General features: G+C 49.7%; 54 protein-coding genes and 2 tRNA genes. 44 read left to right on the top strand and 12 right to left on the bottom strand.

What is annotated here, in order from left to right; translation table 11 throughout:
• The first annotated feature begins 80 nt into the window (after nt 1-80).
• The 8 genes from NTV65_07345 to NTV65_07310 all read left to right on the top strand — a co-directional run bounded on the left by NTV65_07345 (nt 81) and on the right by NTV65_07310 (nt 9348).
• Nucleotides 81-728, top strand: coding sequence for a hypothetical protein (locus NTV65_07345; GenBank protein MCX6115011.1), 648 nt, complete (start codon nt 81-83; stop codon nt 726-728).
• Between the two features lie 105 nt (nt 729-833).
• Complete coding sequence (locus NTV65_07340; protein MCX6115010.1) at nt 834-1019, top strand: hypothetical protein; 186 nt, start codon at nt 834-836, stop codon at nt 1017-1019.
• Nucleotides 1020-1751: 732 nt separating this feature from the next.
• Complete coding sequence (gene glmS, locus NTV65_07335) at nt 1752-3587, top strand: glutamine--fructose-6-phosphate transaminase (isomerizing) (protein ID MCX6115009.1); 1836 nt, start codon at nt 1752-1754, stop codon at nt 3585-3587.
• 314 nt (nt 3588-3901) lie between these two features.
• The gene (locus NTV65_07330; protein ID MCX6115008.1) at nt 3902-4441 is read left to right on the top strand and encodes a division/cell wall cluster transcriptional repressor MraZ; all 540 of its coding nucleotides are present in this window, start codon (nt 3902-3904) and stop codon (nt 4439-4441) included.
• Nucleotides 4438-5379, top strand: a complete 942-nt coding sequence (gene rsmH, locus NTV65_07325) for a 16S rRNA (cytosine(1402)-N(4))-methyltransferase RsmH (protein MCX6115007.1) — start codon at nt 4438-4440, stop codon at nt 5377-5379. Before NTV65_07330 ends, rsmH begins: the two co-directional genes overlap by 4 nt.
• A 77-nt stretch (nt 5380-5456) precedes the next feature.
• On the top strand, nt 5457-5774 hold the full coding sequence (locus NTV65_07320; GenBank protein ID MCX6115006.1) for a hypothetical protein: 318 nt from the start codon (nt 5457-5459) through the stop codon (nt 5772-5774).
• Between the two features lie 124 nt (nt 5775-5898).
• Nucleotides 5899-7815 carry a penicillin-binding protein 2 gene (locus NTV65_07315; GenBank protein MCX6115005.1) on the top strand — a complete coding sequence of 639 codons (1917 nt, stop codon included), beginning with the start codon at nt 5899-5901 and terminating at the stop codon, nt 7813-7815.
• Nucleotides 7816-7863: 48 nt separating this feature from the next.
• Nucleotides 7864-9348 carry a UDP-N-acetylmuramoyl-L-alanyl-D-glutamate--2,6-diaminopimelate ligase gene (locus tag NTV65_07310; protein MCX6115004.1) on the top strand — a complete coding sequence of 495 codons (1485 nt, stop codon included), beginning with the start codon at nt 7864-7866 and terminating at the stop codon, nt 9346-9348.
• 19 nt (nt 9349-9367) lie between these two features.
• Here NTV65_07310 and NTV65_07305 read toward each other — a convergent pair whose 3' ends face one another.
• On the bottom strand, nt 9368-10234 hold the full coding sequence (locus tag NTV65_07305) for a hypothetical protein (protein ID MCX6115003.1): 867 nt from the start codon (nt 10232-10234) through the stop codon (nt 9368-9370).
• A gap of 298 nt (nt 10235-10532) precedes the next feature.
• Between NTV65_07305 and mraY the strand changes: the two genes are divergently transcribed.
• From mraY to surE, 3 genes are read left to right on the top strand one after another with little or no spacing between them, the layout of a single operon-like run.
• On the top strand, nt 10533-11612 hold the full coding sequence (mraY, locus tag NTV65_07300) for a phospho-N-acetylmuramoyl-pentapeptide-transferase (protein ID MCX6115002.1): 1080 nt from the start codon (nt 10533-10535) through the stop codon (nt 11610-11612).
• 2 nt (nt 11613-11614) lie between these two features.
• Nucleotides 11615-13117, top strand: a complete 1503-nt coding sequence (gene murD / locus NTV65_07295) for a UDP-N-acetylmuramoyl-L-alanine--D-glutamate ligase (protein MCX6115001.1) — start codon at nt 11615-11617, stop codon at nt 13115-13117.
• Between the two features lies 1 nt (nt 13118).
• Nucleotides 13119-13973 carry a 5'/3'-nucleotidase SurE gene (surE, locus tag NTV65_07290; GenBank protein MCX6115000.1) on the top strand — a complete coding sequence of 285 codons (855 nt, stop codon included), beginning with the start codon at nt 13119-13121 and terminating at the stop codon, nt 13971-13973.
• Here the strand turns inward: surE and NTV65_07285 are convergent.
• The 4 genes from NTV65_07285 to NTV65_07270 are packed head-to-tail and all read right to left on the bottom strand — an operon-like array spanning nt 13963 to nt 17123.
• Nucleotides 13963-15039 (bottom strand): MlaD family protein, encoded by a 1077-nt coding sequence (locus NTV65_07285; GenBank protein ID MCX6114999.1) that lies wholly within the window; start codon nt 15037-15039, stop codon nt 13963-13965. The genes surE and NTV65_07285 overlap by 11 nt on opposite strands.
• Nucleotides 15036-15788 (bottom strand): ATP-binding cassette domain-containing protein, encoded by a 753-nt coding sequence (locus tag NTV65_07280; protein MCX6114998.1) that lies wholly within the window; start codon nt 15786-15788, stop codon nt 15036-15038. Before NTV65_07280 ends, NTV65_07285 begins: the two co-directional genes overlap by 4 nt.
• Nucleotides 15789-15790: 2 nt before the next feature.
• Entirely contained in the window at nt 15791-16546 is a 756-nt protein-coding gene (locus tag NTV65_07275) for an ABC transporter permease (GenBank protein ID MCX6114997.1), read from the bottom strand.
• Nucleotides 16533-17123 (bottom strand): hypothetical protein, encoded by a 591-nt coding sequence (locus NTV65_07270; GenBank protein ID MCX6114996.1) that lies wholly within the window; start codon nt 17121-17123, stop codon nt 16533-16535. Before NTV65_07270 ends, NTV65_07275 begins: the two co-directional genes overlap by 14 nt.
• A 244-nt stretch (nt 17124-17367) precedes the next feature.
• On the opposite strand from NTV65_07270, the gene NTV65_07265 reads away from it, so the two are divergent.
• The 13 genes from NTV65_07265 (at nt 17368) to NTV65_07205 (ending at nt 28297) form a co-directional block, all read left to right on the top strand.
• The gene (locus NTV65_07265) at nt 17368-18051 is read left to right on the top strand and encodes an ATP-binding cassette domain-containing protein (protein ID MCX6114995.1); all 684 of its coding nucleotides are present in this window, start codon (nt 17368-17370) and stop codon (nt 18049-18051) included.
• Complete coding sequence (locus tag NTV65_07260) at nt 18048-19037, top strand: permease-like cell division protein FtsX (GenBank protein ID MCX6114994.1); 990 nt, start codon at nt 18048-18050, stop codon at nt 19035-19037. The genes NTV65_07265 and NTV65_07260 overlap by 4 nt, the downstream gene beginning before the upstream one ends.
• Nucleotides 19038-19082: 45 nt before the next feature.
• On the top strand, nt 19083-20300 hold the full coding sequence (locus NTV65_07255) for a peptidoglycan DD-metalloendopeptidase family protein (protein ID MCX6114993.1): 1218 nt from the start codon (nt 19083-19085) through the stop codon (nt 20298-20300).
• Between the two features lie 311 nt (nt 20301-20611).
• Complete coding sequence (locus NTV65_07250) at nt 20612-22024, top strand: S41 family peptidase (GenBank protein MCX6114992.1); 1413 nt, start codon at nt 20612-20614, stop codon at nt 22022-22024.
• Nucleotides 22025-22063: 39 nt separating this feature from the next.
• A tRNA-Val gene (locus NTV65_07245) sits at nt 22064-22140 on the top strand.
• 78 nt (nt 22141-22218) lie between these two features.
• Nucleotides 22219-22416 carry a 50S ribosomal protein L35 gene (gene rpmI / locus NTV65_07240; GenBank protein MCX6114991.1) on the top strand — a complete coding sequence of 66 codons (198 nt, stop codon included), beginning with the start codon at nt 22219-22221 and terminating at the stop codon, nt 22414-22416.
• A 28-nt stretch (nt 22417-22444) separates the two neighbouring features.
• Entirely contained in the window at nt 22445-22798 is a 354-nt protein-coding gene (rplT, locus tag NTV65_07235; GenBank protein ID MCX6114990.1) for a 50S ribosomal protein L20, read from the top strand.
• 53 nt (nt 22799-22851) lie between these two features.
• Complete coding sequence (gene rimI / locus NTV65_07230; protein MCX6114989.1) at nt 22852-23391, top strand: ribosomal protein S18-alanine N-acetyltransferase; 540 nt, start codon at nt 22852-22854, stop codon at nt 23389-23391.
• On the top strand, nt 23384-24487 hold the full coding sequence (locus tag NTV65_07225) for a quinone-dependent dihydroorotate dehydrogenase (protein MCX6114988.1): 1104 nt from the start codon (nt 23384-23386) through the stop codon (nt 24485-24487). The genes rimI and NTV65_07225 overlap by 8 nt, the downstream gene beginning before the upstream one ends.
• 1112 nt (nt 24488-25599) lie before the next feature.
• The gene (locus tag NTV65_07220; protein ID MCX6114987.1) at nt 25600-26082 is read left to right on the top strand and encodes a CarD family transcriptional regulator; all 483 of its coding nucleotides are present in this window, start codon (nt 25600-25602) and stop codon (nt 26080-26082) included.
• 7 nt (nt 26083-26089) lie between these two features.
• Nucleotides 26090-26791: a 2-C-methyl-D-erythritol 4-phosphate cytidylyltransferase gene (gene ispD / locus NTV65_07215; GenBank protein ID MCX6114986.1), complete on the top strand. Its 702-nt coding sequence runs from the start codon at nt 26090-26092 to the stop codon at nt 26789-26791.
• A gap of 13 nt (nt 26792-26804) precedes the next feature.
• The gene (gene ispF / locus NTV65_07210; GenBank protein ID MCX6114985.1) at nt 26805-27284 is read left to right on the top strand and encodes a 2-C-methyl-D-erythritol 2,4-cyclodiphosphate synthase; all 480 of its coding nucleotides are present in this window, start codon (nt 26805-26807) and stop codon (nt 27282-27284) included.
• Between the two features lie 47 nt (nt 27285-27331).
• Nucleotides 27332-28297, top strand: coding sequence for an aldo/keto reductase (locus NTV65_07205; GenBank protein ID MCX6114984.1), 966 nt, complete (start codon nt 27332-27334; stop codon nt 28295-28297).
• A gap of 39 nt (nt 28298-28336) precedes the next feature.
• On the opposite strand, the gene NTV65_07200 is transcribed toward NTV65_07205, so the two are convergent.
• Both NTV65_07200 and purN read right to left on the bottom strand, forming a co-directional pair.
• On the bottom strand, nt 28337-29041 hold the full coding sequence (locus NTV65_07200; protein ID MCX6114983.1) for a metal-dependent hydrolase: 705 nt from the start codon (nt 29039-29041) through the stop codon (nt 28337-28339).
• Nucleotides 29042-29058: 17 nt separating this feature from the next.
• Nucleotides 29059-29745 (bottom strand): phosphoribosylglycinamide formyltransferase, encoded by a 687-nt coding sequence (purN, locus tag NTV65_07195; protein ID MCX6114982.1) that lies wholly within the window; start codon nt 29743-29745, stop codon nt 29059-29061.
• Between the two features lie 60 nt (nt 29746-29805).
• Here purN and NTV65_07190 point away from each other — a divergent pair, with 60 nt between their 5' ends.
• On the top strand, nt 29806-30174 hold the full coding sequence (locus tag NTV65_07190) for a hypothetical protein (GenBank protein MCX6114981.1): 369 nt from the start codon (nt 29806-29808) through the stop codon (nt 30172-30174).
• On the opposite strand, the gene NTV65_07185 is transcribed toward NTV65_07190, so the two are convergent.
• Nucleotides 30175-30486, bottom strand: a complete 312-nt coding sequence (locus NTV65_07185) for a divalent-cation tolerance protein CutA (GenBank protein MCX6114980.1) — start codon at nt 30484-30486, stop codon at nt 30175-30177. It abuts the gene before it with no gap.
• Between the two features lie 50 nt (nt 30487-30536).
• Here NTV65_07185 and NTV65_07180 point away from each other — a divergent pair, with 50 nt between their 5' ends.
• The 5 genes from NTV65_07180 to NTV65_07160 all read left to right on the top strand — a co-directional run bounded on the left by NTV65_07180 (nt 30537) and on the right by NTV65_07160 (nt 34305).
• Entirely contained in the window at nt 30537-31067 is a 531-nt protein-coding gene (locus NTV65_07180; GenBank protein ID MCX6114979.1) for a hypothetical protein, read from the top strand.
• 14 nt (nt 31068-31081) lie between these two features.
• Nucleotides 31082-32896 (top strand): radical SAM protein, encoded by a 1815-nt coding sequence (locus NTV65_07175; GenBank protein MCX6114978.1) that lies wholly within the window; start codon nt 31082-31084, stop codon nt 32894-32896.
• Nucleotides 32893-33678 carry an Mrp/NBP35 family ATP-binding protein gene (locus NTV65_07170; protein ID MCX6114977.1) on the top strand — a complete coding sequence of 262 codons (786 nt, stop codon included), beginning with the start codon at nt 32893-32895 and terminating at the stop codon, nt 33676-33678. Before NTV65_07175 ends, NTV65_07170 begins: the two co-directional genes overlap by 4 nt.
• 152 nt (nt 33679-33830) lie before the next feature.
• The gene (gene secG / locus NTV65_07165) at nt 33831-34193 is read left to right on the top strand and encodes a preprotein translocase subunit SecG (protein ID MCX6114976.1); all 363 of its coding nucleotides are present in this window, start codon (nt 33831-33833) and stop codon (nt 34191-34193) included.
• Nucleotides 34194-34219: 26 nt separating this feature from the next.
• Nucleotides 34220-34305: transfer RNA gene (locus NTV65_07160), tRNA-Leu, on the top strand.
• A 62-nt stretch (nt 34306-34367) separates the two neighbouring features.
• Here the strand turns inward: NTV65_07160 and NTV65_07155 are convergent.
• The gene (locus tag NTV65_07155; protein MCX6114975.1) at nt 34368-35279 is read right to left on the bottom strand and encodes a hypothetical protein; all 912 of its coding nucleotides are present in this window, start codon (nt 35277-35279) and stop codon (nt 34368-34370) included.
• 169 nt (nt 35280-35448) lie between these two features.
• Here NTV65_07155 and NTV65_07150 point away from each other — a divergent pair, with 169 nt between their 5' ends.
• A complete protein-coding gene (locus NTV65_07150; protein ID MCX6114974.1) occupies nt 35449-36381 on the top strand; it encodes an ABC transporter substrate-binding protein in 933 nt (310 codons plus the stop codon).
• Between the two features lie 12 nt (nt 36382-36393).
• Nucleotides 36394-36822 (top strand): hypothetical protein, encoded by a 429-nt coding sequence (locus tag NTV65_07145; GenBank protein MCX6114973.1) that lies wholly within the window; start codon nt 36394-36396, stop codon nt 36820-36822.
• 4 nt (nt 36823-36826) lie between these two features.
• Here NTV65_07145 and NTV65_07140 read toward each other — a convergent pair whose 3' ends face one another.
• Together NTV65_07140 and NTV65_07135 are read right to left on the bottom strand one after the other, a co-directional pair.
• Complete coding sequence (locus NTV65_07140) at nt 36827-38863, bottom strand: biotin/lipoyl-binding protein (protein MCX6114972.1); 2037 nt, start codon at nt 38861-38863, stop codon at nt 36827-36829.
• 5 nt (nt 38864-38868) lie between these two features.
• The gene (locus tag NTV65_07135; protein ID MCX6114971.1) at nt 38869-40476 is read right to left on the bottom strand and encodes a methylcrotonoyl-CoA carboxylase; all 1608 of its coding nucleotides are present in this window, start codon (nt 40474-40476) and stop codon (nt 38869-38871) included.
• A 363-nt stretch (nt 40477-40839) separates the two neighbouring features.
• Here NTV65_07135 and NTV65_07130 point away from each other — a divergent pair, with 363 nt between their 5' ends.
• Together NTV65_07130 and NTV65_07125 are read left to right on the top strand one after the other, a co-directional pair.
• Entirely contained in the window at nt 40840-41967 is a 1128-nt protein-coding gene (locus NTV65_07130; GenBank protein ID MCX6114970.1) for a hypothetical protein, read from the top strand.
• A gap of 68 nt (nt 41968-42035) precedes the next feature.
• On the top strand, nt 42036-42842 hold the full coding sequence (locus tag NTV65_07125; protein ID MCX6114969.1) for an MBL fold metallo-hydrolase: 807 nt from the start codon (nt 42036-42038) through the stop codon (nt 42840-42842).
• A gap of 116 nt (nt 42843-42958) precedes the next feature.
• Here the strand turns inward: NTV65_07125 and NTV65_07120 are convergent, their stop codons facing one another.
• Nucleotides 42959-43435, bottom strand: a complete 477-nt coding sequence (locus tag NTV65_07120; protein MCX6114968.1) for a hypothetical protein — start codon at nt 43433-43435, stop codon at nt 42959-42961.
• Between the two features lie 322 nt (nt 43436-43757).
• Between NTV65_07120 and purB the strand changes: the two genes are divergently transcribed.
• The 10 genes from purB to NTV65_07070 all read left to right on the top strand — a co-directional run bounded on the left by purB (nt 43758) and on the right by NTV65_07070 (nt 56441).
• A complete protein-coding gene (gene purB, locus NTV65_07115) occupies nt 43758-45050 on the top strand; it encodes an adenylosuccinate lyase (GenBank protein MCX6114967.1) in 1293 nt (430 codons plus the stop codon).
• Between the two features lie 18 nt (nt 45051-45068).
• On the top strand, nt 45069-45311 hold the full coding sequence (gene purS, locus NTV65_07110) for a phosphoribosylformylglycinamidine synthase subunit PurS (protein ID MCX6114966.1): 243 nt from the start codon (nt 45069-45071) through the stop codon (nt 45309-45311).
• Nucleotides 45308-46003, top strand: a complete 696-nt coding sequence (purQ, locus tag NTV65_07105) for a phosphoribosylformylglycinamidine synthase subunit PurQ (protein MCX6114965.1) — start codon at nt 45308-45310, stop codon at nt 46001-46003. The genes purS and purQ overlap by 4 nt, the downstream gene beginning before the upstream one ends.
• Before the next feature lie 21 nt (nt 46004-46024).
• Nucleotides 46025-47296 carry a TolC family protein gene (locus tag NTV65_07100; GenBank protein MCX6114964.1) on the top strand — a complete coding sequence of 424 codons (1272 nt, stop codon included), beginning with the start codon at nt 46025-46027 and terminating at the stop codon, nt 47294-47296.
• Nucleotides 47297-48559, top strand: coding sequence for an efflux RND transporter periplasmic adaptor subunit (locus NTV65_07095; GenBank protein MCX6114963.1), 1263 nt, complete (start codon nt 47297-47299; stop codon nt 48557-48559).
• A gap of 26 nt (nt 48560-48585) precedes the next feature.
• On the top strand, nt 48586-51795 hold the full coding sequence (locus NTV65_07090) for a CusA/CzcA family heavy metal efflux RND transporter (protein ID MCX6114962.1): 3210 nt from the start codon (nt 48586-48588) through the stop codon (nt 51793-51795).
• Between the two features lie 405 nt (nt 51796-52200).
• Nucleotides 52201-52578 carry a hypothetical protein gene (locus tag NTV65_07085; protein ID MCX6114961.1) on the top strand — a complete coding sequence of 126 codons (378 nt, stop codon included), beginning with the start codon at nt 52201-52203 and terminating at the stop codon, nt 52576-52578.
• Between the two features lie 23 nt (nt 52579-52601).
• Complete coding sequence (locus NTV65_07080) at nt 52602-52853, top strand: hypothetical protein (GenBank protein MCX6114960.1); 252 nt, start codon at nt 52602-52604, stop codon at nt 52851-52853.
• Nucleotides 52854-52873: 20 nt separating this feature from the next.
• Nucleotides 52874-54307, top strand: a complete 1434-nt coding sequence (locus NTV65_07075; protein ID MCX6114959.1) for an SAM-dependent methyltransferase — start codon at nt 52874-52876, stop codon at nt 54305-54307.
• Between the two features lie 7 nt (nt 54308-54314).
• Complete coding sequence (locus NTV65_07070) at nt 54315-56441, top strand: sulfatase-like hydrolase/transferase (protein ID MCX6114958.1); 2127 nt, start codon at nt 54315-54317, stop codon at nt 56439-56441.
• The last annotated feature ends 358 nt before the right edge of the window (nt 56442-56799 follow it).

Raw genomic sequence — 56799 nt, 5'->3', positions numbered from 1 at the left:
TAGTTGGTGTGTTTGTAGGTGTGTCTGTTGGTGTGTTAGTTGGCGTATTGGTTGGGGTGTTAGTTGGCGTATAAGTCGGTGTGTTGGTTGGCGTATCTGTTGGAGTGTTGGTTGGAGTATTAGTTGGTGTATCGGTTGGTGTGTCTGTTGGCGTATTAGTTGGAGTGTTGGTAGGTGTATCAGTTGGGGTGTTAGTTGGCGTATCGGTCGGTGTGTTCGTTGGAGTATCTGTTGGAGTATCTGTTGGCGTATTAGTTGGTGTGTTAGTTGGCGTATTGGTTGGCGTATTAGTAGGTGTGTTAGTTGGAGTGTTAGTTGGAGTATCTGTTGGAGTATTGGTCGGCGTATCTGTTGGCGTATTAGTTGGTGTGTTAGTTGGCGTATTGGTTGGCGTATTGGTTGGCGTATTCGTAGGTGTGTTAGTTGGAGTGTTAGTTGGTGTATCTGTTGGCGTATTCGTTGGCGTGTTTGTAGGTGTATCAGTTGGGGTGTTAGTCGGCGTATTAGTCGGTGTGTTTGTTGGAGTGTTGGTTGGTGTGTTGGTTGGTGTATCTGTTGGCGTATTTGTTGGTGTGTTTGTAGGTGTATCAGTTGGGGTGTTAGTAGGGGTATTAGTAGGTGTGTTGGTTGGTGTATCTGTTGGCGTATTGGTTGGCGTATTAGTAGGTGTAGCGGTTGGCGTGTTAGTTGAGGTTGGGGTAGCAGTAGGTGTGTTAGTTGGAGTCTGAGTTGGCGTATTGGTAGGTGTAGCGGTTGGGGTATTAGTTGAGGTTGCAGTAGGTGTGTTAGTTGGAGTTTGAGTTGGCGTATTAGTTGGCGTATTGGTAGGTGTATTGGTAGGTGTAGCAGTTGGCGTATTAGTTGAGGTTGGGGTAGCAGTAGGTGTGATAGTTGGAGTATCAGTTGGAGTATCTGTTGGAGTGTTGGTTGGAGTATTAGTCGGAGTTGCCGTTGCTTCCCATGGTGGTATTGAATTCTCTAAGGATCCTACGCCGCATTCCGCATCATTTTCTAGGTAACCGGAAATTGGAGTCTCGGGAGGAGGAGCCTGTGCAGATAGATCTAGCGGGGCGTTATAGGCGATGAAAAGAGACACGAGTGCTATCACGCAGAGCAGTGCGCGAGCGATATGCCCCCCATTCGGCCTAAAGCCGTTTGGGTTACCTGACATAGCTATGGCAAGGCCATAGGCCTGCTTTCTAGCGCTCATCTTACGTCTAGAGGTCGGTCACCAACCCCTATAAATTTAAACATTTATCAAAAATTTAAGCCCACTAGCTAAAGTGAACTAAGAATCTCTATTTCAGACGAATTCTCTTAAGTTTGCGGGCAACGGTGCCGTTAGTACCCGCTAAGAAACCAAGAGAGCCCCAAATCGGGCAAAAAATGCCCAACCCAGGGTGTCGACCTAGAAATCCAAAGGTCGCTGTGCACGATTCACACCAAGCAACGCCTAGTTATAAAAGCGTTTTGAGATACCATTAGCAGTAGGGGGCTGATCGTTTTAGTTCTTAAAGCGACAGATTTTTGACACGGTTAATCGCGATTTCTATGCAGTACGACACGACACAGTAGGTAGGGGCCCTTATTAAGGCCGTGCTGGTAAAGTAGTTAGCAACTGCCATGAGTGTACACGAATCCAAATCTGCAATAGGCGGCTGTATCAACGTACTCAATCTTGCTAAGGTCTGGCGTATCAGTGGCGTATGGAAAAAACGGCACGGCTTGCTAATCTCGTATAGGGTCTGAGTATGTGTGGAATAGTTGGGTATATTGGAAATCGTGAGGCCTTGCCGATACTACTCGGTGGGCTAGAAACACTAGAGTATCGAGGTTATGATTCATCTGGCATAGCGATGTGTACAGCAGGTGGCATAGAGATTACACGAGCCACAGGTAAGCTCGTTGAGCTTAAGAAGGTATTTTCAGAGAAGAAGCAGGTATCCACTGCGCGTGTTGGTATAGGACATACGCGCTGGGCAACCCATGGGCGCCCAACAGAAACTAACGCACACCCGCACTCAGCCGGACGGGTTAGCCTTATTCACAACGGAATAATTGAAAACTATCTAGAGCTTCGTACTAGCCTTGAGCAAGATGGTAGTATCTTTAAATCTGAGACCGATACTGAGGTAGCAGCACACCTATTAAATCGGTTTCTTGAGCAGGGGTTTCAGCCACTAGAGGCGATGAGGCTTATGTGTGCCGAGGTGAGGGGAAGTTATGCCTTTCTTGCTATAGACGCCCAAAACCCCGATCGGATCCTGGTCGCAAAGAACTCTACCCCCATCATTTTGGGGCGTGGGGAGGGAGAGAACTTCATAGCAAGCGACATCCCAGCCCTTTTACCCCATACACGTCGCATACTTGTACTTGAGGACGGGGACTTAGCTGAGATTACCGCCGACACTATATATATAGAGAACAGGGGCAGTATCGTCGCCAGGCCAGAGGAGCGGATAACCTGGGACCCAATTACGGCACAAAAGGGCGGCTTTAAGCACTTTATGCTGAAAGAGATCTATGACCAGTCCAGAGTTTTAAGCGATACCCTGCGTTCGCGTTTCAACGAGCTGGATGGCACCATTGAGTTGCCCGAGCTTGATAAGCTTAGGGTAAAGGCCCCTGAAATAAAAAGAGTTGTGCTCGTAGCGTGTGGAACCGCATGGCACGCATGCCTTGAAGGAAAGTTCTTCATCGAGAATTTTGCAAGGATCCCGTGTGATGTGGACTATGCATCTGAGTTCCGATACCGCACCAGCTTGATAGATGCCGATACCCTGGTGATAGCGGTTTCTCAGTCGGGAGAAACGCTCGATACCCTCGGAGCGCTTGAGTGTGCGAGCGGCAAGGGGATGACCCTAGCTATTTGTAACGTAGTGGGGGCTTCCATCTGTAGGCGCGCGGATATGGTGCTCTATACTCATGCTGGCCCAGAGATTAGCGTGGCTTCTACCAAGGCCTTTACGACCCAGATCGTAGCCCTTGAGCTTCTTGCGTTATATCTTGCAGAGCACCGTAACACGATGTCTGCCGAGGCGCGTCGCATAGTTTTACAGTCGCTAGTGCACCTACCAAGTGCTGTAGCACAAGCGTTGCGTGTTGATACGGCCGTTGCTGCTGCTGCCAAACAGCTCTGCAGCGCGCGCGACTTCCTATTTCTGGGCCGCGGAACCTGCTATCCGATAGCGCTTGAAGGCGCGCTTAAGCTTAAGGAGATCTCATATATTCATGCTGAGGGATATCCAGCGGGTGAGATGAAGCATGGGCCTATAGCATTGATCGATGAGAAGATGCCGGTAGTAGTGATCCTTCCCCGTGAAAAATTATTATTTGAAAAAACTCTTTCGAACCTCAAAGAGGTTGAGGCTCGCGGTGCACGAGTTGTGGTCGTTACAGATGCCCTTCCTGATAAAGCGCTAGGAGTTTCCGCTGAAGCGGTCATCTACGTTCCGTACATATCAGCGGAGCTGAGTCCGATACTCCTTAATATTCCCCTGCAGCTCTTGGCCTACCATGTGGCCGTTATGAATGGGACGGACGTTGATCTACCGAGAAATTTGGCAAAGAGCGTAACGGTAGAGTAGTTTTCGACACGAGTTCGAATTTGCAACGTCGTTCGATACGCTATCGCCATGTTATGGCTCAGCCTATTAGGATAGCTCCAACTCAAAACAACCAGACCTTACAGGCACTTCCACCATAGTGCTTTAACAAACTTAAAATAACTAGAAAAATAAGTATATTAGGCAATTTACCCGATTGACCATTAGAGTCCATTGGCTGTAGGTTTGTGGTGTCAAGTGGGATTAAGTGGGATGTTGGCCCTTAGCTTGCGTGGTCGGTTTTAGTTCGACAGTTGTCTCGGTTGTATTTCTCCTAATCGGCGGTGGGAAGGCGGATGAATGATCAAGGTCACGATGAGCAAGCCAAAGAGGCGCAAACTAGCGTTCCCGTTACTCGTTTATCCAAGCGCCCACCGCACACCTCTTTTCGTGGCAACTGCGTTCACGCAGTGGATGACAAGGGCAGGATAAGTCTGCCGAGTGAGTTTCGACGGGTGCTCGGAGATAGCGAAAAGCGGGGCGTAGTTCTTACCAATTATATCTCAGAGGGATCCCGCTGTGTTGAGGGGTTCGCCCTTGATGCTTGGGAGAGCTTTGAGGCGCGCCTGAGAGAGAAGAGTCGCTTTAGCAGTAAATTACAGCGCCTCGAGAACTTCTACCTTAGCCGCGCTAGCGAGTGCGCTATAGACGGTAGTGGAAGAATTTTAATCCCAGCATACCTTCGGGCATATGCTGGATTGGATAAGGAGGTAGTTTTTACAGCGTCAATCCACGGATTTCGTGTCTGGGATAAGCGGGTATGGGACACCATCTTTACGGCGTCTGAGTTGGCGTTGTTAGAGAATCCGGATCTATTTGCGGATATAGATATATGAATCAGGCCACAGGGGATGCAGTGCATATTCCCGTCATGCTCAACGAGGTTATTGAGGCGCTAGGCGCCAGGAGTGGCGGTATGTTTCTCGATTGCACCTTCGGGGGTGGCGGACATACAAGGGCGATCCTTAACGCCAATCCAGACGCATGCGTAGTGGCGATAGATAGGGATAGCCGAGCCATTGAACGGGGGCGCCGTTGGTCATCTGAATACGGCAGTCGCCTTGAGTTAATTCACACCCCTTTTTCAGGTATGGTAAAAGCGGTTTCCAACACTACCTTTGATGGCGCTTTGGCTGACCTCGGCATGTCGACCGACCAACTCAGGGAGGGGCGGGGGTTTTCATTCGCCGATCAGGGGGCTCTCGACATGCGTATGGATGAGGGGCTAGGTAACGATACTGCGGCAGAGTTCATTAACAACGCCTCAGAGCGCGAGATCTTTATAGCCTTAGCCGAGGGCGGAGTAGGCAAAAATGCCCGATCGATCGCCCGCACCATTATTTTCGAGCGCCCTTTTGCTAGCGCCAAGGCGCTGGCTGATGCCGTTAAGGCATCACAGCTCGGAAAACGCTCCGAATCCAAGACACATCCGGCTACGGTAGTCTTTCAGGCGCTCAGAATGAAGGTCAATAACGAACTTGGAGAGATTAAACAGCTACTCGAAGACGCTCCTTGCATAGTGAAGAAGGGTGGGCGGCTAGCTGCTATTACATTCCACTCGATCGAGGACAAAGTAGTAACTAATTGCATGCGGAAGTGGGAATCAGCTGGCAGCTATCCCGCGAATTGGCGCGGAAACAGAACTGAAAAACGGATCGGGCTGGTTGTTAATCGCAAGGCTATCGTGCCATCGGACGAGGAGATTTTGCACAATCCGGCGGCGCGTAGTGCGAGATTGCGCGTCTTTCAGTTTGGAAGTGATTTTTCGAAGTAAAAAAATTAACGAGCTGTCACTTTTGGTAACGACAGAATGGTAAATAGTCTGTAAATTTATTTAGAGGGTTAGGTTATATGGCAGTATGTTTGCAGTATCAGTCGGTTTACGTTAGGCGTGAGTCCAAAGCGGTATCAGCACGGGTGCAGATACTCGCGGCGGTCGTTCTCCTAGGGGTTCTAGGTGCTCGCGTATGGGTAAAGCTAGAGGCTACGGATCTGGGTTATCAGATGGCTCATGAGCGTCAACGAACGGTTGAGCTTGATATGGAGCGTCGCGAACTTGAGCTTCAGCGCTCAGTGCTTTTGCGGCCAGACTCCCTAGCGAAGTCAGCCCGTGAGATGGCGCAGCTTTCAGAGCATAGCCCAGGCAGGACGCTCAAGGTTTCGTACTAGTTGATCGGTTGGTTGTAACCGCTGATTATCGGTTGGATCTGGGTGTGTCTGATTATCTATAGCGGTTTACAGGGCAGGCTCTGTGACGGCTTGCTTTTATTACTAGATGACCATGTATTACTAGATGACCATGCACGCACCATTAAAATCAAAACATGATCAGCAACCGCCCCAGAGAGCTGCGCTAATCGGGGTCGATTTTGCTTGTGCGCATCGCCCAAGTACGAGTAGCCTTAATCTGGCTGGTCGGCGTCCCATGCGGCTCAGGTTGATAGGTATATTAGCCTTAGGATGGGTGGGGCTGCTAGTTGGGCGGCTCTATAGCCTACAGGTTTCGAATTTTGAGATCTGGCAAGATTGGGCGATCCGACAACATGTTGCAGAGGTTGAGGTAGCGTCGGAGCGGGGGCAGGTGCTCGACCGTAACGGAAAGCTTCTGGCGGTATCAGTTCCAGCCGAATCAATCTACGTACGGCCGAGACAGATTAAGGATAGACCACGAGTTGTTCGAGAGCTTGCAAAGCATCTTGAAATTAAGCAGTCGCAGGTTGCCGAGCGCATTAACACCAAGCAGCCATTCGTCTGGATTAAGCGCCAGGTTCCACGCTACCAGGCGGAAAAGGTCTCAGATCTAAACCTGCTCGGAGTCGGAACTGTATTAGAGGCGCGGCGTTTCTACCCATATAATCAGGCGGCAAGCGCTCTAATCGGGAAGGTCGGAATCGACGGAACTGGTCTCTCTGGTATCGAGAGCCTGTATGAAAAGAAGCTGCATGAGAACCATGTAAAGACCACTGCAACCCGCGATGCATTTGGAAAGATCATACACATTAGCAAGCTAGACGTTAATGAGCTGGGTACAAATGAGCTCGATACAGCGGATGGCTTTGCCCCACCAAAGGGCGAGGCTCTAAAGTTAACCATCGATGCTGATCTGCAGATTATAATGGATGAGGAGCTTGAGATCGGCCGAAAAAATGCCAATGCGAAACGGGCCATGGCCGTTATGATCGACTCAGAAACTGGGGAGATAATCGCTCTTAGCCAATCGCCGAGCTATAACTTCAATAATCCCTCTACTGACTCAAAAAATGCTCTGCGTAACCTGCTTGTTGAGACGGTTTTTGAGCCTGGTTCGGTTATGAAGCCTATCGTGGCAGCCGCTGCTATCGATGCAGGGGTTGTAACAGCACGCGAAAAGATCAATTGCGAGAACGGACGATTTCCATTCTCTAAGCACACCATCAAGGACGTGCATCCATCTGGAGTCATCCCGTTTCACGACGTAGTTGTTCGTTCCTCCAATATCGGTATGACAAAGGTCGGAATTAAGCTTGGCAGTGAACGGCTCTACACTTATCTTAAAAAATTTGGTTTCGGAGACCCGAGTGGATTAGCACTGGCAGGTGAAACTGCCGGTATACTTCGACCCGAGCCCTCCTGGGCAAAGGTTGATGTTGCAACGCACTCCTTTGGACAGGGGGTAGCGGTAACACCTCTGCAGGTGGTTCGTGCCGTTGCAGCTATAGCCAACGGTGGTGTTCTTCCGAAGCTATCGGTTGTTATCGATAAAGATGGAATTCCGGCAGGAGAGCGCATTATATCGGAACACTCCGCCTCTGTAGCACGAGATATGATGTACGGTGTTGTTGAGGATCAGCACGGAACTGGTGGGAAAGCCAAAATTGTGGGGCTCAAGGTAGGCGGAAAGACAGGCACTGCACAGAAGGCTAATCCGCATGGTCGTGGGTACCTGGCGGGCACATACGTTGCATCCTTTGTTGGATTTGTTGATGGCGCGGGCATGGGTGTTCCAAGAAATCTTACCACCATGGTTATTATGGATGAGCCGAACACCAAGAGCATCTACGGCGGAACGCTAGCAGCCCCAGTATTTCAGCGAGTTATGGACCGAACACTCAGGTTTATCGCTACCAGAAACGAGCTAGGTGTTGGAAGTTCAAGGTCGCCGTTTATCGTGCCAGAAAGATCGATCGATATTAAGGAGGAGGAGCTTTTCCCTGCCTCCTACGTGAGATAGGCTCGCCTATGCCGGCATTATGTGTCTGGCATGCAAGGTAGAGAGCCTATGAATCCACATTTTTTTGAAGCAGTAGCGGCGTTGATCGGTGGTATGCCGATCAATCCTCCGAGTGCCCCGCTTAATTTAACCTCGCTGGCCGCATCAGGGCTTGCTGTAGAACCTGGAGCGTTGTTCGTAGCCGTAAGGGGATTCTCCACGGATGGACATAACTTCGTTGATCAGGCCTTTGAGCGCGGGGCGCTGGCGTGTGTTGTCGAGGACCCTACTGTCCTTAAAGGGCGGCCCGGCATTCAGGTAACGAACTCGCGTGCTGCGCTTAGTGCGCTGGCCGCAGCATTTAACGGCGACCCCTCAACTCGAATCAAGGTTGTTGGAGTTACCGGTACTAATGGAAAGACGACCACAAACTGGATCATTTACCACGTCCTTAACCAGATAGGGGGCGGAGCTCTCCGCATTGGGACACTTGGCACAGAGCTAATGAACAGAGAGCGAGTTGATGGAGCCCTTACAAGTCCAGATCCTCTCACTATTCACGCGCTCTTAGGGCACGGCGAGCGCAAAGGAGTGAGGAGCTGTGTTATGGAGGTCTCATCACATGCGTTAGATCAAGCTCGGGTCGACGATGTCTGCTTTGATGTCGTGATATTTATGAACCTGAGCCGTGATCACCTCGATTATCACGGAACATTTGAAGCCTACTTTACCGCCAAGCGAAAGCTCTTTGAGCTGATAGCTCGTGGAAAGAAGGCTACAAAGGTAGCAGTTATTAATGCAGATGATCCGTATGGAATGAAGCTGATAGCAGAGCTTCCGGCACTAGGGTTGCGAGATCTATCATTTGGAAGCTCAGAGCTAGCTTCTGTCCGTATTGAGAAGATAACGGAGCGGGCCGGTGAGATGAGCATAGTGCTTAGGCTAAGAGGGGATGATAGCCCCTATACTATAGAAACCCCCTTTGTCGGTCTTCATAATGCAGAGAACGTTACGGCCGCATTTGCGGCCTGTCTTGGACTTGGATACGAGGCTAGCGAGATTATAAGCTCCTTACGGAGCGTTCCACAGGTTCCGGGGCGACTTGAGCGAATTGATTCTAGCTCTCCCAGGGTTTTCGTAGACTATGCGCATACGCCAGACGCGCTCGATCGAGCTATTAAGGCCGTTCGTGTTTCCACCGTTGGAGAGCTCTGGGTAATCTTCGGTTGTGGTGGGGATAGGGATCGGGGCAAGCGGCCGCAGATGGCCAAGATAGCGGCGCTCGGTGCTGACCACGTTGTAGTCACATCGGATAATCCCCGCAGCGAAGACCCCCGGGCGATCCTAGCAGATATTCTAAGTGAAGGAACTAAACCGAGCATGATAGAGCTCGATCGCGCGATCGCCATTACTACAACCGTTCAGAGAGCTGCCCCAAACGATACGATCCTTATAGCTGGCAAGGGACACGAGGATTATCAAATTATAGGCAAGGAACGTTTCCGTTTTTCAGACCAGGATGTTGCCAGCCAGGCGCTTAAGCGGCGAACGTAATAACCCTGCTAGGGAGTTACTAGCTCTTTGGACAGAGCGCTATCGCGCCATTCTTGATGCAGTAGCGGTTACATCCGTTAGGAATAGTAATCGTAGTGCTTCCGTTTAAGGTATAAGCAGCACCATCTGAATTCACTACCTGCACCCGTACGTTTGCACCGTATGCGCAGCCAGCTTTTGAGAATCGCGCCAGGCTTCCGAATCCGTTTCCACCACCCTGATTGGTTCCGGTTTCACCGTTTACAATTACGGTTGTACCAGATGGGCCAGTATGAACAGCGAGTCTGCCGTTACTGTCTGATACAGGTTTCCAGAGAAACTCTCCAACTTCATCTGCGATCGTTTCTTCGGTAGCATCTGCAAGTGCGATGTAACACGAAGATAGGAGCTCACCTGAGCACGGATCCTTTTCAATGGATGCAAGCCCTGATAAGATCAGATCTTCAGAGAAATTTGTACCTTTTGCCGAAAAGAGCTGCCCAAGGACACCAGTTCCACCGGACTCTAGCTGAACTGAGCAATCCTTACTCGCTTGATAGAAAAACACCTCACCCTGTGCCGCGAGAGCGTTTAACCGGCTCTTTGCAGCACTTGCTTTAGCGTCTTGTGAAATAATCCCTAGATTATGTAGCTTGAGTAGCTTTGTTTCTGTGGCGCTTGTAAAAATAAGCAGGTTATTACCAAGCACACGCACTGTACCCTTAGAGGCCTCTGAGCGAGCGACCGAATCCTGACGAGCGCCTTTGTATACCGTTCCGCAGCTGGTGCGGAAGGTGCCAGGATCTGATGGGTTTGCAGAGCTGTCGTCACCATCATCTTTGGTACATCCGCTAGAGAATAATAGTGCGATAGCGAGGAGGATAGATTTAATAGATGAATTCTTCATATAGCCTTGTAAATGTCTGAGCAGCTGATTTTTAGATATGCCTGTTGCCAAGTCTCTCCAACTATTTCTGACAGCTTTGCTATCCACCTATCTGCAAATGCCTTAAAAGTGCTGCAGTATTTTATTTTTACTAGATAAATCAGATAGATACGAATGTTACTAGGGTCTGCCTACTGGCATGCTAGGATCGTTATATTAATCCATTCCCTCAGCACCCATCTCGACGACCACACCGGCTGGTGTTACATTTCAAATTCTAAGCTTATTAGCTTGCTACTGCCTTTCACGGAACATTACAGTGTTGTACGAACTCCTTTATTCCCTTCACGATACCTATAGCTGGCTCAACGTTTTTAAGTACGTAACTTTTCGTTGCATGTTGGCGTTCCTGTTTACCTTTGTGTTTGTGTTGGTTGTGCAGCCGCTTTTTATCCGGTGGCTTAATGAACGTGGCATTCGGGGCCAACCGATTCGAGAAGATGGACCAAAGGCGCATGAAGCAAAGCGTGGAACACCGACCATGGGAGGCATGGTTGTTGTTGTTGCAGTGCTCCTTTCAACTCTACTTCTGGCAGACCTAACTAATGTGAAGGTATGGCTTGCTCTCCTTGTTATGAACGGATTCGCCTATCTCGGTTTTGTTGATGATTGGAAGAAGATAGAGAAGCAAGATTCAAAGGGTCTCTCTGAGCGTGGTAAGCTCTTTGTGCAGTTCGGGCTTGGGGCGGGTGTGGCTATTATTCTTTGTCTGCTCGGTGGTTCAACCGATCTTACGATTCCATTTTGTAAGGACGTTACGATTAAGCTAGGGGTTGTAGGCTTTGTGCTCTTTACCTCATTTATGCTTGCAGCCACCTCAAACGCCGTGAACTTTACGGATGGATTGGATGGTCTTGCTATCGGCCCAGTTATGACGGTCGCGTGCACATACGCTATCTTTGCTTATCTTGCGGGGAGTCCGAAATATGCAGAGTATTTAGGAATACACCATGAGAATGGAGCGGCAGAGCTGGCGATAATGCTCTCTAGTATATTTGCAGCTGGCCTGGGCTTCCTCTGGTACAATACCTTTCCGGCGCAGATCTTTATGGGTGATACAGGGTCAATGGCGCTCGGCGGGACCCTTGGATTTATAGCTGTTTTGGTCAAGCAGGAGCTGATCCTGCTCGTTGCAGGGGGGGTATTTGTTATAGAGGCGGCTTCGGTTGTTATTCAGCGTTACTACTACAAGTTCACCAAGAAGCGGGTGTTTCGTATGGCACCGATCCATCATCACTTTGAGTTAGCAGGTTGGGCGGAGCCAAAGATAATCGTCCGTTTTTGGATTATCTCAATAGTATTAGCTATCCTTGCGCTTACATCTCTTAAATTACGATAGCTATGTCATTTCAAGATAAGATCTCTCTGCTGAAGTGTTCTAATAAAAAGGTCTTGGTAATCGGCCTCGGAATTAGCGGAATCGAGAGTGCTAGGTTTTTGCGTCGGCACGAACTCTCAGTAAGGCTCATTGAGCGACAGAGTGAGGAGCTCTTTCTATCTAAATCAAAGTTCTCTTATGCGGTGCAGGAGCTACGAGCCCTCGGTGTAGAGATCTGTTTTGGATTAGATGGTGAGCGTATCGCGCCACTTCTAGCTGACGTTGGACTCGTTATTCTGAGCCCAGGTGTGCCGATTGAGTCGGCGGTGGTTGGTACCATCAACCGCCTTGGAGTTCCGTACGTTTCAGAGCTAGAACTCGGGATTGAGCTGCATGGTGGCAGAAGTTTGGTAGTTACCGGTAGTAACGGTAAGAGTACGACCGTATCGCTGCTTGATTTTATTTTGCGTCAAGCCGGGCTGCGTTCGTATCTATGTGGAAACGTAGGAACACCGGTGATCTCTAACGAGGAGCTACATCAGGAGAGTGTAGGGCAGAGGTCTTTGCTTGTTGTAGAGGCATCGAGCTATCAGCTTGAGGCCTGTACGGTGCTTAAGCCCGCCGTGAGTATTATCCTTAATCTTAGCGAGAACCACCTTGAGCGACACGGTAGCCTTGAGCGTTACGGTGCTGCAAAGGGTAGGGTAATGCGCCTACAGACGAGCGAGGATCTCGCGATCGTTAACGCTGATGATCCCGCTGTTATGTCGCTTGCGAACTCCTGCTCGGCCACATTGGCTCTCTTTGGAAGGGCAGCCCTTACAGAGCTTACTAAGAGAGCTCCGATCTGTGCGTCGATTGACGAGTCAAACCCAGATGGGGCTATTATTCGGGTCAGTATTGAGGGCAAGACCGAGCTGTATGAAACCAGATCTAGTGCGTTGCTTGGCGCACACAACCGCTACAATATGGCGGCGGCTATCCTTGCCGCTCGTCGTATCGGCGTAGTGCCAGAAGTAATTCAGAGTAGCCTCGATACCTTTACGCCCCTTGAGCACCGCCTTGAGGTTGTTGTTCGCAGAGATATGGATACAGCGCTTGTTATAAATGATTCAAAGTCAACGACCGTTGCGGCCTCTATCGCCGCTCTTTCGACGGTTCGCAGGCACTTTCCACAGCATCGATTGATTATTATGATCGGAGGGCTCTCAAAGGCCGGTTCATGGGAACCGCTGCTTGCTTTAATCAAGGCTGAGGGTAGTTTTATCGAGCCCCTAATATGTTTCGGTAAGGATGGGCCATTACTAGCGAGTCACTGCCGTGCTCAACATATCCCCTGTATTGTAGCGGCAACCCTGCGCAGCGGAGCCGATCTGGCGCTAGAGAGCTTAGACCAGCTTGGGCAGGGTGTGGTGCTCCTAACACCGGGGTGTGCGAGTTTCGATGAGTTTACTGATTTTGAGCACCGCGGTACCGAGTTTAAACGCTATGTGCATGAGGCTATAAAGCTACCAATCTCGGTATGATATGAGGATACTAATAACCAACGATGATAGTCATAGCTCACCACTGCTTGAGATAGCAGTTGAATACTTTTCAAAGTTAGGCGAGGTTCACCTGATAGTTCCGCTGCATGAGCAGAGCTGGACGGGAAAGAGCATGACCCGCTTTAATCCTGTGCATGTTCATCGCGCGGAGCTATATGGTCATGCTGCGAGTTATGTAGGCGGTACTCCGGCTGATTGCGTGAATCTTGGTATCTATAATCTGATGGATACTAAACCTGATCTGGTGGTGTCCGGCATTAATGCGGGATTCAATATCGGAGTTGGCTTTATCCTCTCATCTGGAACCGTTGGAGCCTGTCTTGAGGCCAATTTGGCGCATATTCCAGCGATCGCACTTTCACAGGCATTTGATACAGCCACACGCAATCGCTATATGGCTGAGTACATGATTGAGGCTGCACAGCGGCAGATCTTTCGTGAGCAGAGCTTTAAGGTGCTTGATCGGGTAACGGGTGCTCTATTCAGTAACGCCGCAAAAGCCGATACCCTGTCATGTCCGATCACCTGGAACGTGAATCTTCCCTTTAATCTGCGCGATCCGGAGGTGCTTAAGGTCGCTCCGATCGGAGCCACCCGTTACGGCAAGTGTTTTATCGAAGAGCCGCTACTTGAAGGGAGCCAGATCCGAACCTTTAGGCACGCAAAGATAGATGAGGTGCGGGATCCAGATCCAGGCTGCGATAGTAGTCAGATTCATAACGGCTGCGCGACTATCTCTCCTCTAGATCTATGGGGTATCACTGGATCGGGCCAGGATAAAAAGATTGAGCACATCCTAGCAGGCTTTGCGCCTAGCGCCTCTACTACTGCTTAAGCGAGCTCCGTACCGCCTGCCGTAGAATAAAGCTCCTCTTTGCTCCATCCGTTACCTCTAGCAAGTTATCATAGAGGCGCGGATCAACTAGCAGCGCTCCAAGGGTTCCCGTGCCGTTTGCCAGGGCGTCGGAGGCTATCTTTAGATTAGAAGCGGTCTGATGGAAGGCGATCAGGGTCGCCTCAATTCTTTTTGCAACAACGCCCGGCTCAATATCTGTATAGATTAGATCGTGTAGAAGACCTCGCCCTGTTTTTGCGGCGCCAAGTAGCTCAGAGAGGTTGTCGCTTGCCGCAGAGATGCTTGTGGTGGCTGTAAAGAGCTGGTCTACCGCCTTACTGCCATTCTCCTCAAAAACAAGGGCATGAATTAATCCCTTGCCGGAGCGGATCTCGCTAACGATTGAGCTTATATCCTTTGAGGCAGAGCTGAGGCTATCAACCAGCTTCTTTCCATCCGTCTCGGAGTAGATCATTCGATGAATAAAACCTTGCTCCGTTTTAATGGCAGTAAAGATTTCGGCCATACTTTTAGTTGCGGCTGCGATATCTGTAAATGTATCTGGCGATAGTCCTACTAGGGATTTATTGATACGCTCTGTAATCTGTGTGGTATTCTCAACAGCAGCCTGTGCGCGTGCCATGATCCTCTGAATATCGGCACCCTCGACGGTCTGAAGCTCTGAGAGTGGGGCGAGAGATGCGGTCTGTGAGCCAGGTGTAATAGCCACGTATCTATCGCCGAGTAGCCCCTGTGTTTCGATTGAAACAACGGAATCTGAGTGTACGCGCTCAAGGTATGAGTTGTTAATAAGCAGGGTGACGTGCACCCTTAGATCGCCCAGTTTTTTTGAGAATCCAACCTCCGCAACCCGCCCGATCGTAATGCCACCGAGCCGTACAGGTGCTCCTGAGGAGAGTCCCTTTACATCTGAAAACGAGGCATAGAACTCACTCTGTTTGGCAAAGATCTGGCGCTCTTTTCCCATGATTAAGATAAGGGCCGCAATAAGGGCCAGGGTGATTACAACGAAAAGCCCAGCGGTCAGCTCATTTCTAATCCTCATATGTCCTCTCTCCATGAACCAGATACAAAATCCGCTACAAGTGGGCTTTGTTTCACAACGGTGTCAACCGGCCCATCTGCTGCGATAATACCATGACTGAGTAGCATCCATCGATCTGATATACGTTTAGCGCTCTGTATATCATGAGTAACGACGAGCGAGGTAATTCCCTGTTCGCGTGAACACTTAATGATCAGGTCATCGATCAGACGAACAGAGGTTGGATCTAGGCCGGTAGTGGGCTCATCATAGAGCATAATCTTTGGCGAGGTGGCGAGCGCGCGCGCAAGACCGACCCTTTTTTTCTGACCACCTGAGAGCTGAGAGGGAAACTTCTCCTCTATTCCTGAAAGTCCGACCATCTCAAGACGCTCATGCACGATCGCTGCCAGCTTGTCTTCGTTGCGCTCGCCCCGTTCACGTAAGCCGTATGCTACGTTTTCAAAGACCGAGAGGGAGTCAAAGAGCGCAGCGCCTTGAAATAGCATCCCTAAATCGACCCGTAACGAGCGCAATTCGTGCTCAGTAAGATCGAGAATATTACGACCTAGAACCTGTATTGAGCCCGCTGAGGGAGCAAGCAACCCGATAATGAGTTTGAGGATTATAGTTTTTCCGGCGCCGCTCGGTCCAAGGATGGTTGTAATCTCTCCTGGGCGCAGAGCAAAGGTAAGACCACGATGCACATGATTCGCTCCAAAGCGGGTGTGCACATCTGTGAATTTTATTGTAGAGCCCTGTGAGTTCATCACTAGTTAAGTATTATAAGTAGTTTTGTAATGAAAAAATTCGAGACTAAAACCGTGAGTGAGCCAGTAACAACGGCCGAGGTTGTCGTTAGACCAACCCCCTCCGTCCCTCCGCGGCACTGCATACCTTTATAACATGCGATCGAAACAACGATTAGCCCAAAGACAGTGCTCTTAATCAGGCCCTCTAGGACGTCATGAATCTGTACCGCATAGAGGTACGAGCGGTAGTACTGGTGTGCGCTAATATCAAGCTCAAATACAGCGACGGTCATGCCACCAAGTACCCCTGTGATAACGGCCAGGCCAGAGAGGAGCGGCATCGAGATTAGCCCAGCTACCATGCGGGGTGTGACGAGTCGTCGAATCGGATCCCCTCCGAGTGCGCGCATAGCATCCACCTGCTCTGTAACAACCATCGAGGCGATTTCGGCGGCGATACCTGCCCCGACGCGACCACAGACCATCACTGCGGTGAGTACGGGACCAAGCTCCTTGGCGAGCGCTAGGCCAACTAAATTACCCACGTAGTTTTTTGCACCAAAGCGTTGCAGCCCGTAGGCAGTCTGTAGCGCGAGCACCATACCGGTAAAAACGGCTGTTAGGATAACTATCGGGATAGAGCTAACACCGATCCAGACTATCTGCCGCACTACTTCGCGTAGATTTATTCCGTGACGCAGCAGGTCGCGCACGACATCTAAGATCAGATGCGAGTAAGCTCCTAGCGAGGCTGTAAGCGCCCTAGCTCTTAGCATGAGCGGGCTCCGCAGCGATAGCGACGCTGTCAGTTGAGATAAGGTGCTCCGCGAGCTTTTGAGAGAGCTTAGAGAAGCGAGATCTTATTAGGTTCATGTCCTCCGTGCTCTCCTCGCTCCTCCAGATAACTAGGTCGGTCACACACCCCGCCTCACGAAAGGTAAATGTTGAAACCGTGAGCGGTTGTGCATCCAGGGTTCCGGTGATCAGGGAGTGTAGCGCCTTTTTGTTGCCGAAGGAGAGTGATGCCTGCGAGATGACCGTCAACCCGGTAATTCCTACAAAAAGCTGGCGGGTTGTGGCTTGAAAAGAGAATTTATCTGAAACCGAGCAGTCCTTGAGGGTTGAGATAAAGAGTGCGCCCAGCTCGGTATCTAGATTCGTATCGCAGCGATAAACATATGGTGAGGAGGCTATTTTTTCGGTCGATCGGCACTCCGCAGCATCTGAAAGGGAGCGCTCCTGTACGGGGAGTTTGACTACCTGAGGGCCACTAACCGCAGCGCCGCATCCCCAGAATAGGAGCGGGGCGAGGATAAATAAGGTGCTAGTGCCGAGGCGTAAAACGGGGTACATATTATGATTCAAACTTTAATTAACTATTCACCCCAGTATAAACTTGGCGGGGGTTAATAAGGATTCGATCTTGCGCTGCTGGCCGGGCTCCGTAACCTCGCCCCTTGATAGGGGCTAACGCACACGGATCTGACCTGGTGGATAGTTACAGTTTTAATTAGGCTAACATCTTAACCAATGTAGCGCGGTCTGAAAACAACAAGCAAGATTCTTCGGAAATTCTTATAAGATCCACATAGTAGCGATGATACATTTACACGGTGTTTCAAAGATATACCCACCTAACCAGGCGGCGTTACGTGGGCTTGACCTTAAGGTGGGCGAGGGGGAGTTTATCTTCGTTGCGGGAGCGAGTGGGGCTGGAAAGAGTACGTTGCTTAAGCTGCTCTTTGGAGCTGAGCACGGTAGTGCGGGGGAGGTTTTAGTAGGGGGCAGAAATCTCGCTTCGATCGGAACCGATGGCGTTGCCAAGCTGCGACAGGGGATCGGAGTTATCTTCCAGGATTATAAGCTTTTACCGAGACGTAGCGTGCTCGATAACGTGGCGTACGGGCTTGAGGTGCTTGGAGTTGGTCAGCGCGAACGTAATCGCCTAGCACTTTTATTGCTGCACGCCATGGGGCTGCAAGATCGCGCCGATGCTTACCCTATAACCCTTTCAGGAGGGGAGCAGCAGCGCGTTGCCATAGCGCGCGCACTGATTAGAAAACCACGTATGATCCTTGCGGATGAGCCTACCGGTAATCTCGATCAAGATATGAGTCGACGTGTTTTTGATCTCTTACTCGAGGCTAACGCCGCCGGAGTTACAGTTGTAGTTGCAACCCATAACCTCTCTGTTATTGAGCAGCTCAATAAGCGCACCGTAGTGCTCGATCGTGGTAAGATTATAGGTGATTTTTCGCATGCCGGGAGGATGCGGCAATGATTCCTGCGCACGAACAACCTGAGAGGAGCTCAATTGGCCTTGCAAAGATCTGGGGCGATGGTGAGGTTGGACACCGCGTCTCGCTTCTATCGTTTGTGCGACATATCTTGCGCCGCGCCTATCACAACCTTAAGCGTTCTCCGGTTACGGTTGCTCTGACCGTTATTACCATCTCTGTGGCGCTCTTTCTCTTAAGTTTCTTTGCGCTGATCCTGCATAATTGCGCGCTGGCTGTTTCGAAGGGGGGCGGAGAGCTGGTCGTGATGGTATTCCTGAAGGACACAGCGTTAGAGGCAGATATTAAGAAGCTCTCTGCTCAGATGACGGAATTAATGCCCGGTGGAAAGGTGGCCTATACCGACAAGGCCAAAGCTTTGGCATCTTTCCGCACTATGCTGGGGGATGATGCAGGCATGCTTGAGGGGCTTGAGAACGAGAACCCGTTACCTGCGTCGCTTGATATACGGGCAGCAAGTCCAGAGCAGGCTGAACGTCTCTATCTTGAGATCTCTGAGCGTTTTAAGGGTAATCCTACGGTTGAGGGGGTGCGTTATAGCCGTGGAGGGGTGCAGCAACTCAAGAAGATCCTTGCCCTGATTAAGGGGGGCGGCATAGTTGGCATCGTGTTCCTGCTGGTAATAACCGGTTTTATCATAGCAAACACCATAAAGCTTGCTTTGTATGGGCACCGCATGGAGATAGAGATTATGCAGCTTGTAGGATCTCGGCGTGGTTCGATCTATGCGCCGTATATGATTGAGGGGCTTGTGCAGGGGGTGCTCGGAGCCGTGATCGCAGCAACGGGGTGCTTCCTTGTTTTTGTATTGTTGCGTAATGCGCTTCTTCGAACTGAGATGCTGCAAGCGCTCTTTCCTGAGTTTCAGTTTCTTCAGCTGGCGTACCTCGGATGGATACTTTTTGCCGGAGCCGTTGTTGGTATGACGGGGAGCTTTTTGGCCGTGCGGAGATTTCTTGCGGAGTCATAGCGTATGATCGGACGCTCGCACCGAAAGGCATACTGCAGATGGATAATGAGCGGCTTGTTAGCGCTGCAGGTCGCTCTGTTTCTTACGTTTTGCGCTGAAGCTCAACAGGAGCTAGATACTGCCTCAGCTAACCTAGAAAAGATTAGAGTTGCTGTTGACGCCTCTGAGCTAGAGATCGAGAGGATTCAGGGTGAATTTGCTAGCCTGCTAGCTAGGCGCAAAGAGATTACCGATACGATTAAGCGCTTAAAACTAGATGATCAGCTACTTGAAACGAAGCTTCAGCAGGTCGAGCAGGAGCATAAGGTGTTGATTGTGCGGGTGCAGGAGGCGGAGGAGCGGGTAGCCGAGACCCAAGAAAAAAACAACAAGCGGCTACGATTTATGTATATTCAGAGGGTGCTATCTAGCGCCCCCTTAGAGCTCCGCATAGCTAAGCAGGGACAGCTCGAGCGGGTCTCGGCCTACGCCCGTTCCGTTAGGCACAGCGATCAGGAGAGGTTTATGGGGCTGCAAAGGGTTGCAAAGGAGCTTCTCTTAGCCCGCAAGGCGCTAGATCTCTCTATTTTTGAAGCGCGGAGATTACGTGACGAGATTCAAGTGAGGCGTCGGGATGCTGAGCTAAAGCAAAAGGAGCTCAAGCTTATTGCAAAAGAGATAGTCAGCCGCAGAGAGCAGGCGCAAAGATCGCTTAAGTTGCTTAAGAGGGAGGCAAACGAGCTTGAGAGGGTTGTTATATCGATGACCAGTGAGTCGCCAGATGAGGCGTCAACTGACTCCGATTCACAGCAGGATGAGGAGGGGCCTAAGGAGCTGATTCAGCCAGAGGGCTCTATTATTATCAATCCTCGCGGGCTATTTGGGGCCTCTGGTGGGCTAGCAGCCCCGGTCAAGGGGCAGGTTATGCAACGTTTCGGCAAGGTGCAGCTTGCGAGTTTCAAAGATGTTCTTTTCAGTAAGGGGGTTGAGTTCTCAACCAAGGAGGGCGGCGATGTTCACGCAGTGCTGGGGGGCAAGATAGCCTATGCTGGGAACCTGCCCGGATACGACACAGTTGTTATTATTGATCACGGTGTCCGTAGCTACTCGCTCTACGGCCGACTGGGAAGTAGCCTGGTAAATAAGGGCGATATCGTCACTAAGGACCACGTTGTGGGGGTCACCGCGGCGCCGGATAAGCGCGGCAGGAACTTCTACTTTGAGGTGCGTAAGAACGGGGCTCCGGTTGATCCGGAGGCTGTTCTCCCTCAGCTCTCGCGTTGAGATGAAAGCCGCAATTACCACCTACAGGGTTATACTGGGGTAAATAGTTACGACGGCAAGCCCTTTAAACGACAAATTCAACTGATAAATTGGATGCTTAGCTCTTGTCTGTAGGGGTCTACTCCTGTACCTTTACGGTAGCGGATATTTATCTTACCCAAGGGCTTAGCGTAGGCAGTGGGCGTTCGGAAATAAAGCGTCTAGAGGGTAGTGCTGGATCGATTAGAGCAGCATCAAACTTAGGCCTATCCTATATCAGTGACAGTGCGCAGGGCTGGGCGATTTAGATAATTTCCATTTGAGGTAGAGTCATGGTGTCGAAGCTATCGGCGCGCGAGAAATGTATCAGCATTATCTGCATACTCTTCGGAGTTTTGCTTGTTTTTGGCGGGCGCAGTTTGCCTGAGGTAAGCGCGCGCGAGAATAGCAAAACGAACCTCTTTGAAGAGCTCAAAACATTTACAGATGTGCTCTCAGTCGTAAAGCGCGACTACGTTTCTGATGTTGAAAACAAGAAGTTAGTTGAGGGTGCGATTAAAGGATTGCTCGCTACCCTCGATCCGCACAGCGGTTATCTCGATCCAGATTTCTATCAAGACCTGCAGGTCCAGACTAAGGGCGAGTTCGGTGGGCTTGGTATAGAGATTACTATTAAAGAGGGGTTGCTTGTTGTCGTTGCTCCGATGGAGGGATCGCCTGCCGAGAAGGTAGGTGTTCGTCCCGGCGATATTATAGTTAAGATCGATGGCAAGTATACGAAGGAGTTCTCACTTGTTGATGCTGTTAAGCGCTTGCGCGGGCCAAAGGGTAGTCCGATTCAGATATCACTAAGCCGCAAGGGCGTTCCAGAGCTGATTGAAACAACGATAGTCCGTGACAATATCGCTGTCAGGAGCGTTAAGAGCCGCTACCTAGGTGAGGGTTTCGGATACGTTCGTGTCAGCCAGTTTATGGAGCACACGGCGGATGATCTGAAGACAGCGCTCGCAGCGCTACGTAAAGAGAGTGGCTCCTCCGATATTCGTGGAGTGATCCTAGATATGCGCAACAATCCAGGGGGGCTGCTTGCGCAGGCTGTGCGTGTTAGCGACATGTTCCTCAAAGAGGGCGTGATCGTGTACACCGATGGCAGGGTTGACGCGCAGAAGCAGAAGTTCTTTGCGCATGGCAAGGGCACCGAGCCGGATTATCCGATCGTTGTGCTGGTAAACGGTGGCTCAGCCTCTGCTTCAGAGATCGTAGCTGGCGCGCTTAAGGATCACGGGCGCGCTATTATTCTCGGCACACAGACATTCGGAAAGGGATCAGTGCAGACCATCACGCCGCTTGAGAACGGGGGCGCTCTGACCCTTACTACCGCGCTTTACTATACAAAGAGTGGCAATTCGATTCAGGCGCGTGGCGTTAAGCCTGATATCGAGGTTGAGGTCGAAGCTGTTAGTGATGACTCGGTGCCTGGAGTCCCTTCGCCCCTTTCTGAGCTGCGCGAGGAAGACCTTCCTGGTGCTATTAGCAATCCATCTTCGGCTGGTCAGCCGGCGAAGGAGGGGGATGCAATTAAAAAGATCAACAAAACCCGAACGATCCGCCCAAATCTGACCACTATTGACCCAGAAAAAGAGGATATTCAGGTCTGGGGGCATAGGGACAATCAGTTCCAGCGGGCCTTAGATCTCTTGAAAACATTCAGTGTTTTCAAGGTTTCTCAACCGCCAAGCACTTGAACTTTATAGCTTCAATAGACTATAGTAGAGCGCACCTTTAGGCGCATAGCTCAGTTGGTTAGAGCGCTTGCTCGACAAGCAAGAGGTCCACAGTTCGACTCTGTGTGCGCCTACCAGGTTATAAATATCGTTATTGTAGGCTTGGGGACCACCCCTTGATCAGATTCGGGGAAAAGTGTAGTTAAGAGGGCTCTATGCCAAAGATGAAGACGAACAAAACCGCTAGTAAGAAGATGTTTCCCAACAAGAATGGGAAGGTAAAGCGTGCACACGCCTGCCATAGTCACAATACGGGTAAGAAGAGCGCTAAGCGCAAGAGAAACCTCGCTAAGATGACGTTGGTAGACAAGACCAATATTCCGGCGTTGCGACGCATGTTGCCATACGGATAGGTTATTTGAATTTTATTTAGGATGTGTCATGAGAGTTAAACGTGGAACTGTAAGCAAGAATCGCCATAAAAGACGGCTCAAGTTAGCCTCTGGATTTCGTGGCCGACGCAACGGTTGTTTTAGGCTTGCAAAGCTCGCTGTCGAGAAGGCACTGCAGTTTGCATACCGAGATCGACGCGGCAAGAAGGGTGATTTCCGCTCTCTCTGGATCGTTCGTATCAATGCAGCAGCTCGTCTTAACGGACTAACCTACAGCAGCCTGATTCGCGGTCTTTCAAAAGCTAACATAGAGATGGATCGCAAGGTGCTTGCGGAGATAGCTTTTAGCGACCCAGCATCGTTTGCTGTTGTAGCAGAGAAGGCGCGGGCGGCTCTTAATTAGATCCATTGTACTGCGCAATATTTATGCAGATCCCGGAGAGAGAAAAACCGGATATGCCTTCTAGTGAAACCGGCGACTATCAGGATCCATTCCTGGTGGCGCCGGTTTCTCACATTTGGCTTGCGCGACTAGTTGAGATCGATTCCACCTGGAATCCACGTGCATGGTCAGAGCGGCTCTTTGAGAGGGAGCTTTCACACCCCCTGGCCCGTATCCGCGGACTTTTTATCAATTCAAGCTTGGTGGGCTATCTGATTGCGCACGTCGTCCTAGACGAGGCGCATATCGTCTCGCTCGGCATCGACCCTCAGTGGCGTGGTCGTGGTGGAGGCAGCGCTCTCCTGGAGGATTTTTTACGCTATGCCCGCTTGGACGGCGTAAGGGTCTTGACCCTTGATGTGCGGGTGTCGAATATCGCAGCGCGTAGGCTCTATGAGGGACGTGGTTTTGCGGTTGCAGGACTTCGACGAAACTACTACTCAGATAACGGAGAGGATGCGCTTACGATGCGCCGTGAGTTACTGCGGGGTGTTGAGACAGACCCTGCAGGGGAGTCGTTATCTGATAATAAAGCGCAAACGGTTTATGTATAGAGCTATTATTCAGCCCGCACTCTTTGCAATGGACCCCGAGAATGCGCACGATCTGATGCGCTTTGGCGCGCGCCTTGCAAATAGTCGTATCGTTCAACCTGTGCTGCATTCCCTATACGGTGTGCAGGATGCGCGCCTTGCTGTGCAGTTTGCAGGACTATCATGTGCTAATCCGATAGGTCTTGCTGCGGGGCTAGATAAGAATGCAGAGTTAGTAGGGCTGTGTGCTGGGTTAGGTTTTGGGCATCTTGAGCTTGGTACCGTTACGGCGCTAGCGCAGGCTGGAAATCCCAAGCCCAGGATCTTTCGCCTCTCGAAGGATAGTGCCCTTATTAATCGCATGGGATTTCCCTCGCACGGAGCAGATCAGCTTGCGCAGAGTTTGAAGCTAATTCGCGCAAGGTTTCCGGTGCTACCTACGATCGGTATAAATATCGGAAAATCCAAGCTCGTTGAGCTTGATCGCGCCATCGATGATTATCGCTACTCGTTTGAGCAACTTGCACCATACGCTGATTACGTTGCCGTAAACGTATCTTCTCCCAATACTCAGGACCTACGACAGCTTCAGGAGAAAGAACGTCTACAGGCGCTCCTGAGGGCGCTCAGTGATGTAAATTTATATAAGCGTCCGATCTTTGTGAAGGTTGCACCCGATCTTAGCTGGGCGGCTCTTGATGAGGTAATTGAGTGCTGCCTTGAAAGCTCGGTTGCCGGAATTATCGCCACCAATACAACCCTTGGACGTGCGGGAATTGTAACTAGTATCGATCAGGCCGGTGGATTAAGTGGAGCTCCCTTGCGTGCGCGGTCGCTCGAAGTTGTGCGCTTTATCGGCGCGCGTCTTGGCGGTAAGTTGTCTCTGATCGGTGTAGGTGGCGTCGCTACGAGCGAGGACGTGCTCGCCATGCTTGCTGCTGGGGCCTCCATGGTGCAGCTTTATACTGCGCTAATCTACCAGGGCCCAGGGGTTGTGCGTGCTTTAAATAAGGGGCTAATAGCCTTTATGGATAGGCACGCTTGTCGATCTTTGGCAGAGGCGATAGATCTCTGGAATAGCCGTAACCATTCACCATGTTTTCAAGTCGAGGGCTAAGCGGCATTAGCAAAAGAAGCAAATTACCGGGGTATTTCTTTCTTGTCGCCCCCTGATTCGCTCCGTGCGCCGGAACCTGAACGGTACCGCTTACCTGCTCCCGCTCCGATACCAGCTCCGGAGAGGCTTAGCATCGGAAGCGGAGCCGGAATCAGGAGCGGTTCACGTTCCGGCGCACGGATTAACTTCGCAGCTTCTCTAGGGTTAACGCTAACAAGGCTACATTGAGCTGAGTAGTTACGAATAGCCTAAAGAAGGTGTCCTGAAACTAACCAGTATAACCCACTGCTTTCATAAGATTTTGGAACTATTCATCCAATAAGCTTATAAATTGTAGTGAATAGTTACGCATTATTAGCGACTTATTTGACCAAGGATAGGCTAATGCGGTACACTCCCTCCTGCACGCATCGGTTTATTAAGGTTGTCCCGAGCTCATAACAGCGTGCAGCACCCGCGCTATACCCAAGCAAAATATGCCCGGTTGGCAGCAGCCAAGTATTTCTAGCAGAATATTCGCAGCCCAATATTTTTAGCTCAGTATATTTGCAGCCCAATATTTTTAGTTCAGTATTTTTAGCCCAGTATTTTTAGCCCAATGGAGGGGCCAGATCTTGAAGACAAAGAATAAAGGATCAGGAACCAAGCCAGTACAGTTGAAGATAGCCAAGACGAAAACCGTCGGTACTAATAAGGTCGCTAAAAAGTCGATCCCTCAAGCAACGAGCACCAGTGTGTTACGTTCTAAGCTCTCACCAGCAAAGACAACTAAGGCGACTACAATTAAAACGACTACAATTAAAGCGACTACCGCCCTAAAGGTCTCCGTCACTGAGCACCTCTCTAATTCACGACTCGTTAAGAGCGCCGAAGCTGTAAAGCTAAAAACTCAGAGGTCCGAGCTAAAGCTCGTTGCTAAGGGTGTTTCCAAGGTTGTGGTAGCGAAGTTGCCAGCAACTAAGATCTCTCGCTCAGAGTCAACCTCATACGGCAGTAAGATTATAGCCGGTGTATTTAGTGTTGATACTCCAACGCCAAAACCAAAGCCTACCCTCGTTACGCGCGCATCGATCGAGAAGGTTGTTACGCAGAGCGTCGCTCCAGTTGATGTTATTTCGTTCAAGGTTGGCGATAAGATCGTTTATCCTGGGCACGGTGTTGGTGAGGTTGAAGGGGTTCGTACTACCGTTCTTGGTGGTCAGGAGCATCACATCTACAACATCAAGATCCTTGAAAGTGGCATGAAGGTCATGGTTCCGCTCTCTCAGGCGAGTTCAGTAGGTCTACGCAAAGTAGTCGATAAACGCGCCATCGATGAAGTCTATACGATCCTTAAGGATCGTGATTTCAAGATCGATACTCAGACCTGGAACCGTAGATTTCGTGAGTACTCTCAAAAGATCAAGACCGGCTCTGTCTACGAGATCGCTATCGTTTTGCGTGACCTCTCGGTATTGAGCGCTGATAAAGAGCTCTCGTTCGGCGAGAAGAAGATGTTAGACATGGCAGAGTCGCTCCTTGTTTCTGAGATAGCAATCGCTAAGGCTCGTCCGCACGATAAGGTTGCTGGAGAGCTAAAGGCGCTCTTTACCTAGTAGGGCGATGTCATACTGTGTCGTGATTCCCGCTGCTGGTAGTGGAAGCCGCATGGGGGCAGCGCTACCTAAGGTTCTGCTTAAGCTAACAGAGTACTCACAGAACCAAACTCGTTCAATTCTACAAGAGACCGTGCATACCTTTGCTGCTGATGCTGCCTGCCGCTCTATCGTAGTGTGCGCGCCGGCTGAGTGGCGGACCTTCTTTATAGAGCAGCTCTCTGATTATAACCAAGTCGTGGTAACTGCGGGCGGAGCCACCCGGCAGGAGTCAGTGTTACTCGGCGTGGAGGCCTTTAATAAGCAGGGGATACTACTCGACGATACGGTTGTGCTTGTACATGATGCGGCACGTTGCTGCCTAACACAGGAGCTAATAAAGCGAGTTGTTGAGGGGGTGCTGCAACACGGAGCCGTTACAGCGGCTGTTCCGGTGGTTGATTCACTCTGTCGCGTTCAGGATGGTATACTTGAGGAGTACGTAGATCGTAAAAATGCTTGGGCTATTCAGACCCCGCAGGGCTTTCTGTTGCAGGATCTGCTCCATGCACATAAAACTGCGCAGCTAGAGCAGCTCGAGGCGCTCGATGACGCAGAGCTAGTTGCGCGCATACGTCCGGTGCATATAATCCTGGGCGATCGATTTAATATCAAGGTAACGCAACCGCACGACCTTGAGGTGGCAGACCGGATTATATCTAGCAGATAGGGGGGCGCTCGTTATGGATCTACGCATTGGACAGGGGATCGATATTCATCGCTTTAAGGCTGGCAGACGGTGTATTTTGGGGGGTGTTGAGATCCCGAGTGAGGTAGGGCTACTTGGGCACTCGGACGCCGATGCGCTTACGCACGCTTTAATGGATGCGGTGCTCGGTGCGATCGGACAGCGCGATATCGGCACACTTTTTCCGGATACAGACGCTGCGTTTAAGGATGCTGATAGCATCGTGCTTCTCGCAAAGGTTTGGGAGATTGCCAAGGCCGCCGGCTGGCGCATAGTAAACGCTGATATCTCACTCCTGGCGCAGATCCCAAAGGTAAATCCATACGTGACTGAGATGCGCGAGCGTTTAAGTGCCGTACTTGAGTGTGAGCTAGAGCGCGTTACTATTAAGGCAACTACGAGCGAGAAGCTTGGATTTATTGGACGGGAAGAGGGGGTGCTTGCAAGCGCCGTTGTGTTAATACAGCGTGAGTAGGTGTGAAGGTATAAAGGTAATTTTTAAGCAGAGAGTTTATAATAGCTATGCAATACAAACGTCTCGGATCAGCAGGAATCAAGGTCAGTCAACTCTCATTTGGTTCATGGGTAACCTTTGCAGGTCAGCTCGATGACTCAAAGGCGATTGAGTGTATGCAGATAGCGCACGACGCAGGTGTAAACTTCTTTGACAACGCCGAGGCCTATGCCGGCGGTGAGTCTGAGAACGTTATGGGGCGCGTGCTTAAAAAGTGCGGCTGGCGCAGGTCATCCTACCTAGTCTCAACCAAGCTCTACTGGGGACTGCATGATGGCCCAAACGAAAAAAACACCCTTAATCGTAAGTACCTAATGCAGGCTATCGATGGCTCGCTTGAGAGGTTGCAGCTTGAACATGTCGATCTGCTCTTCTGCCATAGGCCAGATCCTGATACTCCGATAGAAGAGACCGTACGCGCCATGAGCGATATTATCACGCAGGGCAAGGCGCTCTATTGGGGCACCTCCGAATGGAGTGCCGAGCAGATTACGCAGGCCTGCAAGATAGCCGAGCGCTATAACCTGCATAAACCTCAGATGGAGCAACCGCAGTACAATATGTTCTGCCGTGAGAAGGTAGAGCGTGAGTTCGCGGGGCTCTACAAAGAGCTGGGCCTTGGTCTGACCACCTGGAGCCCCCTCGCGTCAGGACTACTAACTGGCAAGTACAGCTCCGGCATTCCAGCTGGCAGCAGGGCCTCCCTCAAGGGGTATGAGTGGCTTCAGGAGAAAATGGTAACCCCAGAACGAATTGCGCTTGTAACGAGGCTTGAGCCGATAGCACGCGAGCTCGGTTGCACCCTTGGGCAACTCGCCATCGCCTGGTGCCTACGGAACGAAAACGTCAGTACCGTTATCCTAGGTGCTAGTAATGCAAAGCAGCTCATAGAGAACCTAGCCGCTAAGGAGCACGTCTCAAAGATTAATGGAGCCCTGCTTAAGGAGATTGAGGCGATATTAGCATCTGAATAAGATAGGGCTTTATCGAGGCACTCTTTGCCTACATTCCTACTAAAACGTGCGCGTTGCACCGGGGGCAATTTCAAGGCTCTCTACCCCGAGGGTTGCGCACTCCTGTGAGAACTCCTCGTAGGTGCCAGTAAGTGCAGCAAAGGTCTTGTAGTGAATCGGTATTGCAACGCCGCAGCCTAGCCAAGATGCGGCGAGAGCCGCTTCACGTGGCCCCATCGTAAAGCGATCTCCTATAGGTAGTAGCGCCACATTCGGTTTATACAGCTCTCCTATAAGTTTCATATCGCTAAAGATCTCTGTATCGCCTGCGTGATACACACACCACTTTGGTGATGATATCAGGGCTCCGCAAGCCTCGCCTGCATAGACGGTACCAGCACTAGTGTCGTATGAACTTGAGTGAAATGCATGCGTCAGGCGCAACGTTAGCCGACCAACCGAGACGCTTCCACCCTTGTTCATCGGGATAACCTTTTCACTTGGAACACCCTCGGCTATCATAATCATCGCAAGCTCATACGTTGCTGCAAGCTTGGCTCCACTCTCCTTAGCGACCCGTACTGCATCACCCGCATGGTCCGAGTGGCCGTGAGTGAGAACGATCAGATCAAGCTGTTGTGGGTGCATAAGCGATCCCGGACAAAGTGGATTGCCATTAAGCCAGGGATCAATAGCAACGCGCAGGCCATCGATCTCGATAAAAACCGCCGAGTGTCCTGCGTAAGTGATGCTTTGAGTTGTCATAATATCGTCCCCATATCTTATTGCTGAAATATAATAAATCCGCGCTCATTAGCTGCACTGATAGTTTCTGCCGAGTAATAAACCGAGCGACCATGCAGGCGAATATCACCACACGCCAATCGTGAAAGCACCCAGGGATAGAGCACGTGTTCGAGCGTAAGTACCCGCGCCGCAGCCGAGGTGGCATCATCGTTTGGTAATAGCTCAAGAGCAGACTGGGCAATTAACGGCCCTGTATCGAGCCCAGCATCAACGAAGTGCGCCGAGCAGCCGTGGCGTTTAACTCCTGCTGAGACGGCGCGCGCATGGGTATTTAACCCGCTAAGCTCAGGTAATAGGGAGGGATGGATATTGATTAAACGGCCCTCAAACTCCGCAATAAACTGAGGGGAAAGCATCATCATAAATCCAGCCAGCGCAACAAAGTCAGGGTTAGTCTCCATAACCGCAGCGAGCACCCCCGCCTTAAATTCCGCTAGGGAGGAGTAACTCTCCCGTGCTACTATAAATGAGGGGATCTTGTAGTGAGCCGCCAATTCAAGACCGGCAGCTTGCGGGTTGTTCGAAACAACGGCTGCCACACGGTAGCCGTTTTGATTCTCAATTAAGGACTTGAGGTTGCTACCCCTTCCTGAGATAAGCACAGTAATGAGCAACGTAGCGGCGCAATCTGGCTTAATGGTAGCTGAACGTTCTAGGGCCATAGCGCGTAATGTAAAGAGCTGACCGTAGTGGTCATTATAGCGGTCATTTAAGGGTATGATATGAAAACATCACATAGCTTGCCAAGCATATTTGCTGTCGTGCTATCCATCTGTTTAGGAGGTATCTCTATCTCGACAGAGAGAGCTGTGGCAGAGGAGGTATTTAAGGCCACTGGTGCCACTAATGCAGCAGGGGTACTGCCTAGCAAAAAGCAGTACGACCTCCGATTGCCTCCGGTCTTACCAGGCGAGGAGATCGTGACCGAGAGTGGAAAAAAGATGAAGGTTTGGTCTAGCTCTGGCCCCGTCCCGGTTAACCAACAACCGACCCCGAACAGTATCTCTAATCCTGGATATCCAGCTGCGGTTATCGTTGATGATCGTAGGCGACAAGATCTAGGGGCGCTTGAGCGGCGGGGCGAGAGATAGTTAGATAGAGCGTTTTACGCCCGCACTAACCCACTCTGCATACGGCTCTGAGATAGCGCTTGGGCTTAGCGCAATAAACTCCGGCAGTTCGTAGGGATGCATAGAGAGCACGGCGCTCTTAAGCTCCTCCTGCCGTTCCAAGGTGCTCTTTATTATCAGTAAAGCCTCCTCACTGCTACAAAGCGAGCCCTGCCAGCGATAGATCGATTGCATACCAGGCACTATGTTTACACAGGCTGCGAGCCCCTGCTCTACGAGCTCCTTGGCTATAATGGTAGCAACCTCCTGCGAGGGGCAGCTAACTAAACAGATGATTATACACTACCCTATAATAGGGTAAAAAAGCGAGAGAATATTTCAGGGTGAAGATCGCAGAGGGCATAGTACAGCGGATGGGTTACCAGGTAACATTTCTTTGCGTGCTCGCTATTGCAAATTTGGCTGTAGCGCTGCCAAGCAATAATCGGCAGCCAAGCAATAACGACCAAGAGCTGCCAAAGAGCGGCAACCTCTCAACCTCCCTAAAATCAGGCGCAGTGAACGCCACTATCCCAGATATCTTTGGTGGAGAGGATATCTCCGATAATAATCAATCGCCAATAACTGGCTCAGTCTCGCGCACTAATAACGAGAGCTGGACCATGAAGGTCTTTAATAACTCTAAGGATCAATACTCGGTGAACCTCGACGTTATTCAGAGTGATGTAAGTGGAGCCACCGTAAAGAGTGACTCGTACTCATATAATCTAAAGCCCGGACGATCTGAGCAACGTGCAGTTAGCGCAGGAATTGGGGCACGAGACGCAGCACTTAATCTTAGAAGCTATCGAAACCTTTCAGCCGAGCGTCGCAAACGCGACGAACAGGACAAGCAGTCAGAGAAGAATAATTAAGGGGCGATTAGAACGTGGGAACTCAACGGCAGAAGATTAAGAACCCGACCAACAAGGAGCTAAAAGCTCTTGAGAAGTTCGTCGTGCCGTATAGCAACAAAACCGGCGATATCCGGTTTCACCTGACCTATCCAAACAACTACTGGGTAGCGATGTCCAATCTCGGTTTTCAAGCCGTCTACGATATCCTAGCCCGTGATCAGCGTGTGATAGTTGAACGTGGATTTTTGCCTGAAAACTCGGATGAAAAGGAGCAGCAGGCTACAAAGTGGCGTTCATTTGAGTCTGATAGGCTACTAGGCGACTGCGATATTCTCGGATTTAGCCTCTCCTTTGAGACCGATTATTCACACCTTATTCGTATCCTAAATAATCAGGGGCTGCTCTTTAACTCCTGGCAGGAGCGTGAGGCAGCAGCACAGGGCAAGTTCTCGATGCCCATTATTATAGCAGGCGGGACTGCGATCACCCTTAATCCGGAACCAGTTGCGGATCTGATCGATGCGCTTGTGATTGGCGAGGCTGAGGAGCTGCTACCTGAAATGATCGATGTCTTTCATGAAGCCAAGACTAAGGGCTGGTCGCGTGAGCAGCTCCTGCTTGGGCTGGCGCAGATTGAGGGCATCTATGTTCCGCGCTTCTATGAGCCGCACTATAACCAGGACGGAACGATGCTTAGGTTTGATGCGCGTGATGATGTTCCTCCCCGTCCACGCAGACGCTTTGTAAAGGACCTCTCAAAGTTCAAAACTTACTCCCGTATCCTTACCTCAGAAACTGAATTTAAGTCGATGTTTCTTACTGAAACCGGTCGAGGGTGTGAGATGGGGTGCCGCTTCTGTGTAGCGGGTTATATTTATCGCCCGATCAGAAAGCGTAGTGAAGAGGTCTTGCAAGAAACCGTTCAGATTGGTCTTGAAAATAGCGATGCAATCGGATTTGTTGGAGCGGCGGTATCCTCGCATAAATCTATCGCTAAACTTGCCCAGAAGGTTGCAGAGAGCGGTGCTCGCGCATCTCTTAGCTCTATTATGTCTCAGAAGGTAAGCAAGGCCCTGGCTGCCAGCATCTCTGAGAGTGAGTACAAAACGGTGGCATTAGCGCCAGAGGCTGGCAGTACTAGGCTGCGTCGCGCAGCGGGAAAGCGCGTTGATAATGAGCAGGTTATTAACGCAGCGCGCGAACTAGCGGAGTCGGGTATTAGGGGCTTTAAGCTCTATTTTATCGTGGGTCTGCCAACTGAGACCGACGAGGATGTTGATGCAATCGCGGCCCTTGCGATCACGATTCGTGATACCGTCTTTGAGATCTCAAAGACGAGCGGCAAGTTAGCCTGGGTCTCTCTTTCTATTAATCCCTTTATACCGAAGGCCTCGACCCCTTTTCAGTGGGAGTCGATGCTGGATCCGAAGGTGCTTGATAAGAAGATTGAGCGAATCAGAAAGCTCGTTATAAAGGTGCCTAATCTAGAGCTCCGTTTTGAGCCACCTAAGGAGAGCTACTTTCAGGGGCTATTATCGCGGGGTGATAGGCGTGTAGTGCGCTTGCTGCTTGAGGTTGAGCGGCGCGGTGAGAATTGGAAGTGGTTGATGAAGAAAACCTCGGCACCCATTCTTGAGGGCGTTCCGGCGGTAGATTTTTACGTTTCACGCAAGATAGGCTTTAATGAGCTCTTGCCGTGGGAGGTTGTAGACTCCCTTATTCCGCGTGATCTCCTTGAGCGCGAGGCTATGAGAGCATACCATGGGGAGGGCTGGACGCAGCCGCGTGCCCCTGAACAGCCAATCATAGATGGGGAGGATGATATAATGAGAGGGGTTACTTTATGACAAAGTTTGGACAGATAGTTCCGATTATCTCCGGCAAAGGTGGAGTGGGTAAATCAACGGTCGCTGTGAACCTTGCGGTCGCACTTGCGCGCACCGGCGCTAAGGTCGGGCTAATAGATAGTGATTTCTACGGTCCCAGTATTCCGACCCTACTAGGGGGTGGACAGGTTGTGCCTGATCACGAAGAGCGCCTTATTCCGCCAGCTAAGTTCGGTATTAAGTATATCTCGCTCGGATTTTTTCTGCAGCATCCAGATGATGCCGTAATCTGGCGTGGCCCTATGTTCAATAAGGCGCTTAATCAGATGTTTGAAGATGTTAGTTGGGGTGCGCTAGATTACATGATAGTTGATATGCCGCCTGGAACGGGTGATGCGCAGTTATCATTGTCGCAGTTGGTAAAGCTTGCCGGGGCTGTAGTCGTAACAACTCCCCAGGAGGTGGCACTTGCAGACGTTAGAAAATCTATGAATATGCTTAAGAAGGTTAACGTTGACGTGCTCGGTTTAGTCGAGAACATGTCCGGACTTCCGATGCCCGACGGCACCCTACTGCCAGTATTTGGACGCGGTGGTGGAGAGCGAACAGCTAAGCAGTTCGGCGTGCCGCTCTTAGCGCAGATCCCGATAGACATAGCTGTGCGTGAGGGTGGAGATACCGGAAATCCGGTCGCCTGTGGCGAGAGTTCCAGCGCGCAGATCTTTCATGAGCTTGCACTTAAGCTGGTTACGATCCTGGAAGAAAAGAAGCGTCAGCAACCAGCACTTAATATTGTGAACTAAATCGTTCTAATACAACCGTAACTATTGACCCCAGTAGGCGACTATAAGCCCTGCAAATCTAACCCCTTATAAAACCGGTAGGAGCCTCTAGCCGAGGGAGCTTAGTAGGTGTTAGGCTAGCGCTCGTTTCTGATACCAGAGGGATATGTACCATGTATACCGCCGTTCTTGCTCTTCACGTTATTCTAGCGATCTCGCTTGTTGGATTAGTTCTCCTGCAGCAGGGAAAAGGGGCTGATGTTGGGGCGGTTATGGGTGGTGGTGGAGCTAACTCACTCTTCGGAGTAGGTGGAGCATCATCCCTTCTTGTTCGGACGACGACTGGAGTTGCGCTCTGCTTCATGCTAACCTCTTTACTCCTAGTTAAGCTCTCTGTTTCGGATGGAATGGGAGGGGTTAGCAAGGTAGATCTGCTGGAGGGTCTGGACCCTAAGGGTCTTACGACTACATCTTCAGTAACCGTTGCGGATGCTCCAAAAGCTCCCGAAGCGGTACCTCAGGACCTTGTAAAATAAGCTGCGCAAAATAAGCGGCGAGAAATGCCCAGGTGGTGGAATGGTAGACACGCCAGTTTGAGGTGCTGGTGGCAGAAATGTCGTGGAGGTTCAATTCCTCTCTTGGGCACCAATTTCTTTTCTTAATAAGGTTCTACAAGGCCTTATTAATCCCGGTTGCAGGTCATAGACCAGCTACTTCATAATCTTCGAATTAATTACGAGCTCGCCCTGCAGGAAGATCTTCGTTCCTGGATTAAGCTTTGCATCAACTGGCAGGTTGTTTTTATCGGCGATCTTTTTGGTGTTGTCGCTCGATCCGGTGTACCAATTTGAGATCGATGTGATCGTTTCACTTGTGCTCTTTACGAGATGAATAGCGTCACCATTTGGGCTGCGTTCAACGAACTCCTTCGACTCAAGTAGCGCCAGTTGATCGAAGTTTAGCGCACCCTTCTGGCCCGCTACGATTACGCCTCCAATAGCTGGGCCAGAGCCAGGAGTAGCAGGCTTTAGCGCGCGACGTTTAGGGGTTGGAATAGGGGTTGGAGTAGGAACAAAGACCGGAATAATGACACGCTCAGTTGCTACTATCTGTGGTCCGCCGATCGTTTCTCTTCGGCCCCAGATCTCAAACTGAGCACCCGGGGGCGATGAAAGCTCACTAACCTGTTTGTAATAGGTTCTATCGAGTTGGTATGGGCCGCGAATCAGCCACTCGCTGGTGTTAAACTGATTGTCTTTAATCGGATTGGCGTGATAGACCTCGCTACGATCCGAGTAAAACATGCGCATCTCTGCGGAGCTCTCCGAGGTTCCTACGATCTCAATCGCCTGTGGGATGCCCCGTTTCCCCATAAAATTATAAAGGTATGTGCTGCCCTCCATCTCCCGCGCCAGATATAAGTTTGAGCCAACGTAGGGATTCTCTCGGCTGACCGGTAGTAGCCCCTGATTAGTCAGGGTTTCAAAATTGGGGTTGCGATTCGCACAGGCGATAACCGTAAGTAACGGAATAGTAAGGGCTACGAGCTTAATGCAGAGCGTTATTCTTGGCGCTAGTCGGGCCGATCTTATAAGAGCTCTTAGTGGATAGTTTTTCTTCATTGCAGTTTTTAGCAGTAGTTTATAGTTGTTTCTATATTTTAGTACACCTAGTGAAGGTTGTATCCGTCAATAGGGATAAATCTAGGGTCGCAAAAAAAGGCGGTTGCCCGATGCTAGGGAAGAGCTAAACTAGCGTTTCATTAGTAGTCGTTAAAAGGACAATTTAGAGATGAGGATCGTTTCGCTCCAACCATATCTAACCGACGTTCTCTCAAGCTTTGGGGTGGAAACGCAGCTAGTCGGAATTAGTCATAAGTGTATCGTCTCTGAAAATCCGGGCCGAATCGTTATCGTAACAGAGCCAGCAGAGGATGCTACAAAGGCGGTTGATGACGATCATGAGCGCTTAGCGCAGGGCCTTGCGCTAAATTCAGTAAAGGTCTCTGCGCTAATAGATGCGCGTCCAGATGTCATTGTAACTAGTTGCGTAGATAAAGATTCGACGAGCTTTATCAGCTGGGCTGAGCCATACCTGACTCGACTCTGTGGAAAAAATGTTCTTATCAAGAGCTTCTCAATTGAGAGGTTAACTGAGCTGTACGATACCTTCGAGGCGCTCGCTATCTTGATAGGAAAGGGTAGGCTCGGGCGCGATCTCGCCCAGCGCACAAAAGCGCAGACTCAGGACTGGGCTAAAAATTTCTACGACAGATTACGTAATAAGAAGGTAACGGTGCTCTCAAGTGTAAAGCCGCTTAGTCTCGCAACCGGATTAATACCAGATCTTATTCAGGCCATAACAGGACAGCCGCAAGTTAGAACGAAGGAGCAACTGCTAGCTCCCCTTACCTGGAGCGAGATAGTGGTGTTTCGCCCCGATGTTATTATCGTAGCCCCTTGCGGAGCTACGCTAGAGGAGAGCTTAAGGAGCCTAAAGGAGCTTGAAGCGGCGCCAGAGTGGGAGGATATCCCTGCTGTTAAGAGGGGCGAGGTCATCTTCTATGAGGGTGTTGAGCTATATCAACCCGGCCCCCAGTTTATTAAGGGAGTGGCCGTAATGGTATCGGCTGTAGCGGGCTTAGATAGTGGATATATTACGAAAAAAGATGAGTTTTATCGGCTCCGTTTTGTGGAGCTTCATCGACACCGCTTTATGTGCTAGCCTTAGCAGGTTATGTCGAAACAGAGTAATATAGATAGCGGTTCAGGTTGGGTCTCAGCTCCCGGGGTCGAAGATCAGGAGCTGGCGAGGCACCTTTTAAATGAGATCATTAGACACCGCTCTCAGGTAGAGTTCGACCCTGAGCGCTTTAAAGTGTGTACGGCGATGCAACTCACCTTTGCTCGGGATGGCTTCATAAGCTCTGCCGAGCGAACAGAGCTCTTGCGGGCCATGTGTGCGTCGTACAACGTAGAGTTTAAGCCGCAGATCAAAACCTCTCATCGGCGTTTTGTTGGCCCCGTAATAGGAGCGCTTAAGCGCGCGATCTCACCCTTTGTTCAGGCCATGATAGGTCCAACGTTTAGACGCCAGCAGGATTTTAATGTGGCGACTATTAAGTTGCTTGCGAATCTATCAGATGATGGCCAGAAGCCTCGGTAACCGATTATTCATCTTCGATAACGGCCAGCAGCACTCCCGCTTGAATAATAGCCCCGAGCGCCACACTAAGCGTGGTAACTACCCCAGCACCCGGAGCCTTAATCGGATGCTCCATCTTCATTGAATCAAGTACGAATAGCACCTGACCAGCAACGACCCGCGCACCCGGCTCTACGTTAATGGCCGCAACCTTGCCTGGAATCTGTGCGATAACCTGCATCCCGAAAGGTGCGCCGGTGTGAGCTACATTAGCCTGCGAGGATGCTAACTCTTCAAGCACGAAGCTCCCCTGTGCTAGGTGCACCCAGGTGAGGCTTCCATCTAGTCTAATAGTGACCTCTATAACGGTAGGGTCATCACCCAGCCGCAGCTTTGCGTGGCTAGTAGCGTCACCCGTTGCGCAGAGCTCCTCTACAGAGAGCATTAACTGCTCACTATGCGTACCATATGTAACGGCCACGGTAGCTGATCTGCTGCTGATAGTTGTGCGTGAAGAGATCGTTCCTCTCGAAGATTTAGTAACCCAGGGGAATTCAAGAGCTAGTGAGCCAGAACGTCCAGATAACCACGGGGAGTGCGAGGCCCAGGCAGAGTAGGGGGTCAGGGCACGTAGAGCTGCTGCGATGGCGTGGGCGAGCACCTCCGTGTGACGGATGGCCTCAGGGCTTGGTAGGAGCTCTACGGTGCCCTGAATGGAGTGTTGCAGCGAGCTAAAGATCGGTTGTTTGAGTAGGTGGATCAGAAGGGCGCGATTGTTTCGTACCCCTGAGATACGGGTGCCGGCGAGAACGCTTAAAAGGGCCTCGATAGCTTGAGCTCGATCTGGGGCCTGAACTATCACCTTACCCAAGAGCGAGTCGTAGTGGTGCGAGACCTCTGAACAGGGCTCAACACCAAGATCCGCTCTTACGATTGAGTTATGAGGCGAGTTAGTTGGAACATCGCACTCATGCACTATTCCGGTGGAGGTTACAAAGTCCCCGGTAAACTCTTCGGCGCACAGCCGTACCTCGACAGCGTGGCCCCTTACCTGAGGGGTGCTTAAAATACCCAGATTAGAGAGGTTCGAGCCCTCTGCTATCCGTATCTGTAGCTCTACAAGATCGAGCCCGGTCGTCATCTCTGTAACGGGGTGCTCGACCTGTAAGCGGGTGTTCACCTCTAGGAGATAAAAGGCGCCGTCGGGTGAGTAAAGGAACTCAACGGTGCCCAGATTAGTATAGTGAGCCGCCTTAGCGAGCCGACACGCCGCCTTGCACAGCTCCTCGCTCACCCCAGCCAGCAAGGATAGCGCCGGGGCCTCCTCTATCATCTTCTGATTGTTGCGCTGTAGTGAGCAGTCGCGTGTGCCAAGCGCTACTACGTTGCCGTCTCTGTCTGCCGCGATCTGAACCTCAACGTGGCGCGCCGGGGAGATGTACCTCTCTGCAAATATCTCCGAGCGCCCAAAGGCCTTGATAGCTTCGCGCTGCGCGCCATCGATCTCAGTTGCAATATCTGAGTCCGCAAGGATTAGGCGCATACCACGCCCACCACCACCGGCGGCCGCTTTAAGCAAAACTGGATAGCCGACCCGCGCGGCAAATGACCTAAGCTGCTCGGCTTTCGATGGCTGCGGATCCTCGGAGAAGATTAGGGTCGGCGAGACTGCAACATTAGCCTCCTGAGCAAGCGCCTTGGCCGCGGTCTTACTTCCAAGCACACGCATAGCCTCCGCCGAGGGGCCGATAAATATTAGCTGAGCCTTCGTTACCGCCTCTGCAAAGAGCGCATTCTCGGAGAGGAATCCGTAACCGGGATGAATACTATCTGCGCCGGAGGCTTTAGCAGCAGCTATGATCTTTTCTATTGAAAGATACGCCTCTGGCCCCCCTAGCGCCTGAGAGCTGCTTGCTTCGCGCACATAAGGAGCGTGCTTATCTACCTCAGTATAGACCGCAACTGATTCAATACTGAGCCTGTTACAGCTCTGTATAATACGACGAGCGATCTCGCCTCTATTGGCGACTAGGACCCTACTGAGTGCGCGCTGCGTGGGCATCTTAGTTACATCCTAAAGGTGCCAAAAATGCGCTCGCGGTGTTCGCTTTGAGTTTTTGCTAGAGATAAAGCCAGCCCAAGCGCTGCACGGGTCTCGGTGGGTTCTATGATGCCATCATCCCACAGCCGCGCGCTGGCATAGATCGGATCGGTTTGCTCCAGGTACTGGGCTTTAATCTCCTCATAGTACCTGGTTTGCTCAGCCTGCTGCCACTGCTCGCCCCGACTCTTGGCGCTATCGCTACGTACCTGGGTTACAACGCTGGCAGCCTGCTCGGCCCCCATCACCCCGATGCGTGATTGTGGCCATGACCAGAGAAAGTTTGGATTATAGGCTCTGCCGCACATGGCGTAATTTCCAGCGCCGTAGGAGTTGCCGACGATAACCGTGTATTTAGGAACCGTAGCGCACGCCACTGCGGTTACCATCTTGGCGCCGTCCTTTGCTATGCCGCGGTGTTCGTACTCCTTGCCGACCATAAATCCGACGATATTTTGAAAAAACACTAGTGGAATGGCGCGTTGCTCGCACAGTTGAATAAAGTGCGCCGCCTTCTCTGCGCTCTCAGAGAATAGAATGCCGTCGTTAGCGAGCACTCCGACCAGGTAGCCATCGATGCGAGCAAACCCGCAGATAATGGTCGTACCGTAGTTGGCTTTGAACTCATCTAGCTCACTATCATCGAGAATACGGGCCAGGATCTCGCGCATCGGAAAATAGTGCTTTGGATCGGAGGGGATAAACCCTGCGATCTCTTCGGCATTAAAACGGGGGGGCTTTGCTGCCGCGCGACCGATGCGCACAGGGTGTATATTTACAATTGATGCAACGCAGCGACGTGCCATAGCGAGCGCCTCGGCATCTGAGTTCGCCAGATAATCCGTGACACCACTAATACGGGAGTGCACATCCCCACCACCGAGCTCCTCGGCCGAAACCTCCTCTCCGGTAGCGGCCTTAACGAGAGGGGGGCCACCAAGGAAGATCATGCCCTGATTTTTAACGATAATCGCCTCATCACTCATGGCTGGAACGTAGGCACCTCCGGCGGTGCACGAACCGAGTACAACCGCTATCTGGGCTACCCCAGCAGCGCTCATACGGGCTTGATTAAAGAAGAGTCGACCGAAGTGCTCGCGGTCGGGAAATACCTGGTCCTGTAGGGGAAGGAATGCGCCCCCGGAGTCCACCAGGTAGAGGCAGGGAAGTTTATTCTCAAGCGCTATCTCCTGAGCGCGGAGATGCTTCTTAACGGTGAGTGGGAAATATGTCCCACCCTTTACCGTGGCATCGTTTGCAATAATCATGCATGGACACCCCTCGATCACCCCGACTCCGGTTACCATACCCGCTCCTGGGCGCACTCCGTCGTAGAGATTGCTGCCGGCGAGCTGCGCTACCTCAAGGAAGGCGGAGCCTGGATCTATTAAGTGCGCGATACGTTCACGCGCCAGGAGCTTTCCGCGCTCAACGTGTCTCTTGACCGAGGGGTCCTGCGGGTCCGGTAGAGAGCTAGCGCGCATTGAGCGTAGCCGCACAAGGTGCAGGTTAAAGGCCGCAGCGTTATCGCTAAAGGGGGAGTCTGTTGTGGAGGGACGTGAGCCAAGTTGCATATATTAGGTGTAACTAGTCAGCATATTCCATAAATATTAGCATACGGTAATGTCACTCAATAGCCCCTAAGGGGCCGATTTGCGGAGCAAATCGAGGGTGAAAACATTAACTGGTCACAAAATCTGCCGTCCCCGATCAGGGGACGACCAATCGAATTACCTATGAAACTTCGCCGTAATCTCAATAGCTTGAATCGCGACATTAAACTACGGTGACCAGTTACGCGGTTTTTTGCATAAAAACCTTCACTTGAGCTGGTCGGTAGGGATATAATAGAGAGATCCGTTTTCATCGTCATCGTAATAATGCTACTGCGCGCTTTTCTTAAGCGCAGAGCTGTTTTTTTATAAGGATTTTAGACCGTGACAGGTAAAGAGCACCGCGATCCAGCAGCTTTGATCTCCGTTATTAGATCCACCATTCCGCAGTTGCAGCGTGGGACATGTTACGTCATGTTCGCTTTTGAGCTTGGATTGTCCATTAATCTCGATCAGGCTGCGCAGCAGATTAAGCAGGGGGTTGAGCGCACAAAGTTTCGCAGAAATAGGAAGGCTCCCAAGCACTTCGACCACGATCCACCCCCCCTTCGGATCTCACAGCATGGACAGCAGATAAACGTAGGAAAGTTCTTTACTAAGCCGCAGGCTGACCTGACCCTGTTTGACTTTGGAGCATGCTCGGTCACCTACGAGGTCGATATAGCCGGCCCGATCGCTCACCTGATTGAGCTAAGCGAGGTGCTTTACGACAACGCTTTTCTACTTAACGATGCCCGCGAACGGGTGGTGCAGTTAATGCAGGAGTTGGATAGGTCGATCTCGCGTGCGAACCTAAGCGAGTTGGTAGAGGACTTTGCGGTCTACCATTTTGAGGAATTTAACGGAACGGTGGAGGTTTCAGCGTTGCTTGAACAACACCCGAGCGAGTTCGCTCGATTGCTACGCGCCGAGAGCGGGGAGCTTGGCAATGAGGAGGTGCAGGACGCAGTATCGAGTCGCACATCGTACGGCGTTGATGATTGCGCCGTTATCGATTGGAACGGAGCGCTCTTTTTTGGGCGGGATGTTGAGGATGTAAAAGCGGTACTTGAATTCTGTAACGTTGAGCTGCTTGAGATGCGCTTCCTCGATGAGCAGCTAGATGATTACCTTGAGAGCGCCTACCATGTCTTGACCACCAGGAAGGGTGGCGAGGCTGATCTTAACAGGGTGGCGCGCTTGCAGGTTGACTCGGCGATCCTGTATGAGGCGGTTGAGAACGCCCTTAAGTTATTGGGGGATCAGTACCTGGCGCGCGTTTACTCACGGGCTTCCGGCAGGTTCCACTTTCCGGACTGGAACTCTAGCATCCGGCGCAAGCTCGACACCCTTGACAGCATCTATCATAAGCTCTCTGACCGTGCTGCACAGCGCCGATCGGAGGTGCTCGAATGGATCGTAATCATATTAATCCTGGTCGAGGTTGTAATGGGGGTCTGGGAGAAGATTTAAGCTAAAAACAGATCCAATAACCCAAGCACCATCTTGCTCCGCCTGCATCATTCTGATTGTATGGGCGGATGCGATTCACGGTCCTCTCATCTGGTAGTAAAGCTAATTGTACATTCGTAGAAGCTGGGGGTTCACGCTTTCTGGTGGACTGTGGACTCTCTGGTAAACAGGCAGAGCAGCGCTTAGCCGAAAACGGAATCGACCCTAAAACCCTCTCTGCTATCCTAGTAACACATGAACACGCCGATCATATTAATGGTGTTTCGACCCTTAGTCGGCGCTACGGTCTGCCGGTCTATGCCAACGAGCGGACGATGGAGCGCATCACTAAGCCCCGTGGCAGGGAGATCTTTAAGACCGGCCAGGACTTTAACCTTGGTTCGGTCGAGATTACCCCATTTAGTATCGTGCACGATGCGACCGATCCGGTCGGATATGTTATCCGCGCCGAGGGCTTTAAGCTCGTTATCGTTACCGACCTTGGACGGGTGACAACCCTGGTCCAGGAGCACGTGCGCGGTGCGAACGCTATCCTGCTTGAGTCGAACCACGATCAGGAGATGCTACAGGCGTGCAGCTACACCTGGGAGCTTAAGCAACGGATCGCCTCAACCCATGGGCACCTCTGTAACGAAGCGGCGGGACAGTTACTGGAGGAGATTATGCATCCAGAGCTCTTTCATATCGTGCTCGGGCACTTAAGCGAGAACAGTAATACTCCGACCTTGGCGCTCGAGTGTGCCAACCGCTATGTAAAACGGAGCGCCGAACGCTCTGTGGGCTTAAGAACCCTGCTGTGTGGCAATATTTATCAGAGCTTGCCTACGCTTGAGCTTGATGAGCCGTACAACGGCAAGGTGCTAGTTAATGCGTGATATAGGGCGCTGACTGCTCAGTTATATATAAATATAAGCGGCGTGGTTGTCAGCACAGATTAGGTAAAAGGCAGCTTTTGCGGATCTCTCCATAAAGCTGCCCTGACAACCACAAGTTAAGGATTAGTTATAATCTCTCCTACACTTGGTTTAAAAGCAGATTGAGCCATATGGAACTTTTTGAAAGTTGTGACTGCCAATAGGGATCTCCCTAGTGCGCAAGAAACATCAATCGCATTAGGTTTGTCCTCCAAGCCCTTGAGCTCCTGAAGTGCTTTCTCAAGTAAGGTTCGCATCTCTGCGCAGCCCTCATTAAGATCCTTCCGTAGCGCAGTGCCTGGAACCCTAGCAAACTCGCCTTCCACGCCCCTTAGCAGTACTAACATGCCTTGAACTCGTCTGCGTTGTGCCACCGCAAACAACTTCATGTCGTTTACGGTCTCCGCCTCCAAATTAGCAAGGTTGGTAGCAAAGCTACCTAAGGCATGCTGCAGCTCACACACAGCTCCAATCGTATCATCCGCGCCAAGCGGTTGTAGCTCAGGAGCTGGTGCCAGAAGCCCTAACGCAAAAAACATTAGACAGGTACTCATAAAACCTCCTTTAGAGAAAAACCATCTACCTAACCCGTGCCGACGGAGTGAGCCCACTAAGCGAGTTCACTCCGTCAGCAAGAACGCCACCTCTACCGTTTACCGTTATTTATCGGACCCTATACCAGCCCAGGGCTGTAATCGGAAGCTCTTTTGCCCTCATGTAGCACAAAAGGTGCGAGGCTTTTTATGCTAACGGCCCCCTGAAACGACGTACCGAATGCTCTCAGGGCTAAGGAAGCACTATTTATGGCAATATTTATGAGAGCTTACCTACACGGGAGCTTGATGAAACATGCCGTGACGGGGTAATAGTTAAGGCATGATTCCTCGCTATACAAACCCTGAAATGGCGGAGGTCTGGTCCGATCAGACCCGCTACACTATTTGGCTCGATATTGAACGACACGCCCTAGAGGGCTTGGTCAAGCTGGGGGCCGCTCCCGCTGAGGCGCTCAAAGCCTATAACGAGAAGGCCAGCTTCTCCGTCACGCGGGTGCAGGAGATTGAGCGCGAAGTAAAGCACGACGTTATCGCCTTTCTGACCAACGTTGCCGAGCATGTCGGCCCCCTGTCGCGCTACGTGCATCGAGGGATGACCTCGAGTGATGTTGTTGATACCTGCCTTGCTGTACAGATGAGACGCGCAGGATTGATGCTTCAGAAGCGCATTGAAACCCTGATGCAGAGCGTCAGAGAACGCGTCATTGAGTTTAAGCATACGCCGTGTATCGGTCGTTCTCACGGGATTCACGCCGAGCCGACAACGTTCGGTGTTAAGCTAGCGGGCTGGTACGCAGAGCTAGATCGCCAACTTAAACGGCTTAAGGCCGCAACGGAAACGATCTCAGTTGGAAAGTTATCGGGCGCAGTTGGTACCTATGCTGGGATCGATCCGAGCGTTGAGGAGCTCGTTATGCAGCGCCTTGATCTTACGGCTGAAACGGTTGCAACCCAGGTTGTTTCGCGCGATAGGCACGCAGATTTTATGGCGTGCCTAGCTGGTGTTGCAAGCTCAGTTGAGCGCTTCGCTGTTGAGATTAGGCACCTGCAACGCACCGAGGTGCGTGAAGCTATGGAGGGGTTTGCTCCTGGACAAAAGGGCTCATCGGCGATGCCGCATAAGCGCAATCCGATCCTGACCGAGAACCTATGTGGTTTAGCGCGACTTCTGCGTTCGTACGCGCAGGCCTGCTTTGAGAACGTAGCACTCTGGCATGAACGTGATATTAGCCACAGCTCGGCCGAGCGGGTAGCTATTCCAGATGCCTGTATCGCACTTGATTTTATGCTCAGTCGCTTTGATAGCGTAGTAAGAAACCTGGTCGTATCGCCTCAGCGGATGCTTGAGAATCTTGAGCTAACGCGCGGTACAGTATTCTCTGGGCACCTTCTTGTGGCGCTTGTTGATAAGGGGGTCTCGCGTGAGGATGCCTATGCGCTCGTTCAGAAGCACGCCCTGGCGGCCTGGGATGGTGGTGCGACCCTTGCGGAGCGGGTCGCGCAGGATGCGCTTGTTTCGAAGGCTCTTACGGCCGAGGAGCTTAAGGGTGTGTTCGATCTCGCAAGGCATCTCCGTAGGGTGGATATGATTATAGAGCGTGCGCTTGCTTAGTATTATAAGGGGTAGGATATGCGTTATCAGGTCTTAGTAAGATTAAAGCCCGGAGTGCTTGATGTGCAGGGCAAGGCGGTAGAGAGCGGGCTTAAGGATAAGCACTTCGATGGGATCCGTAACGTCAGGATAGGTCGAGTTATCGAGCTTGAGGTTGAGGGGCTCGGCAAGGAGGAGGCGCGTAGCCAAGTTGACGAGATCTGTCGGCTCCTGCTCGCTAATCCAGTTATAGAGCAGTACGAGATCCTGGAGGTCGCGTGAGGGTCGCGGTAGTTGTCTTTCCAGGAACCAACTGCGAGCAGGATGTCGAGCATGTCTATGCCGGGCTGCTTAAGCAGGAGGTCTTGCCCATTTGGCACCGTGACACCGATCTAAAGGGTGCTGACCTGGTTGTACTACCTGGTGGTTTTTCATATGGGGACTATCTCCGGACAGGGGCGTTAGCCAAGCTTTCGCCTGTGATGAGGTCGGTTAGAGCCCATGCCGAGGCTGGTGGTAGGGTGCTTGGTATCTGTAACGGCTTTCAGATCCTGTGCGAGGCGGGGCTACTTCCAGGGGTTCTCCTTGAAAATGTAGGCAGACGGTTCCTTTCACGCTTTATTAATATGCGCGTCGAATCAACTGCATCCTTCTTTACGCAGGGGTTAACACCGGGTGCTGTGATTACCTGTCCAATCGCCCATTTTCAAGGCAATTACTTTGCAGAGCCGGCAACCCTCGAGGAGCTTGAGAGTCACGGCCAGGTGGTATTTCGGTACTGTGATGCAACTGGCGAGGTATCGCCTCATGATGTTACTGTGAACGTTAACGGCTCCTGCCGCGCCATCGCTGGAATCTCTAGCCGTAACGGCAACGTAGTTGGTCTAATGCCACACCCGGAGCGAGCCGTTGAGGCTCTGATCGGATTCGTTGGTGGTGCGAGTGGGCTTAGGCCATTTTTAGATAATAAATAATTTACCAAGGCCTAGCCGGTGATGATACTTAATTCAGGTGCTCACCGTGTGGTTATCCTGCTCTGTACGGGCCTCTCTTTATACGGGGGGATCGCAACAGCGGAGATTAAAGATTCTAGAAAACCTGCAACTTGCGAGCAGAGTTTATCTTTAGAAGGATTTCGAGCATCAGCGCTTAGTCAAAGTCCATTGGTTGCCGAGATTGACCGCGATTATGCAAAAGAGCTGGCGAGCGCCTTCGATACCGAAGTTTTAATTAATCCCGAGCTGCAGGCGGAGCAAACTTTTACCCGCATGAATATGGGTGGCGATAACGATCCCCAGGCACAGGTAAGTATTGGACAGACTATTAGACTTTCAAATTTTGGCAGTAGGGAGCGCGTGGCTGCCCTTATTCGCAGATCCGGAGATAGACAAAAGAGGGCACAGATCCTTGAGTTAACTCAAAAGTTGCTAGTTCAATTCAGAACGCTCTACGTGTTGCAGGAGACCGATAAGATCCTCGCTAATGCTGAGCAACGCGCCGCAAAAAAGGTCTTACTTATCAGTGTGGGTGTTAAAAAAGGGTTGTTATCCCAGGGGGACGAGAAGCTCTTTGATGGTGAGAGATATCGCCTACAGGCGCAAAGAAAGGGAGCTGCTGCAACTATAGCAACTCTTCAGAGCGAATTGGCTAGATCTACCGGCTCCCCGTGTTCCATCCTCACAACAGGCCAGGAGCTACTAACCGAGCTTCCCTCTGAGGAGCTTCTCCTGCAGAAAGCCCGTTCTAGCGATCTAAGTGAGAGCACCAGGGTCGATCTATTAGTTAATCTAGCGCGCGAGGAGATGCGACTCTCTGAGCTAGATGCCTACCCTCAAATTACACCACGTTTAGTGTATCAACACACTAACGACGGTGGGGACTTCTTCGGCGCAGGTCTTTCAATGTCACTTCCATTTTGGAACAGAAATCAGGGTCAACAGATCCGCAGCAGAGCGGAGCAACGTTTCGTTGAGGCTAAGAGCACCTTTCTCTCTAACGGCGGACTTGAGGTGCAGATAAAAAACCTGAGAAGAGCCGCAGAAAGCTCCAAGGAGCAAAGTGAGATCTTCTCATTAAAGGTTATCCCATCATTTGAGGCAGCGCTGCGCTCTCAAGAGAAGCTCTATGCAGAGGGGAAGGGCAACGTGTTGCAGGTTTGGCAGACGTTACGCACCTTCAATGAGGTTCAGACACAGGGTTTGCAGCTCTGGCTTGAAGCTGTTTCGGTAAGGGTGCAGCTTTCATTGCTTGTTGGAGAGGAGGTTTAAATGAAAATAAATCAATTACTATCAAGATTCTTAGTTACCTCATTTTTATTATTCCTAGCCCTTGGGTGTAAGAACTCACAGCAAGTGGCAAAGGACGAGCACGGACACGGAATTGAAGAAGAACACGCAGAAGAGGAACGTGGACCGCATCGTGGCAAACTTCTAACTGAAGGAACATTCTCTTTAGAGTTACAGATCTTTGAAACTGGAGTCCCTCCGCAATACCGAGTCTTTGGATATGAGAATGGCAAACCTCTGTCACCGAGTGATTTTTCCGCATCAGTTTCACTAACTCGACTCGGCGGAAAAGTTGACCTGTTCAAATTTAAACCAGTTGCCGACTTCCTAACGAGCGATAGCGAGGTGGCAGAACCTCACTCATTTGATGTCGAAGTATCGGCAGAACATAAGGGTAAAAAATACACTTGGAAATTTGATTCCTACGAAGGAAGAACTGAAATACCAGATGAGATCGCGGAGCGTTCGGGAATAAAGATAGAAAAAGCAGCGCCTCATCAGATTAGAACTATTTTACGCACTCGTGGAAAGGTTCTTCCAAGTGAGCATAAGATAGCACACATCATCCCCCGTTTCTCGGGCATCGTGCGCGAGGGATCTAAGCACATCGGCGATAGCGTAGCTAAGGACGAGGTTCTTGCGGTCATTGAGAGCAACGAAAGTCTGCAACCTTTTAACGTTCGTTCTCAGATATCCGGCACCATTGTAAACGGGCATATTGTTATCGGAGAGTTCGTACCGGAGAACCAATGGATATATATCGTTGCAGATCTCTCTGAAGTTTGGGTGGATTTTTTTGTGCCTCTTAGAGCACAGTCGGGGGCCAAGATTGGACAGAAGGTTCTTATCTCCCCGGTTCATAGTGCAGAGATTACCGACGGGATCGTTTCGTACGTGGCTCCATACGCTGACGAGGGGTCCCAATCGCAACTGATACGAGCAGTCGTTTCTAATAATCCGCAACGGCTTCTACCGGGGATGTTCGTTACGGGGGACCTAGTGGTTGATCAAACTGAAGCGAGGGTCGCCGTTAAAAAAGAGGCGCTGCAAACATTTAGAGAGCAGACGGTAGTTTTTGCGAAGGTAGGTAACACCTATGAGGTTAAACCCCTAACCCTTGGCAAGAGCGACGGTGAGTGGGTTGAGGTTTTGGAGGGGCTATCGCCAGGGGAGAGATACGTTACCGGTAACGCCTTTCTTATAAAAGCTGATATTCTTAAGTCTGGGGCCACGCATGATCACTAAGCGCGGTTCCGTAGGAGGTTCTAGAGATGTTTAATTTTATTATTAGAACCTCGATTGCGTATCGCCACTTAGTGCTATCTTTGTCACTACTCCTCGCAATAGTCGGCGCTGTTTCATATAAGCGACTGATTATTGATGCGGTGCCTGATATTACCAATATTCAGATCCAAATAAATTCAGAAGCGCAAGGATATTCCCCTTTTGAGGTTGAGCAACGTATTACCACCCCGATTGAACTCTCTCTTTCTGGTATTCCAGCACTTGATTATACGCGCTCCCTCTCTCGCTACGGCTTGTCGCAGGTGACGGTTGTCTTTAAAGACGGCACAGATATTTATTTTGCCCGCCAGCTCGTAGCGCAACGCATCCAAGAATCGAAAGATAAGCTTCCCGATGGGATTAATCCATCTATGGGACCGATCGCAACAGGGTTGGGTGAGATCTTTATGTTTACCGTCGGTAATGCTGAAGATGCTAAACAGTTAAGATCGCTTCAGGAACTTAGAGAGGTACAAGATTGGGTTGTAAAGCCTCAACTGAGAACTATTCCAGGCGTAGTAGAGATTAACTCCTTGGGAGGCGCCTCTAAGCAGATAGTTATTATACCAGATATTGAAAAACTGAGAGCCTTTCAAATTACGCTTGAGGATCTCTCTCTGGCGATTTCTCGCAATAACTCCAATGTGGGGGCAGGGTTCATAGAGCAAAGTGGCGAGCAGTTTCTTTTAAGGGTTCCCTCTCAGGTTGAGAACTATGCCGAGCTTAATGAGATCGTAGTTGGGGTACATGAAGGTATTCCGATTGAGGTTCGTGATGTTGCATCCATTGAGATCGGTTCCGAGCTTCGTACGGGGGCGGCGACAGAGAACGGGCGCGAGGTGGTGCTCGGCACCGTTCTTATGCTTAGGGGAGAAAACGGGCGTGACGTGTCTAACAGGGTCAGCGAGAAGCTTAATGAGATAGCTCGCTCCCTTCCTGAAGGGGTGTTTATTAAGCCGGTGTATAATCGCTCCGATCTGGTGAACGCTACCATAGCAACCGTAAGGCAAAATCTATTAGAGGGCGCCTTGTTGGTTATCGCCATTCTGTTTGGCGCACTTGGCAACGTACGAGCAGCACTACTCACTGCGTGCGTCATCCCACTTTCCATGCTACTCACGATATTTGGAATGGCGCAAGGGCGACTGAGCGCGAATCTTATGAGCTTAGGGGCGCTTGATTTTGGTCTGATCGTAGATGGCGCCGTTATCCTTGTTGAGAACTGCATTAGGAGATTCGCAGAGGCGCAAGCCCGCTTGGGAAGGTTGCTTACAAAAGAGGAGCGCCTGAGCCTAGTGTACGAGGCCTCCTGCGAGGTTCGCCAAGCCACTATGTTTGGTGAGCTGATTATTATGCTTGTTTACATTCCGATACTGGCGCTCTCTGGAATTGAGGGCAAGATGTATCACCCGATGGCTATCACGGTGTTGATGGCTCTTGGAGCAGCCTTTATTCTCTCCATGACGTTCGTTCCGGCTGCCGTTGCCGTTTGTATTACAGGCAAGGTGAAGGCTCATGCTCCTTGGGTGGAGTATGTGCAATCTGCATATAGAGCGCTGCTGGTCAGGCTTCTGAGAATTCCTGTGGTTATCGTCACAGCTGCTGTGCTCATATTTATAGGCTCACTCCTTTTGTTTGGGCGCTTAGGCTCTGAGTTTATCCCAGCGTTAGATGAGGGGGATATAGCGCTGCATGCGCTAAGAATACCGGGAACATCCCTGACACAGGCGGTTAGTATGCAGCATCAATTAGAGGATGCGATTAAAACGATGCCTGAGGTTAGCCATGTCTTTGCAAAGATCGGAACGGCCGAGATAGCTATTGATCCGATGCCTCCAAGCGTTGCTGATGGCTTTGTGATGCTTAAACCACGTTCCGAATGGAGCGATCCGAAAAAGCCTAAAAATGAGGTCGTTTCACAGCTTGAAGAGATCGTAGCAAAGGTGCCGGGGAATAACTATGAGTTCACACAGCCTATTCAGATGCGTTTTAATGAGCTTATCGCTGGGGTCCGGAGTGATATAGCGGTTAAGGTTTTTGGTGATAACGTTGAGGTGCTCTTGGAGGAGGCCGAGAAGATTAAAGGGGTGCTTGCAGGTATTCCTGGAGCCTCAGACACCAGGGTTGAATCGACAACCGGGCTTCCTATGATCGTCATTAAGCCGAATCGTTCAAAGATGGCGCGTCTTGGCTTGAATTCTGCCGATATCCAGAGCGTAGTGCGTACCGCTTACGCTGGAGAGGAGGTCAGTAGGTACTTTGAAGGGGATAGAAACTTCCCAATAGTTGTCAGACTGAGTGAGCTTGATAGAGGTAACAGAGATGCTATCTCTAATCTGCCGATCCCTCTGCCCCCTGATATCTCTGTGCAGGATAATGAGTTTAATACCAGACGCGCGCAGCTGAAATTAGAGAGGCCAGACAGACCCTATATGAGCTTGGGGGACGTTGCAGATTTATCAGTTATCGAGGGGCCGAATCAGATCAGTAGGGAGAATGGAAAGAGAAGGATCGTTGTTACTGCGAATGTTCGTAACCGCGACCTCGGATCTTTCGTTGAGGAGGCGCAAGCTAAGATATCCTCAGAGGTGAACCTTCCAGCTAATTATTGGCTTGGATGGGGTGGTCAATATGAAAACCTGATCTCGGCAAAACAGAAGCTTATGATAGTAGTCCCCCTTGTTCTGCTTGGTGTGTTCGGTTTGATCTATTTTACCTTTCGGTCATTCAGGTACTCCCTACTTGTCTTTACAGGGGTTCCTTTTGCACTGTCGGGAGGAATCCTAGCGTTATGGTGCAGAGGGATACCATTTTCCATCTCTGCTGCCGTCGGCTTTATTGCCCTCTCCGGTGTCTCGGTTCTTAATGGGCTGGTGCTTGTAAGCTTTACGAAGAGATTAATTACCGATGGGTTTGATATTACCTTAGCCGTTGTAGAGGGCGCGGTCTCTCGTTTAAGGCCGGTACTAATGACCGCTTTTGTGGCCTCTTTAGGCTTTGTGCCGATGGCTCTATCGCAAGGCACGGGCTCTGAGGTTCAGAGGCCCCTTGCAACGGTTGTTATCGGAGGGATTATCTCGTCAACAGCGTTGACGTTGCTGGTCTTGCCGGTGCTGATATCGCTATCTTCCAGTGGCCTTTCAGTAGGTAGGTGGTTGCGTAAGGGCCGCTCTATAACTACGGGTCTTCGTAACTAGTCAGCATAAACTAAGGACGATTGCACAGGTAGGAACCCTGTACCAACCCCTCAGGGGTCGATTTGCAGAGCAAATCGGGGGGGATAATATTAACTGTCACAAAATATATCGTCCCCGATCAGGGGACAACAAGAAAGGGTGTAGCGTACAAAGACCACCTTCTATGATACCTCGCAGGCTATTGATGAGCTTTACTCTTGTGACTCCCCCTCCTCCGTGCTAACGCGCTGCGGCGAGACAGGTTTCGAGCCATCACCTGATGACTTTTAAGCGCCGCTTCCTTTCCTTTAGGTCAAAAACGATAATCTGGGCGACGACCATCAATATTCCTCCAACTTTCCGCCACTTAATGGGCTCTGTTGCAATGTCGATACCGCAGATCAGCTACTTGCGGAAAGTGAATTAATCTTCCTATCCCTAACTATCTGTGCACAGGTAAAATTCAATGCTATCGTTATTGAAAAAGACAACAAGTTAATTGGAGTAGGAGGGGGACAGATGAGTCGGATAGATTCAGTTGAGCTGGCTTTGTCAAAAGTAAAAACACATGGCCATGATTTAACCGGAGCTGTAGTTGCCTCAGACGCGTTCTTCCCATCTTCGGATTCTGTTGAAACATTGGCCGGAGTCGGTATAAAAGCAATTATTGCACGGTCAGGAGCCAAGCGCGACCAAGAGAGCATTGAAATGTCCAATAAACAGGAGTATCAATTCTCTTTGTTAGTGACAGGCACTTTAAACATTAACTCAAAGTATAAGCTCATATTTTTTATAATTTCCTAGTATTCTTATAAACTCGCAAAACCATGCAAAAATCAAAAATTTTCATTATCTTTGTTTTATCATTTCTACTGCCATTAAATTTCGCTAACGCATACTTGGATCCGGGCACAGGTAGTATTTTGCTACAAGTATTACTTGCCGGATTCTTGGGTGCTCTTTTATATATAAAAACATTTTTCAGAATGGTAAAGAGCTGGTTTGTTAAGCCTAAAAAAGAGGATGAAACAAAAGATTCGGAAGAGAAAAAAGAAGATTGGAGTAGTTCTAGGAAATAATGAAGTAATATATTTAAACTATGCCAGCCTTACTTAAAACCTCATTTCGCGATCCATCAGGCTTTGTTTATAAATCCGGCGAATCTTTTTACCGACAGATAAACAAAAGTTATAAAGAGCAGTATCAAAAACTCAAAGAAACTAACTTGCTTGAAGAGCTTTGGAGAAAACAGCTTTTAATAGAGCACAAAGAAGTCTCAGGTAAGGGCAGTATTGACGCAAATCATTATTTAACAATTGAACCTCGGACAATTCCATTTGTCTCTTATCCCTATGAGTGGTGTTTTTCTGAATACAAGAAAGCTGCGCTTTTAACCCTTGAGATTGAAGAGATTGCTTTAAAAAAAGGGATGACATTAAAAGATGCATCGGCGTTTAACGTGCAGTTTATTGGAAGTAATCCTGTATTTATAGATACGCTTTCATTTGAGATATACCGAGAAGGAGACCCATGGGTGGCATACAAGCAGTTTTGCGAACACTTTCTTGCCCCTCTCTCACTTATGGCGTATCAAGATGTAAGATTAAATGCCTTATTTCAATCTTCTGTAAATGGCATACCATTAGATATTGCCAGCAAACTTCTTCCATTTAAAACTAAATTTAACCTTCAACTTTTTCTCCACATACATCTGCATGCAAAAAAACAAAAACAGTTTGCCGATTCAACAAAATTGATCGAAGAAGATCAAAGTAAAGAAAGATCGGCTAGAAGCAAATTAACAGAAAACAAGAAACTCAGAATCTCCAAACATTCAAGACTAGCGTTGATTGACGGATTAAAATCGGCAGTTTTAAGACTAAAATGGAATCCTGGGGGAACAGAGTGGGCAGATTATTACAATAACACTAATTATTCCTCCACAGCTTTTACAGAAAAACATAAGATTATTGATTCAATGCTAAAAGCCGTTGCTCCCAAAGTAGTCTGGGATTTTGGTGCCAATGATGGTGAATTCAGTATGATTGCCGAAAAGCACGGAGCATACGTTGTTTCTTTCGATGTCGATCCTTCGGCGGTCGAAAAAAATTTCATTAGGCTTTCGAATAACAAGCAAAACAAAGCTAAAAACAATATTCTGCCGTTAATGTCTGATTTAACCTCACCTACACCGGCGATTGGTTGGGGCCATGCTGAAAGGATGAGTTTAGTGGAGCGGGGTCCGGCAGATCTTCTGCTGTCTTTGGCCTTGATTCATCATCTTGCAATCTCTAATAACACTCCTCTTGCTTTAATAGCAGAATATTTTTCTAAATGTTCTAGAAATTTAATTATTGAATTTGTTCCTAAGACCGACTCACAGGTACAAAAATTGCTTGCGACAAGGAAAGATATTTTTCCGGAATACACGCAAGAGTTTTTCGAAAAAGAATTCAGCAATTTCTTTAAAATAATTTCTGCTGAAAAAATTTCCGGAAGTGAGCGAGTTTTGTATTTATTAAAAGCTCTTTAGCTTAGTTATGAAATCAAGTGTTGCATATCTTCGTTCGTTTCTTTGTTATATTACATTAACCTGTCTTGCCATTGCTTCACCAATCCTCAATATATTGGCTCAAGGACAGGAGTTCTTTATAAATAAGCACATGGGGTTAAGTGAAATTTTACTCACTATTTTCATTCTAGTTGCCATTCCTGCCCTAATTTTCAACAGTTTAGAAATAATAACATTTAAATTAAAAAAATATTATCAATTTCCGGTATTCGCAGTATTAATTTTTTTATTTCTATTACCTACAATTAATAGTTTTTTTCAAGATGGAAGATTATCTTTAATTATAAGTTGTTTTCTTTCTTTAATATTCGGCGTCTCACTGGCTTTTAAGCAAAGTTTACAGAAAATACTATTGGTATTCTCACCAATAGTATTAATCGCACTCTTTAACTTTTTTAGCAGTGCTAAATATATTTTCTCTGAGTCTAATAGTGATAAGCCTAGTAGTAATAAAGATTCACTAACTACCATTAACGCCCAAGATCAACAGACCGACAAAATACCGGTTGTGCTTCTGGTATTAGATGAGTTTTCACTTAATGCACTGCTTACAGAAGATATCAATATTGATGAGGCAAGATTTCCGAACTTTGCACGGCTAAAGAACCAATCTTATTGGTACAGAAACGCAACTACGGTTAATCAGTTTACACCGCTAGCTGTGCCGGCAATTTTGTCAGGCAAGGCACCACAAGGCACATCTAAACTTCCAACCTACGATCACTATCCAATAAATATTTTTTCAATTTTAGCAGAATCGCATGAAGTATCTGTCTACGAACCGTTCACGTCTTTATGTCCGGAAGAAGTTTGTAATAAAAAGAAAGAAAATAGTAACCAGGTAGTCTCTTATGATATTTTTAAAGATTTATTCGCTATTTACCTGAATTATTTAGTGCCGCCGGATCTGGCAGTTTTTTCTTTATTACCCCAAATAGATGGGAAATGGGGAGATTTTTGGGATGAGCAAGACTGGGTTGCGCCAAGCTTTAATCGTGAAGCAAGACTTTATGAGATCAACAATTTTATCGACAAAATAAAAATAAGAGACCCAAACAAACCAAAATTTATCTTTGCACACACTATTCTTCCTCATATGCCGTACCAATATACTTCTGAAGGATTTATGTATAGTCCTACATATACACGAGGTTATGTTGGTAATGCATGGGGCGATAATGAGATCTTGATAGCGCGATGCTATGAACAGTTTCTTACACAAGTAGGATTGGTTGATCGCTTATTGGGAAGACTAATCGAAAAGCTTAAAGCAATAAATATTTTTGATCAGTCATTAATTGTAGTAGTTGCTGATCATGGAGTTTCATTTGAAAAGGGTGCTTATAGGAGAAGTTTTGCCGAGAGTGAGCGTTTCTACCAAGACTTGATGAGCGTTCCGCTACTAATCAAAAAACCTAATCAAGTTAGCGGAGAGGTGATCGATGTAAATGCTCAAATAATAGATGTTCTCCCAACAATCCTTGATGTTTTAGGAATACATCAGAAATATAAATTGGATGGAATTTCTTTGTTTAGTAAACAAGAAAGAGAACTGCACAAGGGAGTTTTAATTGGAAAGAATCCCGGAAAAGATAAAAGCAACGACTCCAAATTTATAGGCAAAGTCAAATCGTTTGAGTTCTTGCCTCAAATTCCTGTTGATACATTGAAATGGAAATATAACTTACCCGGATTCAAAGAATTAAACAACTTTAATCCCTTTTATATCGGCCCGCACTCTAATTTTATCGGCAGGAAAGTTTCGAAGTTTACAACTCAAAACCGCAATTTTGAGACTCATATAATAGATTTTAAGGGGCGTGAACTTTCTCCAATTTTAAAATTTCAGAAAAAATCCAAACGTTGCCCCTGTAATATTGAAGGTATTGTAAGAGGCGAGGGAGTGAACAAAGCAGATATTGTTGCTATTGCTGTAAATGATCTCGTAATAGGTTTCTCGGAACTTGTAGAAACACCGCTCGGGTTTGATTTTCTAACTTTAGCCAGTGTTAATAGTTTTGTGGAAGGGGATAACAAAGTGAGTGTTTATTTGGTTAAAAAGAATGGATCTGAGATAGTTTTGCAGAAGAAATAAATTTTTTGAGTGGTTTTTATAAATTGTCCAAAATGGGAGCATGACGCAGATCGTATCTAAATAGGAAAATAATTTATACTATCAAGATCATTGGACAAGATCATTAGTACGGGGTTACATCTGGTCCATTACCGCAGATCGGCTACTTGCGGAAAGTGAATTGATCTTCCTATCTTTGGCAACCTCATTGATTAAACTACTTAATTATTCCCAGGTCTTTTTGTTTGCATCAGTGACCAGATTCCTCCTGAGTAATCTTCTTAACGCGATAGCTCCAAAACCGGCAAGAGTTCCATAACCGGGAAAACCAAAGAGCGCCAAAATCACGATCCCTCCAAGGAAGCGGCTCGCATCAAGA

Source organism: Pseudomonadota bacterium (assembly GCA_026390555.1).
Lineage (GTDB): Bacteria > Bdellovibrionota_C > UBA2361 > UBA2361 > OMII01 > OMII01.
This window is presented reverse-complemented; position numbering and strand designations above follow the sequence as displayed.

Coding starts and splice junctions, on each gene's coding strand:
- surE (MCX6115000.1), top strand. CDS start 13,119: ATGAGGATACTAATAACCAACGATGATAGTCATAGCTCACCACTGCTT.
- NTV65_07255 (MCX6114993.1), top strand. CDS start 19,083: ATGAGCGGCTTGTTAGCGCTGCAGGTCGCTCTGTTTCTTACGTTTTGC.
- NTV65_07315 (MCX6115005.1), top strand. CDS start 5,899: ATGACCATGCACGCACCATTAAAATCAAAACATGATCAGCAACCGCCC.
- NTV65_07135 (MCX6114971.1), bottom strand. CDS start 40,476: ATGCAACTTGGCTCACGTCCCTCCACAACAGACTCCCCCTTTAGCGAT.
- NTV65_07250 (MCX6114992.1), top strand. CDS start 20,612: ATGGTGTCGAAGCTATCGGCGCGCGAGAAATGTATCAGCATTATCTGC.
- NTV65_07075 (MCX6114959.1), top strand. CDS start 52,874: ATGCCAGCCTTACTTAAAACCTCATTTCGCGATCCATCAGGCTTTGTT.
- NTV65_07140 (MCX6114972.1), bottom strand. CDS start 38,863: ATGCCCACGCAGCGCGCACTCAGTAGGGTCCTAGTCGCCAATAGAGGC.
- glmS (MCX6115009.1), top strand. CDS start 1,752: ATGTGTGGAATAGTTGGGTATATTGGAAATCGTGAGGCCTTGCCGATA.
- NTV65_07275 (MCX6114997.1), bottom strand. CDS start 16,546: ATGCTAAGAGCTAGGGCGCTTACAGCCTCGCTAGGAGCTTACTCGCAT.
- rsmH (MCX6115007.1), top strand. CDS start 4,438: ATGAATCAGGCCACAGGGGATGCAGTGCATATTCCCGTCATGCTCAAC.
- NTV65_07155 (MCX6114975.1), bottom strand. CDS start 35,279: ATGAAGAAAAACTATCCACTAAGAGCTCTTATAAGATCGGCCCGACTA.
- NTV65_07270 (MCX6114996.1), bottom strand. CDS start 17,123: ATGTACCCCGTTTTACGCCTCGGCACTAGCACCTTATTTATCCTCGCC.
- NTV65_07285 (MCX6114999.1), bottom strand. CDS start 15,039: ATGAGGATTAGAAATGAGCTGACCGCTGGGCTTTTCGTTGTAATCACC.
- NTV65_07320 (MCX6115006.1), top strand. CDS start 5,457: ATGGCAGTATGTTTGCAGTATCAGTCGGTTTACGTTAGGCGTGAGTCC.
- NTV65_07120 (MCX6114968.1), bottom strand. CDS start 43,435: ATGAGTACCTGTCTAATGTTTTTTGCGTTAGGGCTTCTGGCACCAGCT.
- NTV65_07080 (MCX6114960.1), top strand. CDS start 52,602: ATGCAAAAATCAAAAATTTTCATTATCTTTGTTTTATCATTTCTACTG.
- NTV65_07090 (MCX6114962.1), top strand. CDS start 48,586: ATGTTTAATTTTATTATTAGAACCTCGATTGCGTATCGCCACTTAGTG.
- NTV65_07280 (MCX6114998.1), bottom strand. CDS start 15,788: ATGAACTCACAGGGCTCTACAATAAAATTCACAGATGTGCACACCCGC.
- purN (MCX6114982.1), bottom strand. CDS start 29,745: ATGGCCCTAGAACGTTCAGCTACCATTAAGCCAGATTGCGCCGCTACG.
- NTV65_07310 (MCX6115004.1), top strand. CDS start 7,864: ATGAATCCACATTTTTTTGAAGCAGTAGCGGCGTTGATCGGTGGTATG.
- NTV65_07330 (MCX6115008.1), top strand. CDS start 3,902: ATGAATGATCAAGGTCACGATGAGCAAGCCAAAGAGGCGCAAACTAGC.
- NTV65_07265 (MCX6114995.1), top strand. CDS start 17,368: ATGATACATTTACACGGTGTTTCAAAGATATACCCACCTAACCAGGCG.
- NTV65_07095 (MCX6114963.1), top strand. CDS start 47,297: ATGAAAATAAATCAATTACTATCAAGATTCTTAGTTACCTCATTTTTA.
- rimI (MCX6114989.1), top strand. CDS start 22,852: ATGCCTTCTAGTGAAACCGGCGACTATCAGGATCCATTCCTGGTGGCG.
- secG (MCX6114976.1), top strand. CDS start 33,831: ATGTATACCGCCGTTCTTGCTCTTCACGTTATTCTAGCGATCTCGCTT.
- NTV65_07260 (MCX6114994.1), top strand. CDS start 18,048: ATGATTCCTGCGCACGAACAACCTGAGAGGAGCTCAATTGGCCTTGCA.
- NTV65_07200 (MCX6114983.1), bottom strand. CDS start 29,041: ATGACAACTCAAAGCATCACTTACGCAGGACACTCGGCGGTTTTTATC.
- purB (MCX6114967.1), top strand. CDS start 43,758: ATGATTCCTCGCTATACAAACCCTGAAATGGCGGAGGTCTGGTCCGAT.
- rpmI (MCX6114991.1), top strand. CDS start 22,219: ATGCCAAAGATGAAGACGAACAAAACCGCTAGTAAGAAGATGTTTCCC.
- ispD (MCX6114986.1), top strand. CDS start 26,090: ATGTCATACTGTGTCGTGATTCCCGCTGCTGGTAGTGGAAGCCGCATG.
- purS (MCX6114966.1), top strand. CDS start 45,069: ATGCGTTATCAGGTCTTAGTAAGATTAAAGCCCGGAGTGCTTGATGTG.
- NTV65_07100 (MCX6114964.1), top strand. CDS start 46,025: ATGATACTTAATTCAGGTGCTCACCGTGTGGTTATCCTGCTCTGTACG.
- NTV65_07170 (MCX6114977.1), top strand. CDS start 32,893: ATGACAAAGTTTGGACAGATAGTTCCGATTATCTCCGGCAAAGGTGGA.
- NTV65_07190 (MCX6114981.1), top strand. CDS start 29,806: ATGAAAACATCACATAGCTTGCCAAGCATATTTGCTGTCGTGCTATCC.
- NTV65_07070 (MCX6114958.1), top strand. CDS start 54,315: ATGAAATCAAGTGTTGCATATCTTCGTTCGTTTCTTTGTTATATTACA.
- ispF (MCX6114985.1), top strand. CDS start 26,805: ATGGATCTACGCATTGGACAGGGGATCGATATTCATCGCTTTAAGGCT.
- rplT (MCX6114990.1), top strand. CDS start 22,445: ATGAGAGTTAAACGTGGAACTGTAAGCAAGAATCGCCATAAAAGACGG.
- NTV65_07125 (MCX6114969.1), top strand. CDS start 42,036: ATGCGATTCACGGTCCTCTCATCTGGTAGTAAAGCTAATTGTACATTC.
- murD (MCX6115001.1), top strand. CDS start 11,615: ATGTCATTTCAAGATAAGATCTCTCTGCTGAAGTGTTCTAATAAAAAG.
- NTV65_07205 (MCX6114984.1), top strand. CDS start 27,332: ATGCAATACAAACGTCTCGGATCAGCAGGAATCAAGGTCAGTCAACTC.
- NTV65_07305 (MCX6115003.1), bottom strand. CDS start 10,234: ATGAAGAATTCATCTATTAAATCTATCCTCCTCGCTATCGCACTATTA.
- NTV65_07225 (MCX6114988.1), top strand. CDS start 23,384: ATGTATAGAGCTATTATTCAGCCCGCACTCTTTGCAATGGACCCCGAG.
- NTV65_07145 (MCX6114973.1), top strand. CDS start 36,394: ATGTCGAAACAGAGTAATATAGATAGCGGTTCAGGTTGGGTCTCAGCT.
- NTV65_07150 (MCX6114974.1), top strand. CDS start 35,449: ATGAGGATCGTTTCGCTCCAACCATATCTAACCGACGTTCTCTCAAGC.